Annotated in this window: 52 protein-coding genes and 1 tRNA gene (2 of these 53 cut by a window edge); 15 read left to right on the forward strand and 38 right to left on the reverse strand. The window is 51.1% G+C overall.

The features are described 5' to 3' along the window. Positions 1–578, reverse strand: partial view of a 2-methylcitrate dehydratase gene (gene prpD / locus KO508_RS14730; RefSeq protein WP_216009063.1) — the 5' end (the start) only. The gene continues 907 nt to the left of window position 1, outside the view; 578 of the gene's 1,485 nt are visible here — the first part of the coding sequence; it begins with the start codon at positions 576–578; the stop codon falls past the left edge of the window. A 284-nt stretch (positions 579–862) separates the two neighbouring features. Between prpD and KO508_RS14735 the strand changes: the two genes are divergently transcribed. Continuing rightward, the gene (locus KO508_RS14735) at positions 863–1,630 is read left to right on the forward strand and encodes a PEP-CTERM sorting domain-containing protein (RefSeq protein WP_216009064.1); all 768 of its coding nucleotides are present in this window, start codon (positions 863–865) and stop codon (positions 1,628–1,630) included. A 72-nt stretch (positions 1,631–1,702) separates the two neighbouring features. On the opposite strand, the gene prpF is transcribed toward KO508_RS14735, so the two are convergent. The 10 genes from prpF to KO508_RS14785 form a co-directional block, all read right to left on the reverse strand. Continuing rightward, positions 1,703–2,881, reverse strand: coding sequence for a 2-methylaconitate cis-trans isomerase PrpF (gene prpF, locus KO508_RS14740; protein WP_216009065.1), 1,179 nt, complete (start codon positions 2,879–2,881; stop codon positions 1,703–1,705). Positions 2,882–2,953: 72 nt separating this feature from the next. Beyond that, on the reverse strand, positions 2,954–5,566 hold the full coding sequence (gene acnD, locus KO508_RS14745; RefSeq protein ID WP_216009066.1) for a Fe/S-dependent 2-methylisocitrate dehydratase AcnD: 2,613 nt from the start codon (positions 5,564–5,566) through the stop codon (positions 2,954–2,956). Positions 5,567–5,590: 24 nt separating this feature from the next. Next, complete coding sequence (prpC, locus tag KO508_RS14750) at positions 5,591–6,721, reverse strand: bifunctional 2-methylcitrate synthase/citrate synthase (protein ID WP_216009067.1); 1,131 nt, start codon at positions 6,719–6,721, stop codon at positions 5,591–5,593. Positions 6,722–6,746: 25 nt separating this feature from the next. Next, on the reverse strand, positions 6,747–7,634 hold the full coding sequence (gene prpB / locus KO508_RS14755) for a methylisocitrate lyase (RefSeq protein ID WP_216009068.1): 888 nt from the start codon (positions 7,632–7,634) through the stop codon (positions 6,747–6,749). Positions 7,635–7,681: 47 nt separating this feature from the next. Continuing rightward, a complete protein-coding gene (locus KO508_RS14760; RefSeq protein WP_216009069.1) occupies positions 7,682–8,362 on the reverse strand; it encodes a GntR family transcriptional regulator in 681 nt (226 codons plus the stop codon). A gap of 119 nt (positions 8,363–8,481) precedes the next feature. Further along, complete coding sequence (locus KO508_RS14765; protein ID WP_216009070.1) at positions 8,482–10,056, reverse strand: glucan biosynthesis protein; 1,575 nt, start codon at positions 10,054–10,056, stop codon at positions 8,482–8,484. 70 nt (positions 10,057–10,126) lie between these two features. Beyond that, positions 10,127–12,232 (reverse strand): glucans biosynthesis glucosyltransferase MdoH, encoded by a 2,106-nt coding sequence (mdoH, locus tag KO508_RS14770; protein ID WP_354668042.1) that lies wholly within the window; start codon positions 12,230–12,232, stop codon positions 10,127–10,129. Beyond that, positions 12,225–12,539 (reverse strand): hypothetical protein, encoded by a 315-nt coding sequence (locus tag KO508_RS14775; protein ID WP_216009071.1) that lies wholly within the window; start codon positions 12,537–12,539, stop codon positions 12,225–12,227. The genes mdoH and KO508_RS14775 overlap by 8 nt, the downstream gene beginning before the upstream one ends. Positions 12,540–12,573: 34 nt before the next feature. Beyond that, a complete protein-coding gene (locus tag KO508_RS14780) occupies positions 12,574–14,127 on the reverse strand; it encodes a glucan biosynthesis protein G (RefSeq protein WP_216009072.1) in 1,554 nt (517 codons plus the stop codon). 116 nt (positions 14,128–14,243) lie between these two features. Beyond that, positions 14,244–15,332 carry a ShlB/FhaC/HecB family hemolysin secretion/activation protein gene (locus KO508_RS14785; protein ID WP_216009073.1) on the reverse strand — a complete coding sequence of 363 codons (1,089 nt, stop codon included), beginning with the start codon at positions 15,330–15,332 and terminating at the stop codon, positions 14,244–14,246. Positions 15,333–15,740: 408 nt separating this feature from the next. On the opposite strand from KO508_RS14785, the gene galU reads away from it, so the two are divergent. Further along, positions 15,741–16,580: a UTP--glucose-1-phosphate uridylyltransferase GalU gene (gene galU / locus KO508_RS14790; protein ID WP_216009074.1), complete on the forward strand. Its 840-nt coding sequence runs from the start codon at positions 15,741–15,743 to the stop codon at positions 16,578–16,580. 24 nt (positions 16,581–16,604) lie between these two features. On the opposite strand, the gene KO508_RS14795 is transcribed toward galU, so the two are convergent. Continuing rightward, positions 16,605–17,021 carry a helix-turn-helix domain-containing protein gene (locus tag KO508_RS14795; protein WP_216009075.1) on the reverse strand — a complete coding sequence of 139 codons (417 nt, stop codon included), beginning with the start codon at positions 17,019–17,021 and terminating at the stop codon, positions 16,605–16,607. 116 nt (positions 17,022–17,137) lie between these two features. Between KO508_RS14795 and KO508_RS14800 the strand changes: the two genes are divergently transcribed. Continuing rightward, a complete protein-coding gene (locus KO508_RS14800; protein WP_216009076.1) occupies positions 17,138–18,016 on the forward strand; it encodes a RibD family protein in 879 nt (292 codons plus the stop codon). Here KO508_RS14800 and KO508_RS14805 read toward each other — a convergent pair. The 4 genes from KO508_RS14805 to KO508_RS14820 are packed head-to-tail and all read right to left on the reverse strand — an operon-like array spanning position 17,991 to position 22,341. Continuing rightward, a complete protein-coding gene (locus tag KO508_RS14805) occupies positions 17,991–18,944 on the reverse strand; it encodes a lysylphosphatidylglycerol synthase transmembrane domain-containing protein (RefSeq protein WP_216009077.1) in 954 nt (317 codons plus the stop codon). The two genes, KO508_RS14800 and KO508_RS14805, sit on opposite strands and share 26 nt — an antisense overlap. After that, positions 18,941–20,938 (reverse strand): glycosyltransferase, encoded by a 1,998-nt coding sequence (locus KO508_RS14810; protein WP_216009078.1) that lies wholly within the window; start codon positions 20,936–20,938, stop codon positions 18,941–18,943. Before KO508_RS14810 ends, KO508_RS14805 begins: the two co-directional genes overlap by 4 nt. Continuing rightward, the gene (locus tag KO508_RS14815) at positions 20,925–21,323 is read right to left on the reverse strand and encodes a 6-pyruvoyl trahydropterin synthase family protein (RefSeq protein ID WP_216009079.1); all 399 of its coding nucleotides are present in this window, start codon (positions 21,321–21,323) and stop codon (positions 20,925–20,927) included. Before KO508_RS14815 ends, KO508_RS14810 begins: the two co-directional genes overlap by 14 nt. 10 nt (positions 21,324–21,333) lie before the next feature. Continuing rightward, positions 21,334–22,341 carry a zinc-dependent alcohol dehydrogenase gene (locus KO508_RS14820; protein ID WP_216009080.1) on the reverse strand — a complete coding sequence of 336 codons (1,008 nt, stop codon included), beginning with the start codon at positions 22,339–22,341 and terminating at the stop codon, positions 21,334–21,336. Between the two features lie 116 nt (positions 22,342–22,457). Here KO508_RS14820 and KO508_RS14825 point away from each other — a divergent pair, with 116 nt between their 5' ends. The 4 genes from KO508_RS14825 to KO508_RS14840 all read left to right on the forward strand — a co-directional run bounded on the left by KO508_RS14825 (position 22,458) and on the right by KO508_RS14840 (position 25,024). Further along, positions 22,458–23,201, forward strand: coding sequence for a CDP-alcohol phosphatidyltransferase family protein (locus KO508_RS14825; protein WP_216009081.1), 744 nt, complete (start codon positions 22,458–22,460; stop codon positions 23,199–23,201). Further along, positions 23,170–23,793, forward strand: coding sequence for a YceI family protein (locus tag KO508_RS14830; protein ID WP_216009082.1), 624 nt, complete (start codon positions 23,170–23,172; stop codon positions 23,791–23,793). Before KO508_RS14825 ends, KO508_RS14830 begins: the two co-directional genes overlap by 32 nt. Before the next feature lie 149 nt (positions 23,794–23,942). Next, positions 23,943–24,893 (forward strand): DMT family transporter, encoded by a 951-nt coding sequence (locus KO508_RS14835; protein WP_216009083.1) that lies wholly within the window; start codon positions 23,943–23,945, stop codon positions 24,891–24,893. Positions 24,894–24,947: 54 nt separating this feature from the next. Beyond that, positions 24,948–25,024, forward strand: a tRNA-Val gene (locus tag KO508_RS14840). 1,129 nt (positions 25,025–26,153) lie between these two features. Here KO508_RS14840 and KO508_RS14845 read toward each other — a convergent pair. After that, a complete protein-coding gene (locus KO508_RS14845) occupies positions 26,154–26,513 on the reverse strand; it encodes a hypothetical protein (RefSeq protein ID WP_216009084.1) in 360 nt (119 codons plus the stop codon). 94 nt (positions 26,514–26,607) lie between these two features. Continuing rightward, positions 26,608–29,511, reverse strand: a complete 2,904-nt coding sequence (locus KO508_RS14850; RefSeq protein ID WP_216009085.1) for a trypsin-like serine peptidase — start codon at positions 29,509–29,511, stop codon at positions 26,608–26,610. A gap of 1,103 nt (positions 29,512–30,614) precedes the next feature. Between KO508_RS14850 and KO508_RS19090 the strand changes: the two genes are divergently transcribed. Then, complete coding sequence (locus KO508_RS19090; protein WP_216009086.1) at positions 30,615–31,736, forward strand: helix-turn-helix transcriptional regulator; 1,122 nt, start codon at positions 30,615–30,617, stop codon at positions 31,734–31,736. 321 nt (positions 31,737–32,057) lie between these two features. After that, positions 32,058–33,142, forward strand: a protein-coding gene (locus tag KO508_RS14860) for an IS3 family transposase (protein WP_216009087.1) whose coding sequence is annotated in 2 segments (ribosomal slippage) — positions 32,058–32,319 and positions 32,319–33,142 — 1,086 coding nt in all. Because the reading frame shifts where the segments join, the coding sequence is not laid out codon by codon here. A 215-nt stretch (positions 33,143–33,357) separates the two neighbouring features. On the opposite strand, the gene eutC is transcribed toward KO508_RS14860, so the two are convergent. The 8 genes from eutC to KO508_RS14900 form a co-directional block, all read right to left on the reverse strand. Continuing rightward, on the reverse strand, positions 33,358–34,215 hold the full coding sequence (eutC, locus tag KO508_RS14865; RefSeq protein WP_216009088.1) for an ethanolamine ammonia-lyase subunit EutC: 858 nt from the start codon (positions 34,213–34,215) through the stop codon (positions 33,358–33,360). Then, positions 34,212–35,621 (reverse strand): ethanolamine ammonia-lyase subunit EutB, encoded by a 1,410-nt coding sequence (locus KO508_RS14870; protein WP_216009089.1) that lies wholly within the window; start codon positions 35,619–35,621, stop codon positions 34,212–34,214. Before KO508_RS14870 ends, eutC begins: the two co-directional genes overlap by 4 nt. A 28-nt stretch (positions 35,622–35,649) precedes the next feature. Then, positions 35,650–36,423, reverse strand: coding sequence for a 3-oxoacyl-ACP reductase FabG (gene fabG, locus KO508_RS14875; protein ID WP_216009090.1), 774 nt, complete (start codon positions 36,421–36,423; stop codon positions 35,650–35,652). 62 nt (positions 36,424–36,485) lie between these two features. After that, positions 36,486–37,526: a phosphotransferase enzyme family protein gene (locus KO508_RS14880; RefSeq protein WP_216009091.1), complete on the reverse strand. Its 1,041-nt coding sequence runs from the start codon at positions 37,524–37,526 to the stop codon at positions 36,486–36,488. Between the two features lie 31 nt (positions 37,527–37,557). Next, positions 37,558–38,364: an ABC transporter permease gene (locus tag KO508_RS14885; RefSeq protein ID WP_216009092.1), complete on the reverse strand. Its 807-nt coding sequence runs from the start codon at positions 38,362–38,364 to the stop codon at positions 37,558–37,560. A 10-nt stretch (positions 38,365–38,374) separates the two neighbouring features. Further along, a complete protein-coding gene (locus KO508_RS14890) occupies positions 38,375–39,319 on the reverse strand; it encodes an ABC transporter permease (RefSeq protein WP_216009093.1) in 945 nt (314 codons plus the stop codon). A 13-nt stretch (positions 39,320–39,332) separates the two neighbouring features. Further along, complete coding sequence (locus KO508_RS14895; protein WP_216009094.1) at positions 39,333–40,385, reverse strand: ABC transporter ATP-binding protein; 1,053 nt, start codon at positions 40,383–40,385, stop codon at positions 39,333–39,335. Positions 40,386–40,449: 64 nt separating this feature from the next. Beyond that, a complete protein-coding gene (locus KO508_RS14900; protein ID WP_216009095.1) occupies positions 40,450–41,613 on the reverse strand; it encodes an ABC transporter substrate-binding protein in 1,164 nt (387 codons plus the stop codon). Between the two features lie 261 nt (positions 41,614–41,874). Between KO508_RS14900 and KO508_RS14905 the strand changes: the two genes are divergently transcribed. Continuing rightward, positions 41,875–42,648 (forward strand): DeoR/GlpR family DNA-binding transcription regulator, encoded by a 774-nt coding sequence (locus KO508_RS14905; RefSeq protein WP_216009096.1) that lies wholly within the window; start codon positions 41,875–41,877, stop codon positions 42,646–42,648. Positions 42,649–42,687: 39 nt separating this feature from the next. Next, positions 42,688–44,022 (forward strand): aspartate aminotransferase family protein, encoded by a 1,335-nt coding sequence (locus KO508_RS14910; protein ID WP_216009097.1) that lies wholly within the window; start codon positions 42,688–42,690, stop codon positions 44,020–44,022. 117 nt (positions 44,023–44,139) lie between these two features. On the opposite strand, the gene KO508_RS18900 is transcribed toward KO508_RS14910, so the two are convergent. Beyond that, positions 44,140–44,868, reverse strand: a complete 729-nt coding sequence (locus KO508_RS18900) for a PEP-CTERM sorting domain-containing protein (RefSeq protein WP_252738152.1) — start codon at positions 44,866–44,868, stop codon at positions 44,140–44,142. A 328-nt stretch (positions 44,869–45,196) separates the two neighbouring features. Here KO508_RS18900 and KO508_RS14920 point away from each other — a divergent pair, with 328 nt between their 5' ends. Beyond that, the gene (locus KO508_RS14920) at positions 45,197–45,664 is read left to right on the forward strand and encodes a c-type cytochrome (RefSeq protein WP_247114474.1); all 468 of its coding nucleotides are present in this window, start codon (positions 45,197–45,199) and stop codon (positions 45,662–45,664) included. Positions 45,665–45,698: 34 nt separating this feature from the next. On the opposite strand, the gene KO508_RS14925 is transcribed toward KO508_RS14920, so the two are convergent. After that, positions 45,699–46,382, reverse strand: a complete 684-nt coding sequence (locus KO508_RS14925) for a cytochrome b/b6 domain-containing protein (RefSeq protein WP_216009098.1) — start codon at positions 46,380–46,382, stop codon at positions 45,699–45,701. A gap of 122 nt (positions 46,383–46,504) precedes the next feature. Here KO508_RS14925 and KO508_RS14930 point away from each other — a divergent pair, with 122 nt between their 5' ends. Continuing rightward, positions 46,505–46,900, forward strand: a complete 396-nt coding sequence (locus tag KO508_RS14930) for a glutaredoxin family protein (RefSeq protein WP_216009099.1) — start codon at positions 46,505–46,507, stop codon at positions 46,898–46,900. On the opposite strand, the gene KO508_RS14935 is transcribed toward KO508_RS14930, so the two are convergent. Genes KO508_RS14935 through KO508_RS18910 form a run of 4 tightly spaced genes read right to left on the reverse strand, consistent with a single transcriptional unit; the run spans position 46,860 to position 49,510 of the window. Continuing rightward, a complete protein-coding gene (locus KO508_RS14935; protein WP_216009100.1) occupies positions 46,860–47,486 on the reverse strand; it encodes a flavodoxin domain-containing protein in 627 nt (208 codons plus the stop codon). The two genes, KO508_RS14930 and KO508_RS14935, sit on opposite strands and share 41 nt — an antisense overlap. Beyond that, entirely contained in the window at positions 47,483–48,292 is an 810-nt protein-coding gene (locus KO508_RS14940) for a DUF4198 domain-containing protein (RefSeq protein ID WP_216009101.1), read from the reverse strand. The genes KO508_RS14935 and KO508_RS14940 overlap by 4 nt, the downstream gene beginning before the upstream one ends. A gap of 18 nt (positions 48,293–48,310) precedes the next feature. Further along, positions 48,311–48,829 carry a DUF2271 domain-containing protein gene (locus tag KO508_RS18905; protein WP_252738153.1) on the reverse strand — a complete coding sequence of 173 codons (519 nt, stop codon included), beginning with the start codon at positions 48,827–48,829 and terminating at the stop codon, positions 48,311–48,313. Between the two features lie 9 nt (positions 48,830–48,838). Then, positions 48,839–49,510, reverse strand: coding sequence for a PepSY-associated TM helix domain-containing protein (locus KO508_RS18910; protein ID WP_252738154.1), 672 nt, complete (start codon positions 49,508–49,510; stop codon positions 48,839–48,841). Positions 49,511–49,720: 210 nt separating this feature from the next. Between KO508_RS18910 and KO508_RS14950 the strand changes: the two genes are divergently transcribed. Beyond that, entirely contained in the window at positions 49,721–51,997 is a 2,277-nt protein-coding gene (locus KO508_RS14950) for a TonB-dependent receptor domain-containing protein (protein WP_216009102.1), read from the forward strand. Positions 51,998–52,075: 78 nt separating this feature from the next. Here KO508_RS14950 and KO508_RS14955 read toward each other — a convergent pair whose 3' ends face one another. Genes KO508_RS14955 through dapA form a run of 5 tightly spaced genes read right to left on the reverse strand, consistent with a single transcriptional unit; the run spans position 52,076 to position 56,700 of the window. Further along, positions 52,076–53,083: an NAD-dependent epimerase gene (locus KO508_RS14955; RefSeq protein ID WP_216009103.1), complete on the reverse strand. Its 1,008-nt coding sequence runs from the start codon at positions 53,081–53,083 to the stop codon at positions 52,076–52,078. Between the two features lie 35 nt (positions 53,084–53,118). Then, a complete protein-coding gene (locus KO508_RS14960) occupies positions 53,119–53,841 on the reverse strand; it encodes a TIGR04219 family outer membrane beta-barrel protein (protein WP_216009104.1) in 723 nt (240 codons plus the stop codon). Positions 53,842–53,886: 45 nt separating this feature from the next. Next, a complete protein-coding gene (gene purC, locus KO508_RS14965; protein WP_216009105.1) occupies positions 53,887–54,600 on the reverse strand; it encodes a phosphoribosylaminoimidazolesuccinocarboxamide synthase in 714 nt (237 codons plus the stop codon). A 46-nt stretch (positions 54,601–54,646) separates the two neighbouring features. Then, positions 54,647–55,774: an outer membrane protein assembly factor BamC gene (bamC, locus tag KO508_RS14970; RefSeq protein ID WP_216009106.1), complete on the reverse strand. Its 1,128-nt coding sequence runs from the start codon at positions 55,772–55,774 to the stop codon at positions 54,647–54,649. A 47-nt stretch (positions 55,775–55,821) separates the two neighbouring features. After that, complete coding sequence (gene dapA / locus KO508_RS14975; RefSeq protein ID WP_216009107.1) at positions 55,822–56,700, reverse strand: 4-hydroxy-tetrahydrodipicolinate synthase; 879 nt, start codon at positions 56,698–56,700, stop codon at positions 55,822–55,824. A 74-nt stretch (positions 56,701–56,774) separates the two neighbouring features. Between dapA and KO508_RS14980 the strand changes: the two genes are divergently transcribed. Beyond that, positions 56,775–57,242, forward strand: a complete 468-nt coding sequence (locus tag KO508_RS14980; RefSeq protein WP_216009108.1) for a peroxiredoxin — start codon at positions 56,775–56,777, stop codon at positions 57,240–57,242. A 46-nt stretch (positions 57,243–57,288) separates the two neighbouring features. Here the strand turns inward: KO508_RS14980 and KO508_RS14985 are convergent, their stop codons facing one another. Continuing rightward, positions 57,289–57,671, reverse strand: partial view of an AI-2E family transporter gene (locus KO508_RS14985; protein WP_216009109.1) — the final stretch only. It continues 697 nt past the right edge of the window; only the last 383 of its 1,080 coding nucleotides appear in the window; its start codon lies beyond the right edge, outside the window — the gene reads right to left on this strand; the stop codon is at positions 57,289–57,291.

Raw genomic sequence — 57,671 nt, forward strand, 5'->3', positions numbered from 1 at the left:
TCGCGATTAGCACCCATAAGTTTGGCGGTAACCGCTGTTGAAGCCACCTTGACCAAAATCACGTGGTCCAGCCCTACCCGGTTGAACGAGTTTTCCAGTGCCAAGATTCCCTGAATTTCGTGGGCCATAATCATGGCTTCCAGAACGTCACGCATGGTGACCGGTGCCTTTCCCTTTGCTACACGCTTTTGGGACAGGTGATCAGCTACGGCCAGAATGCCGCCCAAGCTATCCGAAGGGTGGCCCCATTCGGCTGCCAGCCAAGTATCGTTGTAATCCAGCCAACGCACAATACAACCAATATCCCAGGCAGCCTTTACTGGATCTAGCCGAAATGACGTACCCGGGACTCGTGCGCCATGGGGAACAACTGTGCCTTCCACTATAGGGCCCAAGTGTTTCGTGCACTCGGGAAAGCGTAAAGCCAGCAGCCCGCATCCTAGCGTGTCCATTAAACAAAGGCGGGCCGTGTTCCAGGCTTCTTTGCTTTTTACTTTGTAGGTGAGAACGTAATCGGAGATTTTCTGAAGGACTTCGTCGTAATCAGGGCGTTCGTTAAGATCGAATGTGGCTGACATAACGCCATTCTCCTTTTTGAATTCCTTGTACGGCTTAGTTTACCTGCAGTCGGCTGAGAATTCATTTTGCACTATGCGGCTTGGCCGATCTTATGGACATCCAAAATGTCGGAAAAATTTACATTTATCCACGCGATTCCGACAAAGAAAATATCAACCCACTAATATTGCGGGCTTTTTTTATATTGGCCTCATCATTGCTTGATGAAACACAGGCTTGAGGCCTATATAAAGCCCACCTAAAAAAACCGGGCAAAAATATAACGCTAGGAAGGACGAGACAAATGAACAGGAAATCTAGATTCGGTGGACGCATAGCAGGCGCTTCAATGGCGCTTGTTCTGATGGGTGGTGCTGCCAATGTTATGGCCGTGCCAGTAACTTTCTTTGGGGAAGATCCCACAACAGCTGGCAATGCGCTGGGCGCAAATTCTTCACAAGCACGGAGCGATTTTCTTTCGAACCTTTCCGGTGTGGGAAATGAAGATTTCGAGTCTTTCACATCCGGCGATATTTCCCCACTAAGCCTGAGCTTTCCCGGCACCGGAGGAACTCTAGGCGCCACTCTTACGGGCACTGGCCAGGTTGATTCCGGAACCTCTAGCAACCCAGGGCGTTTCGCTACCTCGGGGGTCAACTTTTGGGAAGTCGAAACAGGCTCCTTCACTATCAACTTTGCGGACCCCATCAGCGCTTTCGGATTCAACGGCATTGATATCGGCGACTTCGTAACCGATCAGATGGTACTGAGCCTGACCAATTTCGCTGGAGAGACGTCACAACTGACCGTTCCTCACTCCCTGAACATTGGGAATAGTGATAATGCAACTCTGTTCTTCGGTTTTTACGACCTTGAGAACACCTATACCAGTATTGCGTTTAACAACGCAGGCGGAGGCGACCTATTTGCATTCGACGACATGGTCATCGGTGACGCTGGGCAGATCACCCCAGACCCAACACCGGTTCCAGAGCCCTCAACCCTAGCGTTGTTAGCGATGGGACTGCTCGGCTTCGGAGCAAAGCGTCGATTCTCTTCAAAGCGCGCATAAAAGCCGCGATGTAAGGCATTAGCGCCCTGAAAAATAAAAGCCACTTGGTCGAAAGACCAAGTGGCTTTTTTGTTAGAAGCTATCTTCGGGAACCCTTACCCAGCCTTCCATCAGTATTCGGGCGCTTCGGCTCATAATAGCCTTGGTTGCCGTCCACTGACCGTTCACTTCCTTAGCTTCTGCGCCTACCTGCAGGGTGCCTGAAGGATGACCAAACGTGACTGAAGTACGATCACCACCGCCTGCAGCCAGGTTCACCAGCGTGCCCGGAATGGCCGCTGCGGTTGCTATAGCTACAGCTGCTGTACCCATCATGGCGTGGTGCAGCTTGCCCATGGACAGCGCACGTACCAGCACATCAATATCACCGGCGGCGATATTCTTGCCACTGGATGAAGTGTAATCCTTCGGTGGAGCCACGAAAGCCACTTTTGGCGTGTGCTGGCGGGAGGCAGCTTCTTCAATGTTCTGAATCAGCCCCATTTTCAGGGCGCCATGGGCACGGATGGTTTCAAACATCGCCAGGGCTTTGGGGTCGCTGTTGATGTCATCCTGCAGCTCCCTGCCCTTATAACCAACTTCATCCGCATTGATAAACACTGTCGGAATGCCGGCATTGATCATAGTGGCTTTCAGAGCGCCAACACCTGGCACTTCCAGTTCATCAACCAGATTGCCAGTCGGGAACATGGAGCCCTCGCCGTCGGCGGGGTCCATAAACTCTACCTGAACCTCGGCGGCGGGAAAGGTGACGCCATCCAGTTCAAAATCGCCGGTTTCCTGAACCTCACCATTGGTGATCGGCACATTGGCAATGATCGTTTTACGGATATTGGCCTGCCATATGCGCACAATCGCTGTACCGTTTTCCGGGATGCGATCTTTGGCCACGAAACCGCTGTTGATGGCAAAGGCCCCGACGGCCGCGGTCAGGTTGCCGCAATTGCCGCTCCAGTCCACAAAAGGCTTATCGATGCTCACCTGACCAAACAGGTAATCCACATCGTGATCCGGCTGGGTACTTTTGCACAGAATGACAGTTTTGCTGGTGCTGGATGTAGCGCCGCCCATACCGTCGGTCTGCTTCTGGTAGGGATCCGGGCTGCCGATAACCCGCAGCAACATGTTGTCCCGAGCGGGACCCGGGGTGCGGGCCCTTTCAGGAAGATCTTCAAGGCGGAAAAATACGCCTTTGCTGGTGCCGCCACGCATGTAGGTGGCGGGGATTCTGATTTGTGGAGCGTGAGTCATTTCGTTGCTCTCATTATGATATTGAAGCCGGCGCCCTGGCTTTGCGTTTCCAGCAAGCCAGAGCGCCGTTTATTACGCTGCGCCTTCCGATTCCAGAAAGTCCTGGGCGAAACGCTGCAACACACCGCCAGCTGAGTAGATGGACAACTCTTCTGCGGTATCCAGTCGGCAGGTTACAGGCACCCGTTCGGTGCTGTCGTTCTTGCGATGGATAACCAGCGTCAGCTTGGCGCCGGGCGCCGGCGTGCCTTCCACATCAAAGGTTTCCGTACCTTCAATATCGAGGGTTTTGCGCGTAGTGCCTTCTTCGAACTGCAGGGGCATCACGCCCATACCCACAAGGTTAGTACGGTGAATGCGCTCGAACCCTTCTGCCACAATCGCTTCAACACCCGCCAGAGCGACGCCTTTGGCCGCCCAGTCACGAGAAGAGCCCTGGCCATAGTCAGCACCGGCAATAATGATCAGCGGTTGCTTGCGATCCATGTAGGTTTCAATGGCTTCCCACATGCGGGTGACCTTCCCCTCCGGCTCGATACGCGCGTAAGAGCCCTGCTTCACATTACCGTTTTCGTCCAGAACCATTTCGTTGAACAGTTTGGGATTGGCAAAGGTTGCGCGCTGCGCGGTCAGGTGGTCGCCACGGTGAGTTGCGTAGGAGTTGAAATCAACTTCTGGTACGCCCATCTTGTGCAAATATTCACCGGCAGCACTGTCCATCATGATGGCATTGGACGGCGACAGGTGATCCGTGGTGATGTTGTCTGGCAACACCGCCAGCGGGCGCATACCCTTGAGTGTCTTCTCGCCAACCATGCCACCTTCCCAGTATGGCGGGCGGCGGATGTAGGTACTCATCTTGCGCCAGTCGTAAAGCGGGTTGGAGTTGGCTTGAGCATCGCGGGTAATGTCGAACATCGGAATGTAGGTGCTGCGGAACTGTTCCGGCTTCACCGACTTTTTCACGATGGCGTCGATTTCCGCGTCATCCGGCCAGATGTCTTTCAGAGTGACCGGGTTTCCGTCTTTATCGTAACCTAGCGCATCTTTTTCGATATCGAAGCGGATGGTGCCCGCAATGGCATAAGCCACAACCAAGGGTGGAGATGCGAGGAACGCTTGTTTGGCAAATGGGTGAATCCGACCGTCGAAGTTACGGTTACCGGAAAGCACTGCCGTTGCATACAAGTCGCGGTCTACAACTTCCTTCTGAATCACCGGATCCAGCGCACCACTCATGCCGTTACAGGTGGTGCAGGCGAAGGCCACCACACCAAAGCCGAGATTTTCCAGCTCGGGCAGCAGTTCGGCGTCTTCCAGATACATTTTGACGGTCTTGGAACCCGGTGCCAGGGAAGACTTAACCCAGGGCTTGCGGGTCAGGCCCAACCTGTTGGCGTTACGGGCGATCAGGCCTGCAGCCACCATGTTGCGCGGGTTGCTGGTATTCGTACAACTGGTGATGGCTGCGATAATAACGGCCCCATCCGGCATTTTGCCTTCTTCCAGTTCCCACTCGCCTGCAATGCCACGCTCTGCTAGCTCGGAGGTCGGCAGGTGGGCGTGAGGGTTGGATGGGCCGGCCAGTGTGCGGCTGACCGAAGACAAATCAAATTTCAGAACTCGCTCGTACTCGGCGGTCTTAAGGGCGTCGGCCCAGAGACCGGTTTCTTTCGCGTATTGCTCTACCAGAGCCACTTGCTCATCTTCACGGCCCGTAAGCTTCAGGTAGTCAATAGTCTGGCCATCGATGTAAAACATGGCTGCTGTGGCGCCGTATTCCGGCGTCATGTTGGAGATGGTGGCGCGGTCACCCACGGTCAGGCTGTCTGCGCCTTCACCGTAGAACTCCAGATAGGCACCAACAACACGTTCCTTACGCAGGAACTCAGTCAGAGCAAGCACCATATCGGTACTGGTGATGCCTGGCTGCAATTTACCAGAGAGCTCGACACCCACAATATTCGGCAAGCGCATCATGGAAGCACGGCCAAGCATCACGCTCTCGGCTTCCAGGCCACCAACGCCCACGGAGATAACACCCAGGGCGTCTACCATTGGCGTGTGGCTGTCGGTACCTACACAGGTATCCGGGAAAGCGACCTTTTTGCCTTCCCCATCGGCGCGGGCCTGCACTACCGGAGACATCTTCTCCAGGTTAATCTGGTGCATGATGCCGTTACCCGGCGGGATCACGTCCACGTTCTTGAACGCAGTTTTGGTCCAGTTGATGAAGTGGAAGCGGTCGTCGTTTCGACGGTCTTCGATTTCACGGTTCTTTTCGAACGCGTCTTTCTCGAAGCCAGCGTGCTCAACCGCCAGCGAGTGATCCACAATCAATTGCGTGGGAACTACCGGGTTCACCTTGGCAGGATCACCGCCCTTCTCGGCAATGGCATCACGCAGTCCAGCCAGATCCACCAGAGCCGTCTGGCCAAGGATATCGTGGCAAACTACACGGGCCGGATACCAGGGAAAATCGAGATCGCGCTTGCGTTCGATGAGCTGTTTCAGGGAATCCGTCAACGCATCCGGATCGCAGCGGCGAACAAGCTGTTCAGCCAGAATCCTGGAGGTGTACGGAAGCTTGTCATAAGCGCCGGTCTGGATATCTTCAACAGCCTGACGGGTGTCGAAATAATCCAAATCCGTGCCCGGAAGTGGTTTGCGATAATTTGTATTCATCAGAAGACTCGTATCCCTTATTGTTTAAGCGCGCTTGTCGATCGGCAGCCATTCGGCGTGATCCGGACCTGTGTAATCGGCGCTTGGACGGATAATACGGTTGTTGGCACGCTGCTCTTTCACGTGGGCAGTCCAGCCGGATACGCGGGACATAACGAAAATTGGCGTAAACAGCTCCGTCGGGATGCCCATGAAGTGGTAAGTCGACGCATGGAAAAAGTCGGCATTACAGAACAGTTTCTTCTCACGCCACATAACTTCTTCGCAGCGCACGGACACCGGGTACAGAACTGTGTCGCCCACTTCGTTAGCCAACTTTTCAGACCACTTTTTGATGATCACATTGCGCGGATCGGATTCGCTGTAGATCGCGTGACCAAAGCCCATGATCTTTTCTTTGCGCGCCAGCATACCCATCAAGCCTTCTTCCGCTTCTTCAGCGCTCTGGAACTTCTGGATCAGCTCCATGGCTGCTTCGTTGGCGCCGCCATGCAATGGGCCGCGAAGCGTGCCGATCGCGCCGGTTACGCAGCTGTGAATATCAGACAAGGTTGATGCGCAAACGCGTGCGGTGAAAGTAGAGGCATTGAACTCGTGCTCGGCGTACAGAATCAGGGATACGTTCATCACCCGTTCATGCAGCTCGCTTGGCTTTTTGCCGTGCAACAACTCAAGGAAGTGACCACCGATAGAGTCGCAGGAACCTTCGGTATCAATGCGCACGCCGTCGTGCACAAAGCGGTACCAGTAGGTAATGATACCCGGGAAGGCGGCTAGCAGCCGGTCGATCTTGTCATCCTGTTCGCTGAAATCCAGTTCGGTTTCTAGGTTGCCCAACATGGAACAGCCGGTACGCATCACATCCATGGGGTGAGCGTCTTTGGGAATCTGCTCAAGAACGGTCTTCAAGGCATCGGGCAGCCCGCGCAATCCCTGGAGTTTTGCCTTGTAGGCATCCAGTTCCTGTTGGTTTGGAAGCTTGCCGCGCAACAGCAGGTAAGCCACTTCTTCAAACTGGGCGTTGTCCGCCAGATCGCTCACATCGTAACCGCGATAGGTCAGACCTGTGCCAGTTTTACCAACGGTGCACAATGCCGTTTCACCTGCGACCTGTCCGCGCAGGCCAGCGCCACCAAGTTTCTTTGCTTCTGCCATGGGTCACTCTCCTATAATTATTTAATTATTTGGACTGCTGGAACAATTGATCCAGCTTTTGCTCGAAGTCGTGATAGTTCAGGAAATCGTAAAGTTCCATACGGGTCTGCATAAGATCAACTACATCTTTCTGGTCGCCCTTCTCGAGAATATTCTCGTACACGGTGACCGCAGCTTTGTTCATGGCACGGAAGGCACTCAACGGGTACAGCACCATGCTGGCACCAGATTCGCCCAGTTCCTTACGGTTATAAAGCGGTGTTGCACCAAACTCGGTAATGTTGGCAAGCAGTGGAACGTCACCCAGAGCTTCAGAGAAGGCTTTGTAGTGCTCAAGCTCAGTAACGGCTTCCGCAAAAATACCATCAGCACCGGCTTCAATGCAGGCTTTGGCGCGATCAATGGCCGCTTCCAGACCTTCTTTCTGGAAGGCGTCTGTGCGGGCCATGATGAAAAAGTCTTTGTCTTCGCGAGCGTCTGCGGCCGCTTTGATACGATCAACCATTTCTTCTTTGGAAACAATTTCCTTGTTCGGACGGTGTCCACAACGCTTCTGTGCCACCTGATCTTCTATGTGAACCGCAGCAGCGCCCGCGCGCTCCATTTCTTTAATGGTGCGGGAAATGTTGAATGCCCCACCCCAGCCGGTATCAATGTCCACGAGCAGCGGCAGGTTGGTGGCAGCGGTAATGCGGCGCACATCTTCCACTACATCGTTCATGCTGGTCATGCCCAGATCTGGCAGGCCGTAGGAGGCATTCGCCACACCACCGCCTGAAAGATAGATGGCCTGGTGGCCGACTTTCTCCGCCATCATGGCGGCGTAGGCATTGATGGTTCCTACAATTTGCAGGGGCTTGTTGTCGTTCAGGGCCTTACGAAAACGTGCGCCTGGGGAGAGCTTGCTGGACATATTATTTCCCTCTCTTTAGATATATTTCGTTTGATTAGCTAATTAATTCAAATAGTTAAAAGACCTTCTTCAATCTTCTTTTCAATATTTTTGCGCGCTGCGTTGATGTGTCTTTTCATAAGAAATTCTGCGAGCTCCCCATCACGTTGGGCAATGGCTTCAACAATACGCCTGTGCTCCCCGAGAGCAAGGTGGGGGCGACCGGCGGAGGTACTTAGCCGGTAGCGGTACATGCGCACCATGTAATAGAGGTCGCCAAGAAGCATCTGGGCCAGTTTTGTGTTCCGGCTACCAGTAGCAATGCGATGGTGGAAATCGTAATCACCCTCAGCCTGATAATAGGCCTGACCGCGGGCTTCGTCGATCATGGCTTCGTGGGTATTCAGAGTGGCTTGAAGGTCGGCAATTTCCTGATCGGTCATGCGTTCGGCAGCCTGACGAGCCGCCAGACCTTCCATGACTTCCCTTATACGATAAAGCTCAACGAGCTCTGAAGCGCTGACGGAAACAACCTTTACACCGGCATGGGGGCGGCGGACTAGCAGCCCGCGGGATTCGAGGCGGCCAAGGGCCTCTCGAAGTGGGCCACGCGTTAACTCGAAGCGGGAACACAGGTCCAGCTCACCGATTTTGTCACCCGGAGCAAGGTCCCCTTTGACGATTGCTGTTTGCAGACAATCGAAGGCCTCATCGGCGCGGGTATAGGTTTGTGAAGCGAGTTCCGACATGTTTTGTCAACAATATTAGCTGAGGTGGTCGAAATCTACGCTGAACAACGTATATTGTCAACAATACCTGAGTCGCATTGTTAACAATCCCGGATCATTCGTCACTGATCAATGATTTATCAGTAGAGCTTGCGCTCAGAGGCTGGTGGCGGTGTGTACTGGTATACCCAGGTTTCAGTAAGAGGTTCCTCGCCCAGACGCAGATACATACGAACGTTGATAGGCTCCTCAGAATCGTCAGGGACCAGATCAAACATCGCCCTATAGCCGTTGATTGCAGACAATGGCCGCGCCGAGGTTATTTCTACCTCCCCGCGGCTGACCGTTATAACCGGTTCCACCTCGGTGTCATTACCAAGCATCGTTAGCATCCCCCCAGCAAAATCTACGGCGAAACGCCAGGAGAAGTACTCTCGTTTCTGACCAATCACCCCGCCCAACCCTGTGCGGGTTGCCTCTACCGTAGCTAGTTCTCGTGGTAGCACCGGCGCACGCTCACCCCAATGTAATCGGTAGGCGAACAGATATTCCTGATTTGGTTTTAGGGGCTCATCCGGATGCCAAAACGCCACAATGTTGTCGAAGGTTTCATCAACCGTAGGGATTTCCACCAAATCGATACTACCCTTACCCCACTGGCCTTTTGGCTGCACCCAAACACTGGGACGACGTTCGTAGAATACGCCATCGTCTTGATAGTGATCGAAGTTGCGGTCGCGCTGTAGCAGGCCAAACCCCTGAGGGTTGTTATCACTAAAGCTGTTAAAACGCAGATGGGCCGGGTTCTCAAGGGGTCGCCACAACCACTCACCACTTCCTGAAAGTATTGCCAATCCGTCAGAATCGTGAATTTCCGGGCGCCAGTCGTAACCCATGCGCCGGTTGTTTTCACCAACCTGATACATGCTGGTCAAAGGAGCTATGCCTGCTCTTTTCATTTCGGAACGCGGGTAAAGAGCAACATCGACATCCATTACCATGTTTTTTCCGGGGTCAAGAACAAACGCATAAGCCCCCGTTGTGCTGGGCGAATCGAGCAGGCCCCACACTCGCATTACATGGCTACCGGGTTGTGGCTTTTCCAGCCAATAAGCGCTGAACCGGGGAAACTCCTCCCCGCCATTAATGGCCGTATCAATGGCGAGCCCACGGGCAGACATGCCGTATTGCATTTCGGCTCCCACTGCACGGAAGTAACTGGCGCCGAGAAAGGCCGCAAGATCACGTGAGAAATCGGTTTTATAGTGCAAGCGAAACCCTGCGTAACCGAGATTACCCGGTAGGTCGCCTAGTGGCTGCTCGCCTTCGTAATCAAAATACTCGGGGTTGTACCGCAGCGTAGTGGCTTTTCCATCCACGACTTCGTGAAGGGTGACCGGGGATTGAAAGTACAGACCTAGATGAAATAATTGCGCTTGAAAAGCAGAATCACTATCGGCCCAAAGCGCATGGTCTTTGCGAAACCGGATGGCCTGATAATCGTCCCAGGACAGCTCTTTAAGGCTTTGAGGCAATTCACCTTCATGATTGATGTATGGGCGCTTGGCAAGTTCGCGAGCATGGCCTTTTAACCAGGCATAACTAAAGTGCTTGTCATTGCTGCTCGACTGCTCCGCCCACACCAAGGGTGCCAGCGGCAGTGCACTGGCACCAAGCCCGGCGATTAAGGTTTTCATTAGCGTTCTGCGATCCATCTCTTCCCTCCCCCTTCTAAAGCGCTCCGTCAGCTCCCATAAAGGAAGCAGGCAGTTTTAGGCTATAAAGCTAAGTTTCTTTCGTTTGCGCGCTAAGCCGAGCTATGGAGCGCCCCCAAAAGCTATCAGGCGAGGCCCGCCAAGCACCTTCATGTAGCGTTTGCAAAGATTCCCGGTCTCTGGCGACTTGGCTCATTTCGGAGCGTGAAAGCGCCTCCGGCCCGTGTTCTAGACAACGTGCCACGCAGGAGTCCAGCTCAGCCTTACGGGAACCTCTGCGATGGTTCCACGCCAACGCCTGATGCAGGCGATTGTAGTCAAGCTTCAGCACCGCTTGCTCAAGAGGTGTAAGGGTTGAGTGTGAAAACTCTCTGGAGCGGTACCGGACTGCGTCTTCAAGCAACGCCATGGGCGCGTTTTCCTCCGGTATAAGAAGCATGCGGCGTTTTCTCAGAGCCTGACCGAGCGAGTTTCGGCTTAGGTACACGGCGGTAGGTGCGGCCAGAATCAAGGGTAAGGCAACGGGCAAGGACCAGAGGAAAAACATGGTATCCAAGCTCCAAGCAAAGGCGGACCAACCGGCACCCAGAACCATGCCCGGCATCTGGGTGATCAAAGCTTCTTTCCAACTTGTTTCCTCTGTGCGGTTCTGTCCCGCCCACTGTAGAGATACATTTAATAATGCTGACACCACGTAACGGCTATGGGCCCACATGCGCACTGGCGCTAAGAGCACGGAGATGACAATCTCCAGCATAACGCTGCAAAACAACCGAAACAGACCACCAAAGTCTTTAGTGAACCGATGAATGACAGCGTCGATAATGGCCAGGAATTTGGGAAAGAACAGCAGCGCCAAGGTACTGAGGGCTAGCCCAAGCGCCCACTCTGGCCGCCACTCTGGCCACAGAGGAAACAGCCCTTGATGGCCATCGGGAAAGTACTCGATGGGCGATAAGGTCATGTTGGCGGCAGCAATGGTGGTAAGTATCAAAAAGCCGAGCCACAAAGGTGATGCTACATAAGCCATGATGCCATTGAGAAAGGCCATTCGGTGGGCAAAGCGCAAGCCCGGCTCCCGCAGCATGACCCACAAATGCTGTAGATTGCCCTTGGCCCAACGGCTATCACGAGCGAGTTCATCTGCCAGAGTAGGCGGCGATTCTTCGTAGCTGCCACCCAAACCGGGCTCCAGCCAAACTTCATAGCCCGCACGCCCCATGTAGGCAGCTTCAACAAAATCATGGCTCATGATGGGCCCACCGAAAATCCCAAACCCTGGCAGTTTGCGCAGCCCACAGTGCTTCATAAAGGGTTCGATACGAAGAATAGCGTTATGACCCCAGAATGCGGCGTCGCCCATTTGAATCGCTGCGAGCCCAGTGGCAAATAGAGTTGAGTAAAAGCGATTAGCGAACTGCTGAATCCGAGCAAACAGAGACTGACCGTTGATGATGTTGGGGTTGGTTTGCAGAATACCGACACCGGGCTCTCTCTGCATTAACCGCACCATACGAACGATGGTGCTTCCCGTCATCAGGCTGTCTGCGTCTAGCACCACCATGTACGTGCAACGCTTACCCCAGCGACGAAGAAAGTCGGCAACATTGCCGCTTTTGTAGTTGAGATTCACTGGCCGTCGACGATAGAAAATCCGGCCCTCACCTCCCAGCTCTTTCGCCAGATTGCTCCATGCCACCTGCTCTTCAAGCCACACGTCAGGGTCACGGCTATCTGAAAGTATGTAGAACTCAAAGTGTTCGATCTGGCCGGTGCGCTCAATATCTCGGTATACAGCCTTCAGCCCACTAAGCGTCCAGTGCACCGGCTCGTGATAAATGGGCAGCAGAACAGCAGTTTTCGCCAGCGGCGTGTGCTGCAAATCCGTTTCTGAGTGCCGTTTTAGTATGGAGTGTCGATCGCCCCCCATAAGCCGAACCACAAACCCGAACACGGCTGTCCAAAACCCCACTGCAATCCACGCATAGAGAATAGCGAACAACACCAGCATCCCTATTTCCAATGCCGTACCGCCGTGATAAGGCAGCACCCAAAGCAGGTAATAACTGGCAATGCCGGTTTGGCCGAACACAAACAGCATCAAAACAGCCCGCCGAAGATTCGCGACCACACGCCACCGACGCTTCACAGAAATTTGCGGTTCGGTTTTATCCACGGCGATGGTATCCGATGCTACCTCTACACAGAGAAGGCGCAGGCGTGGGGATGTTTGCTTTAGGTAGAGTGAAGTACTCCGGAAGCCTGTTCATAGCGTTATCTAACAGGTGGTGGCCAGCCACGCTGCGGGAATCCGGGAGCTTGCCGTTAGTCGAATTTTGATCAGGGCTTGCGCCTACCTCGGCGACTGCATCGTCAATCAATTGAAGCAACTGCCTGCAGCGTTCACTGGTCATTTCAACTCCAGCCTCGCAAAGGTAGCTATACACTCGGCTAAATACATGCTGGAAGGAAATATCTTGCACATTACTCTCCCTGCTCGTTCCGGTTACTGACTACCTACCGAGAATTTCCCCGGAGATCGGTTTTCGGCCCCAACACGTATGTCCAGGTTTCGGTCATCGACTTGCCATCCATAGTCAGGATGCCTCTCAATGTAAGCAGTTTCTCTGCGGGCGGCTTTGCGAGTATCGACAAGCGCCACACGTCGCTGGCTTCAATGTACTCAACAAAGTGCTCAATTACCTCGACACCCTCACCGCCGCTAACCTGACTGACAACAGCCGCATCCGGGCGAAGCCCAGAAAGGTCACCACCTTTGAAATCAACAATCAGCCGCATGACGTCACCAGAGTCATCTTTTTCTGTTTCTGAGCCAACAAAAGTGCCCACGGCGCGGGCGTTTGGCTGCGCCGTGATGTCTGGCCCGCCAAACGCTACCGAGTATTGCAGGCGACGACTTTCGCCGGTTTTCGATCTTTCCGCTGGCTTGAAAAAAGCAACAATATTGTCGTTCGACTCTGCACCCGAAGGAATCTCAACAAGCACGACCTCACCTTTCCCCCAGCCTTCACGGCTTTTGCCAGCAGGCTTTACCCACATGCTTGGGCGACGATCGTAACGGGCTTCGTTATCTTGGAAATCACTAAACTGACGGTCACGCTGCATCAGACCAAAGCCCTCAAGATCTTCTACATGGTGATAACTCAATTGCAGGTCAGCTGGGTTAATCAAAGGACGCCAGAGCCATTCGCCAGTTTTGCCGTCATTTATCAGCAAGCCGTTGGAGTCATGAACCTGTGGCCGCCACTCCCCTCGTGGGCGTAACGTATTGTCTCCATAGAAAAACATCGAAGTCAGTGGCGCCTGCCCCAGTTGCTCAATATCATCCCGGAAGAACAGTTTTGCGGTAACGTCCATTTCCGTGCTTTTACCCGGCTGGATTTCGAAGCGATATGCGCCAGTAAGACTAGGTCCATCAAGCAGGCCGTAAACCACCATCACATCGCTATTTGCCTTGGGACGTTCCATCCAAAACTCTGTGAACGCAGGAAATTCCTCTCCCGAGGGAAGCCCGGTATCAACAGCCACACCTCGCCCAGACAGCCCAAAATTCTGACCTGCTCCCACGCCACGAAAATAACTGGCACCACCAAACACCAAAAACTGGTTTTGTTCGCCCTTATCAGACAAAGGGTAGGTCAACTTGAACCCGGCATAGCCGAGATCGGCCGGAATACGCTTTGCCAATTCCGGGTTGGGGTAGTCGAACTGGGCTTTGTCGAAGCTAATAGCGTGCACACCTTCGCTATCAATCGCATTCAGCTTGATGGCATGGGAGTAGAAGCTGCCTTGCGGGATCATCATTACCTGAAAGCGTGATTTGCCAGAGCGCCAGAGGCTGTGCTCTGGTTTAAACCGAATAGATTGGTAGTCTGAGTAACCGAGATTTACAAGAAAATCGGGCGCCGTGATTGGGGGTTCGTAAGCTTCCTCGGCCAATGCTTTGGCTTTTTCCACAACATCTTTGAATTCAAAGGCCTGAGCTGGGCCAGACAGTGCCACCAATATTGCGCAGGACGATAAAAACACTATCAGCCGTGATCCAGTCATAGGAGAGTTCCTTGAAAGCCAGTTTCTAAATGTAACATCTGCTACATGACCGGCCTCAAGTGACATCTTGGTAAGGGGCGCAGTAAAAACCCTCTAAACGAGAGGTGAACGGGCGATTAAATGCCGACTGAAATGGAAAAAGAGAGGTCAGGACTGGTGGGCATTAGCAGAGCTACGTTGGAGGCGTTAAGCATTTGCCCAACGCTTAAATCCGCGCGAAAGTCTCTGGAATACAGCTGAAACGAGATTTCACCCGTGCTAGTGCTTCCGAAACGGTCAGACTGTTCCGCAGAATAAGGCGCCCAACCTTGTAACAGAGAAAGCGTTATAGACGAGTTAAGCTCAGAAGCAAACGGCCAATGAAAACCCGGGCTACGTGCATTCATTTGCAGTAAGCCACCTTCAATAACTCGCACAGACTGGCCATTGAACCCGCGCATCAAACTGGGGCCTGCTACAACTAGATACTCGGAAGAAGGCAAATCTTCCGGAGCAAACTGATAGCGCCCGCTAAGCCCCAAATTCCAACTCAAGACTTCACGGCTTAAGGACGCGGCCACAGCAAGTTTATGGAAGCCATCCGCATCACTACTGTAACCAGCGGCTCCGACCGTCTCTTCTGAATCCAACCCACCAATAGCCGTCAATGATGTGGTGGCATAAACGCCACCGATCAGCTCGCGTGAAGCGCTGCCTTGAAACCCGAAGCTAGAAAGCGTGTGAGACGAATCCTCAACCCATGCAGCGTCTTCAAAGGCGCTACGCTTGCCACTGGCATGAGAAAATATACTGCCCAACTCAATCCCTTGCCATGACCAGACCGAACGCTTGCCTGTCAGTTTAAGGTTACGTCGCTCCCCACGCGCGTCGTAACGCTGCCCTGAACCATTGACGGCGCCGGAATAGTCCCGATTTTCAAGATCAACACGGAATTCGCCACCCGCCAGTGGAAAGGAGTAACGCAGCGCCAGTGTTGTAGATTCGGCACTGCCCTCACGTGCGACTGAATCGCTAAAATCAAGGCCTAGGACATGCTGAGACCAGATCAGATTGTTGCTAGTTACATTAAGCCGACCATATGCCCTGTCACTGGTTTGGCTAGAGTTGCCGGAAAATTCAAGATGGGAAGCAACATACTGGGTGACGGATTGAAGAAGGTCGGACGGGTATAAATCCCACAAAGGAGACTCAGTCCGAGACTCCATGCTGTTCGCTGAAGCCGACCCGGCAACAAAACCCAAAATTATAGCCGTTAACAGGGTCAGTCTCACGAAAGCCTCTCTGTAGTAAAAATCAGAATGACGATTCCTTTAGGAATCGCCTCGCTACCTTAAAAAAAGAACGCTGAATACACCATAGAAAACTTCCAAAAGTTACAATTTTAATGTTCTTGAAAACAGTAGGTTATAACGACATTTAGAGAAACTGCATTAGTTAATAAATACATCTCAACAGAAAAAACCAGTTTAAAGAGTAGATTACAAAACCTAGTGAATGTCGGTTGTCCTCTCCACTGATGCGAAGAACTTGATAAACTCGGCATATTCCATGGAATCCGCTGGACTACAGAACGGTCTGGCCGGCTTAGAATCCAGACTTAAAGGACGAATGTAATGATCAAAAAATGCCTATTCCCCGTCGCAGGCTACGGCACTCGCTTTCTGCCAGCGACCAAAGCGATGCCTAAGGAAATTCTGCCGATTGTAAATAAGCCGCTGGTTCAATACGGCGTTGAAGAGGCAGCCGAAGCAGGCATTCATGAGTTCGGGTTTGTTACGGGTCGGGGTAAGCGGGCTATCGAAGATCATTTCGATATGAGCTACGAATTGGAACATCAAATTGCGGGTTCTGGCAAAGAGGGTTTACTGACCTCTATCCGTGAACTGATTGATCACAACACCTTCGCATTTACCCGTCAGGTTGAAATGAAAGGCCTTGGGCACGCCATTCTAAGCGGCCGCAACCTGATTGGTGACAACCCTTTTGCGGTGGTTCTGGCAGATGACTTTTGCATTGGGCCCGCTGAAGGCGAAGACGGGGTTCTGGCACAAATGGTGAAGCTGTATAACCAGTTCCGGTGCTCCATTGTTGCCATCGAGGAAGTGCCTGAAGACGAAACTCACAAATACGGTGTGATTGCCGGTGAGTCGATGAAGGACGGCTTATATCGCATTACGGATATGATTGAAAAGCCAGCACCGGAAGATGCTCCGAGCAATCTGGCGATCATTGGCCGCTATATTCTCACCCCGGATATTTTCGATATTCTGGAACGTACGCCAGCGGGCAAAAACGGCGAAATTCAAATTACCGATGCACTTCTGGAACAGGCTAAAAACGGCTGCGTGCTGGCTTACCAGTTCAAAGGCCAACGCTTTGACTGTGGCAGCATTGACGGTTTTGTAGAAGCCACCAACTACGTGTACGAGAACATCTACAAAAAACAAAAGTAAGTTGCACACCGGGCGGCTTAATACTCAACCGCCGAGAATTTGCAGTATCAAGCGCCGGTTCTCTGCCGTTGTTTTGCGGAACCGGCGTAATAGCTTTGCCTCTTCATCGGATAGCTGAACACGGCTTATCTCCTGATCCAACTCGTCCAATGCTGAAGAAAGATCGTCGCTGTTGCTGAAGGCCAAGCCCGGCAATTCGAATTGACCAAACGTTCCCGGCTCAGCCAAATCCAACAATTCTTCCAGTGGCGTTTCCGTTTTTATACAGAAATCCAGCAGTGCTGATATATCCGGATAGGTACGCTGCCTCCCATCCGAAGCTTCCCAGCTTATAACCTGCGCCTCTTCCACACCGCAGATTTCGGCCACGTCCTGGCAGGATAAGCGCCCCGCCTCGCGCATCTGCCGCAACCGGCGGTTGAAAGTCTGCAGGTAACGCATGATATTCGCCTCTGCAAGATTGCCAGAAAAAGTGAGTTAATCTGGAAATGTAGCGTACATATAGCTTTATGCACAATCTGCCTATACTGGCTTGAACACAATCAAGCAGGGACCCTATGATATCTCAAGCTCTGGATGCCGAAGCTGCTTGGAATCTGATTTTGCGCGCAGAGAACCAAACGGGCGTGACACTTGCACACCCCGGTTCCGAAGAGCCAGCACTTACGCTAGCGAGTAACGGCGAGTGGCAGCTACTGCGTCCTGCTACAGAACAGGCCTGTGCATTATTGAGTGTATTTTTACCTTTGTGCCAGCCGCTTTCTTCCTCCGCGCCCCGGCATGTTATTGGCCAGCTCGGCCAAAGTCTCGACGGTCGTATTGCAACAGTTACCGGGCGCTCCCGTTTTATCAACGGTGATGATGGAATAGTTCATTTGCACCGCATCAGAGCTCTGTCAGATGCGGTTGTTGTTGGCGCTGGAACCGCAACGGCAGATAACCCCAAGCTAACGGTACGCTGCACCAGTGGCACCAATCCGGTGAGGGTTGTGATAGACCGTAATCGCAGAGTGCCCGATACCCATCACCTGTTTACCGATGGAGCGGCCCCGACTCTGCGATTGGTTGCCGGCGATTACACGCCCGGGATCATTGACGGGTTTAGCCAGCAGTCTGTTATAGAGGTCCCCTGTTTGGGCAGCGGAACAGAGCCCACAGACCCCAAGCTCATTCTTGATGTGCTTACCGACCTCGGTTTGAGAAAGATATTTATAGAAGGTGGAGGCATGACAGTTTCATCTTTTCTGCAGGCGGGCTTGCTCGACCGCCTTCATGTCATGGTTGCCCCGATGATTATCGGCAGTGGCAGGCCGGCATTCTCCCTGCCCGAAATTGATTTTCTGGACGATGCCTTAAGGCCTGCATCCCGATTTGTGAATCTGGGCACTGATATGCTGTTTGATCTGGATTTTAGCGCTGCCTTACCGGCGAACTGAATAGGAACAGAAGGCCCGGTAAGCTAGAAAAAAATATGAGAGCACCGTAGCCAACACTCAACGCTACACCTTGTTCCGCAGGCAAGCCTGCCAATGGCCAAAGAATAGCAGCCGCACCTTCTCGGACGCCCCAACCCGACACAGTAATCGGCACCACCATGCTGAGCAGAAGAAGGCTGCACAAAGCTGCGACAGCCGCTACTGAGGGCAAATCGACGAGATAGCCCATGCCTGCCGCCAACACTAGGAACACTGCCAAGTAACTCGCTACCACTAGCAACGAGGTTAATATCTGTATAGGGAAAGCGGGGCAAGAGAAAAAAGCCTGAGCGAGATCTCCACGCAAAGCACCGAAGTACCCGCGTACTCGAACCCGCTTGCGCGCCAAGACCCACAACAACCCACCGGAAACACCGATACTCGCAAGAAGCCAGTATAAATGCTCCAAAGACCCAAATTCGACCGAGTTTGAACCCCGTATTCTGCCCGCAAATAATAGCGACGCAAGGCCGATTGCAACCACAAACGCAAGAACAACTTGTCCGGACAACCGCTCGATAGCAACGCCATGGGCCGCTGCCAGCCGATTATTGGAATCAGCACCATGGCGAAGCGCCCGATTCACATCACCTAGAACCCCACCCGGTAACACTTGATTGGTAAAGGTTGCCAGATAGTATTCTCTAACGGCCCGAGTGTAGGACATTGGAAGCCCTAGAAGATTGACCGTATACCGCCAGCGCCAGGCCGACAAAAACACCTGAATTACGCCCAAAGCAAGCCCGGCTGCCAATGCCAATGGCGGAATGCGGATGATTTCGACAAGCAGTTTTTCGATATCCACAACGAATAAAACCGCCGCGATGACCAGGGCGGTGAACACCCACTTCAAGGCGACTCGAAACCCTGTGCTGCGAAGTAGATTCATGGGGTTTGGTTGGGTGCTGTATCTGGGCACTGGCTTGATGGTAAGCCCAGAACATCCTGATGGAGCACAGTGATTTTCAGTTCACCTGCAAGCAACTGCTGCTTTCTGGTGGCAAGCCAGTCTTCCAATTGTTCGCTAGCCCCAGAGCTTTGCTGTTTGGCTGCTGTTATCCAACCTGTCATTAGCATCTCAGCCAGTTTTGCGTCCTTGTCTGTGAGCTGCCAAGGCGAGTCAGCCATATGCACTTCATAGCCTTTGGCCTTTAGTTTGTGCGCGAACATAGCAGCAGCATCAGGCCCAAGAGCAGCGCCAGTGCCTTTGTCGCCATGCTGATGTTGATTGACTAACGCTTGCAATCGGGAGTCGTATTCATGGGTCGGCGACAGTACAAAATTACCGGTATAGCTGAGAACTATCAGAATGGCCACCTGCTTTGATGTCACTTCCTCAACAAGCGCAGCGAGCCAGAGTTCAGACACCAGATCAATGAGCGCCGAGGCCGTCACAGCGACTGTATTTGAAGGAATAAGCCCCCGAAAATCCTCTGGTAGTATGCGACGCTGCTGGGTTTTGCAGGCTAGCTTCAGCTGATGCGCCCTAAAGGATGCTTCCCGCAGCAAGCCTTCATCTTGGTCAACCAACAACCATTCCTGCGGCATGGGTAGCGCAGGGGCAAGATAGACAACATTGGAGCCACGACCCGTGCCGATATCAAGGATTCTAACCGGGCACTCGCGGTCGCTATGCCCGCTTTTTTTCTCACTGATCCATCGCTTTAGCCGCTGTGTTAGCGCGACCGAGCGCGCGCCATGATCTGCGGCTTCGCGGGCCAGCAACCATTCGTCGGCGAAGTAGGTATCGCGGTGGCGCTGCTCAAAATAACTCAAGCCTTCCAGAAATAGACTCGCTGTATCTGCCCAACGTCTTACATTGCTAGACTCGTTTTCAGCAAGTGCACGGGCTTTCGCTAACGCCACCGGGTCGCCAAGCCATGCTTTGAGATTGGTTTGTAACGCGCTCGTATCCCCTGCCCTGTATAACCTAACTCCGGGCCTAGCACTGGTGTACTTCAGGGCACCGCCATCCGATGAAATGACCGGCAAGCCTGCGGCTATCGCTTCATCAATCACCATGCCGTAACCTTCATACAACGATGGCATAGCAAACATATCAGCTGATTGATACAAGCTGGCCAGTCGCTGAGCGCCAACCTCACCCACAAGGTCAATTCGAGCATTGAGGCCAAGCTCGTCGATCTGCTGACGAATAATATTGGCGTAAGTTGAATCCCGCTCACAGGAGCCAGCCAGAGTACAACGCCAGGGCAAATCACCTAACTCGGCAAGCGCCTGCACTAAATGATGCTGAGCTTTGCGCGGAGACAAGTGAGCAACACAAAGAATGTGCGGTACTCGGGCTTGCTGCGTATCTTCCAAATCTTCGGAGATAATTGGCAACACATAGCCTCTGGGGGGTTCTACACCAGGCTCGGCCGTTCGGACACGCTCTGGCCTAACCCCATAGTCTGCGAGCCGATGCGCCGTAAATGCGCTGGTTGTAAAAACATCTCCCACTGTTGCCAACGCCAGTTTCTCGCGTTCGAAAAACCAATTTTGTTCACTATGATTCAATCCGGTTTCATCTGCCAAAGGGTGGTGAATGAGGGCCATGAGCCGCAATCGATGCGTGTGTTTGGCAAGTACATCCGGCATTGCGCTCATAGCAAGCCCATCGAGGATAACCCGGGAACCCGCTTCCAGTTTTGCAAGTAGGCTATCCATCGCCTGTACTGCGACATCATCGGGCTTAGGAAATGCCCCCGGCAGCCCCGTGACTTCAGCTTTTGCGCCAGCCTCATTTAAGGCTTCAGCCAGTTTCCGCATATACCGATAGCCTCCGGTGTTCTGATTCGGGTCGCCCGGCACGATGAAGTACAGGGGTGAATCAAGATACAGAGTTGAATCCAAGTGAAGCGTTGAATCAGATTTCGGCATGATAACTGGCCCACGCGATGTGGGACTCAGCCAAAGTTACCTTCAATGCACATATGGCTTTTGCCGTCTCGCCCAGCTTGCCTGCATGAATGACTGCCGACATGCGGTCGAATACTTTCTTTGCCATAAACTCAGTGGTGGTGTTGTGGCCCCTGAAGTCCTCAATATCGTCAAGATTCTTCATGTTGAATTCGCTAAGTACTTGCTTAAGCACGTCCGATGCGAGGCCGATATCGATAATCAAATCGTCTTTATCAAGCTCTTTGCGTTCGAAAGTCACGTCAACTACATAGGTTGCGCCGTGGGTTTTTTGCGCTGGTCCGAAGACCTCACTGTTAAAGCTGTGTGCGATCATCATGTGGTCTCGAACTGTAAGGCTGAACATAACAGGTTCCTCAGTATTTTATGCGATGGCAAAGCGTATCACCGCCACCTGCCAGAATCCGGCTCATGACTTCAGGCATCTGTTCAAAAATTGTTTCACCGCTAATCAGGTGATCTAAAGCACTGTGTTGTAACAGCTCAAGGGCCAACTGAAGGCGTTTACGATGGGTCCATCGCGGTACGCGGGCTGGCGGAACCTGCCCGACCTGGCTCGATATAAGCCGGAGCCTGCGGGAGTGGAAACCAGCTCCGAGTGGAATGGAAACAGACTTGTCGCCATACCAGCTCATCTCAAGCAGGGTCGCATCCTGACCTGCCAACCCAAGCGCAGTAGAGAGGCCAGATTCGTTACCACTTGCGTGGACAACCAAATCATGGGTATCCACTGATGATTCAGTTTTGAAACTTAACCCAAGGGCCTCGGCAATTTTTGCTCGCGCCGGATTGCTATCAATCGCCGTAACCTGTGTGCCCGGAATGCGGCTTGCAAGCCAACTCACAAGAAGACCCACAACACCCAAACCAATCACTGCTATACGATCCCCAATGGCCGGCATGGCATCCCAGAGACCATTAATGGCCGTTTCCATATTAGCTGCAAGAATTGCTCGCTCTGGCGGAACACCATCGGGAATGGGCGTTACTGCACTGGCTGGCACTGAGTAGTGCGTCTGATGGGGATATAGACAAAACACCGTGCGGCCAACGAGTTCATCCGGGCCTTCAAGCACACGCCCAACATTCGCATAACCGTATTTTACCGGCCAAGGGAATGCACCCTCCTGAAACGGCGCTCGCATGCGATCAAACTCACTTGGCGGAACGCGACCATTGAAAACCAGTGACTCTGTACCTCTGCTCACGCCAGACCACAGCGTTTGCACAACCACCCACGGCTCGGAGCTATCCAATGGGTTGTGCTGTACAGATGTGTCTCTAATGCAGGCTTCGCCGGGCCCAGTCACCCAGAAAGCTCGGGCCGTGGATCGCTCTGATCGATGATTTGAATCGGAATTCATCCCGCACTCCTCTAAAACAGCTTTACCGACGTATGCAATAACAGGGTGTGGAAACTATAGTGACTGTTACTTCAAACAATCGCGAGGCACTAAAACCTATACGCCGGAGCTATGTTATGGATTTGGAGAGGCAATCAAAACCCTTCACGATATCGCCTTGGGTTGATCTGCTCTGGGGCGCTGCGTTCACTATATTGTGGGTTTTCGTCGCTGCACGATTGTACTCATCTCTGTTGCCAATATTGGTTCTCGCGACCCTGCTATACAGCGGTATTTGTTTTGCTGTGGTGGCACACTGGCCGAAGACCAAAGATTTTGGTTGGGCAAATCGAACCACTCTGCTTCGGGCCAGCTTGATCATTGTCTTGGTTGCCGCAGCTCCGTTTATTCCTGCGTTCCCATCAACCGACCACGCTCTCTGGGTTTATGCCGTGGGCGCTCTAATCGCCCTGATTCTCGACGGAGTAGACGGCAAGCTTGCGCGAATAACTCACTCATCCAGCAGGTTCGGCGCCCGATTTGATATGGAAATGGACGCTTTGTTAATTCTGGGGCTATGTATTGCGGTAGTTATGAGTGGAAAAGCTGGGTTTTGGGTGCTTGCACTCGGGCTAATGCGCTACCTGTTTGTTGCGGCAGCTTCTGCATTGGATTGGTTGAACCGCCCACTACCCGAGAGTTTTCGGCGCAAAACCATTTGTGTTTGGCAGATAGTGACCCTGATGGTTGCCGTCCTGCCACCGACTCCACCCATGGTCGCCAGCCTAGCGCTGGCAACAGCCCTGTTGTTACTCGCCTGGTCGTTTATGACAGACGTGTATTGGCTTTATGAAAGGAGGTTTCATCATCAAACGGTTTAGTATTTTCACTTGTTTGTTGCTGACATTGTTCGCAAGCAGTGCGCGCGTTGCGACCGCAAAGCCGGCCACTTTTGAAGTGGACGATGAGCATTTCTCAATGGTTTTCGAAGTTATGCACATTGGATATGCCCCGGTTATGGGAATGTTTCGGAAGGTCGAGGGCGAGTTCGTTTACGATGAAGAAAGCCGCCAGCTCATATCAGGCACCCTTAAATTTCAAAGTAAAAGCGTATTCACCAACCACGAAAAACGTGACAACCACCTTACCGGCAAAGACTTCCTCAACAGCAGTAAATACCCCGACATTACCTTTACGGTAACTCAGTACAAGGCGACCGGGAAATCAACAGGGGTGGTTACCGGAGATTTGAGCATGCTGGGAAAAACAAAGCCTGTGGAATTGCATGTAACTCTGAACAAGGCAGCCGAATACCCAATTGGCCATGAAGATTACACCTTAGGCATTAGCACCAAAACCTCTTTAATGCGCAGCGACTGGGGGATGACATATGGTCTTGACCCAGCGTTAGTGGGAGATGAGGTTAAACTTCGATTCGGTTTTGAAGCTGTAAAGGATTCTGGGTGGTTTTGATCTACCCGTAGACACTGCTCATAGGGTTTTCTCATACCAATTTGGCGCAATTACGAGCTCACGGACGAGCCAGCCTTCCTTTTTTAGTTCGCTAACTATACATTGTGCAGTTCCCATGTTTTTTTCACTTCAGCTGAAGCTCCTTGCCAATGTTTGATGCTCATAAATCCGACTTTCTTTTAGTCGCTGTAACCCTGCTTGCTGCGATAAGCTGGATATTCTCTAAAGAAGCTATTTTATTGATGCCGCCCCTGCTTTTTATGGCGTTGCGGTTTCTAATCGCCGGTGGATTTCTCGCTGTAATCGCTTGGCGACCGCTATCACGCCTGAGCGCAGATCAACTCAAGCGCGGTATCGGCGTTGGGTTGGTATTCGGTATCGCCATGAGCTTCTGGGTAATGGGGCTCTTTCATAGTGCCAGCATGGGCGAAGGGGCTTTTTTAACAAGCCTTGGAGTAGTAATCGTGCCCATTGTTGCGCGCCTGATTTTTAAAGAGGCGCAACCCGCGAGCACTTGGCTGGCTATTCCTGTTGCCATAGCTGGGCTGGCCCTGCTATCCCTTCAAAACGGCTTTAAGCCAGAGCCCGGCCAACTATTTTTTGTAGTTGCAGCAACTATTTTTGCTCTGTATTTCACCCTTAACACACGTGCGGCGAATCAGCGTACGGTTACCAACCGCAAAGGCGAAACCCTTGAAAAGCATCGCATCCCCGCCCTGCCCCTAACAGCCATCGCCCTGCTAACCGTTGGGCTAGTCACTATGGCTGAATCACTGGTTATGGAGCCTTGGCAGCCAACCTTTAGCAATCCGCCGCCACTTCTGATCTGGTGGATTCTCGCCAGTGCAATCGTGGGCACAGCCGGGCGTTTTCTCGTACAAACTTATGCCCAAAGCCTATCTACCCACAGCCATGGCGCGGTGATATTGGTACTCGAACCCGTTTGGGTCTCGTTGTTTGCAGCGGGATGGTTCGGAGAAACCATGGCGCCTATGCAGATGGCTGGGTGCGGGTTAATCTTCACAGCCCTCATCGTTAATCGATGGAGTGCTCTTAGCAAAGCTCTAAGAGCATGGCTGAGAAAAAGGCAAACTGGATAAAGAGGTTGACCAAAAACGCGGGAATCAGTATATTTCGTCCCCGTTGCAGATCGCAGGACCATAGCTCAGTTGGTTAGAGCGCTACCTTGACATGGTAGAGGTCCCCAGTTCGAATCTGGGTGGTCCTACCAATTCTGCAAGTAAAAGAGTCACTTAGAGCGAAGGCCAAGTGGCTTTTTTTATGCCCGCAACAAAGATCTCAAATTTACAGCCCATTATCAGCAGCAAAAGCGGTCAAGTTTACCGCGGCGTTCTCGCGCGGTCACACGGTCAGTCGCGGCACAGTAGGTAAGGTCCGCTATGGTCGCAAAGCGAACATAAGCGCAGTCAGGCAGGATAGTTGCGCCGAGAGATGATTCGTTCCGGAACCTAACTGACTCCGGGGTCGGTGAATTCGGATCGAACCCTACGGCCAAGGCCGTTCGGTTGATGTCGTCCAACAAGTTGAAGGTCCAAAACGGGCACCACGGGCTCAACCCCTGTAACCCGATAACCCATTTTGATTTATCCGCCGTGGGAGAAGCCCACAGAAACTACGGATTTATTCCACCTTCTAGCGTGATCTATCTTTTCAACTCTCCGTCGCTCAATTTCCCCTAGAGCGCCCTGCATAGAGTCTTCGGTATTCCATTCGCAGGATGAATGGTAGCTGGCAACGTCGTATCTACTCTGCATGAATCGATCATACTCGCTTGCTACAGCAGCTGACGAGCGATACACACTGCCAACGTTAACGGACCACACTCCTGTTATATAAAGAGTATTGTCTCTTGGTTCGCTAAAACAGAAGAAATACCCCGTCTCAGCGTGTGCATTTGGACTAAAGAAAAAGGCTGTAAACGGAAGGAATAGCAGTACTAAGCTTTTTTTTACCGTCATTGGAGCGACTCCCGTAGCTAGGGGGTGGATGACTGTTTAAGTGGCGATCATTTATATATCAGCAATCATAAAGAACGTTTCGTGACCTCGCTCTAGATTGGCATTGGTCGATTAACGCAACAAGAGAACTAGGCTACTAGCAATCAATACCTTATCGTCAAACGGGAATTTCTCTGTAAAATTATTTGACAGGCAAGCTTCGGGTATCCGGATGACTTCGCTGCACCCGATAAAGCAATAAGAAGTATCGCCATAAACGCTCTATTTTTATTTACAGTAACCTCCTTAAGTGTTTTCGGTAAGAAAATAATTATTTAAAAACTTAGCCCATTCAAAAGTTATTGGAGACATATAAATTAAGAAGGATATCTATCACACAACTTAAGGCTTCCAATTAGTTGCCTTCACTTGGTGACCACTAGATTCTGCGCTATTTCCTCTCGCGACTCTCTCATCATTAGCAGAATAATAGTCTGGAAATGCAGCGCACCATGGAACTCCAATTGAGTCCATACCATCCGCTGACATTCGGCTCATCACATAGCTTACGAATTCATTATCATTGCATGAGTATCTGTCATCCTCTTTCCATATTCCACTGAAATAATAATACTGTTTGCTCATGTCGAATGACCAAGCATCAATTCCGCAAGCGCAATGCACCTCCTCAGCGTATGCAAGATTAGTAGATAAAATTACAAGCAAACAAAATTCAAACTTCTCTCCCAGTGCCTTCTTCATGTCGTTTCCTTTTATAATTTAAATACAACTGGTCGTAACACCATAAAGCAGCTCAGCTTGTTACCATAAATTGGCCGAATTTTTGCGAGGTTTTTCACTCGATTATTCCTGTAATTAACCGGCCGGCATTGATTGCATTTTGAATGTGAGCAACTGAAACTGAGCCGCCGATATCCGATGGGTTTCTGTTTGCTCTATCCTCATCACTCGAATACCCGAAACTTGTTACAGAAACAACTTGGCCTTTATTGGGACCTTCCGTTGCCATTACTGGAGCGCCTGAGTCACCATTAAATCCAAGGCAGCGATCCACAATAATCTTGTCCGAGCTACTTGAGATGGAACATCCCCAGTCCATCGTAAGATAGATCCCAAAGTTCAAATGTCCTGCGTATCCAGCAATAGCTATCTTCCGACGTTGATCGACATATCGACGTAGTTGTGCCGGCTCCATCATTGTCAGATAGGACCCCTTCAGAAAATTGGGGATACTGGGGTCGGATTTATTGACTGGCTCCAGAATGGCCCAATCGTTTTGCCAATGCTTTGGTCCTTCGTTAGACCCAACGGCATAACGCTCCGGGGCAGTCGTATATTTCCATGGCCCCTCGTAACTGTGTCGTGTGTAGATCAGGTGGCCGTCCGCGACGCTGAAAAAATCGTTGGTGGCAACAAGGCTTGGCCTGATCTGAAGATCGTTATCGACGATGCAGTGCTGGGCTGTCAAAAGCCGCTGTCCAGACAAGACACCGGCCGTGCAGCCGCCCAATCTAACGACCGCATGTGTATGATCATAACTCGCGTCGACATTTAGGCTGCCGTAGGGGGAGTTGGCACCGTATCGGGGGACAAGCAAACGGACCCCGTCTTTGTCCAGATTGGTGGTCCTGAGATCTTCGATTCTGGGAATCTCGATTTCCGTTGCTTGGATGGCCTTTATCGCCGCAACAAACTGACGGTCAATTTGCTGCGTTTGCGCTTTTCTCCACTCCATAGTCGTATTGACGCCCATCTCGACAACTTCGGACGCATCCAAATCGTTGTAGAGCATCACGCCACCGATGAGGGCAGTAACCCCAAGACCCTTCCATGTGGCGCTCTCTACTTCATCATGGCCTTCTTCCCGGCGTCGGAGTGCCTCTTGTTGCGCTTGATCAAGTTTCTCCTTTTGAAGTGCTGCATATTCGTTGGCTTCACGTTCGAAGCGAACCACATTAGCCCGGATGCTGTCGTAACCCGCATAAATGATGTCACGGGCACGAACTGGATCCTGGTCCTCGTTATCTCGTGGGGCGATTAGCGACAACGCATGAAGCGTTCTCGCTTTTGCGTGGGCATAGATGTCCTCCGAGACTTCTGGAGGTTCATCGTCCGAATTTCTGAATAGGCTGATAGCTCTTATCTCACCAGCTCGATTTTCAAGGCAGTCCCTGTACGCAGCTAAAACCATGTTTCTGCCGTCGTTATTTTGCGCCGAATTTGACAGAGGCGTGACGTAAGAAGTGAAGAAAGATTGATTGATCAGCCCAACGTATTCTTTGTCCTCGATCGAGTGGCAACGCCCGGCCAGTTCTGCGTACACCCGGTGTTTGGTTGGCAGACCACGCAACTCAAGCTCTACAAGTAGATCAGGCTGATCCATTACGCCACGAAGGTCTCTGGGCTCCAGGCTCGCCAATAGGTTTCCGGACCGATCAGCCACAGCCTTGATCAACTCGGGCTTGCCGGTATCTAATGCCGCCTTGAGCACTCCCGCTTTGGTCACTTGCCTTCGGTAAACGGCGGGATCAAGGTTATAGACGAACTCGAAATTATCCGGTACTGCCGAGGCGGCCATGATTGGAAGCTGACCATTTTTGCAGCGGCGAGCCAGAACTACACTCTCTTCAACCATCTCGCGTTCGCCTGAGTCAAGGGACCTAGGGACTGCCAGTAACCGACAGGTGAATTCATGCTTCGCGCCGTCGTCAAGACTGGTGTAGAGAACCTTTTTACCTTCTGAGCTATCCAGGATTGTCTTTTGTACAGACGGATTCAGGCTCGATAGCCCGAAGTGTTTGGCAATGATGGCCATGGCCGGCACGTTTTTCTTAAACTCAGCCTTCTCGATCATGTTTTCCAGTTCGTTCGACTCGTAAAGTCCGGCGGTCAGCGTCGCATCGAAGAATGCCATTCGATCATCCCAAAGTGCCGTGTGCCAGTATGTGCCGCACGGACCACTACGTTGGGCGTGCGCCTTCAGTTGTTCGATCAGAACGTCCTGTTCGTGGCTGCCAATTTCTAGGGATTCGCATAAAATCTCGCTCCACTGTTCGGTTCCAATAAGATCCGGGTCAGCCCCATATTCAATAATTCGTTCGATCGCGGCACGATGACCTCCGATCTGGGCGGCAACCAGCGCATCCTGATTTGAGAAGCCCAACTCTTCGGGTGACTGCTCCGCCAACAGTGATAGCGCAGAAGTTGGGTCAGCTTTCAGGGCGAACAGCAACTTCTGTTGATAACCATCTCCCAGCGACCACGTAAGGGTCTCCTCAGACAGGCTTGCTGCATTGCGTCTGACCAGCGAGGCGAATGTCGTACCCTGTTTCGGGCAAGCTTCGGCGGGCCTCGCCATCTCTCGAAGTAGTGGTCGTAAGGTCGGACTAGCGTCCAGTCGGGCGAAATACTCACAGGCGGCTTCATGCTTCTCCACCCAGCTCGAACCAAGAAATACGTACTTTGGACCAGAGTGGCGAACCATAGCCTCAAGTATGCGGGGGTCATCGTGTACAAGTGCTAACTGCGGAGCGGTAGGTTTCCAGCCGCGATAATGAACGTCAGGAATGGAACCATTCTCGATTATGCGGAGGGCCGTATTGATGTCGTCATTTAAAATCGCAACTTGAAGTTCACTTTGGCCTCGAGCGTTAAGCGTAACACTCGGGGAACTTGCACAGCCGACGAGAATCGCGACCAGCCAGAACACAACGAAGCTATGTAGTGAAGTTCGTTCCATGATATTTTCCTTGCCTGCTCTGGAAAACTATTTCTCTATTTGTTCATACAAGTGAGATCAGATCCGCTTTTTATCATCCAACTGGACCAAAACCCTGATTTTCCATCCCCACACATAGTTGACATGTAAGAAGTTGATTTGCCACACGAGGGCACGAAAGCTTTACCCTCTCTTCCATTGGAACATTGGATCGTTACTGTAGCGCTCCCACCACAACTGTTTTTCCATGTAATCTTTCTGCCACTCATCGGTAATTCATCGACATTGAAGGAGACACAGTTAGGCGTTGCACTTGAGGTCACTGGAAATGACGAGATGATTGTTAGGAAAAATAGCCAGAAAGCCAGATTTCTTCCAAGGTTCATACCTTCCTCCACTGCGCCCAACTTTTACATGGCTCCTATTAGGCAAAAGCCTGTCTGACTTGAAATTGTTTTATGACGATGAGTACTTTTCAATTTTCTCTGAACTCTAACGGTCGCTTTGATGATCCCTCAAAAAGATTCAGCTCAGAATCACCCAATTGGGTGAATTTTTGTGCAAGCTCCAGCTCGATCAAAGAATCCCCACAAGTTTTCGAGTTGTTTTTCAGTTATCGCCACCCGGTTCGCATAGCCAGAGTCGGGAAGTCAACGCCAGGACTGCTAGTCCAAATGTGCGTCTTGCGGAAATTCTCCAGTGTGCAAAAATTAAGGAAGACCAAATCGCGTTGAGTAGGGATGCGATATCAGACAAGTTCTCAATATGAGTGGCTAAAATGCCAAACTACGCTGATTCAATTCTTTCTTTATCCGACTATCAAGAACTTATCGAACTAATATACGATTCGGTGGCCCATCCCAGTGGCTTCTTCCCCTTTATTCGTAGATTCATAGAAGTTTTTGATGGCCGAAGCTCTTGTGACGCTATCCAGGCTCACTGTTCAACGGACGTGCTTACAACAACACCCGCAAGCATAGATAATCGTAAACTCCTGACAATTCGAAAATCAGTAGCCTTAAGGCAGTATTCGCGGGTAAAAATATTTGCAGTGACGCTTTCTGGAACTGTATGTTTGTTATACAGGTGCTCGTTGAAGAAACTTAAGGATTAGAGCTATGGGAGTGAGTGAGAAGGAATTCAGGCTCTACGATGACACATTGAGCTGTCTTTACGAAGCAAGCACGAGCGCTGACTCTTTATTATGGAGGAAGTTCGCTCAATCGGTGCAGCGCTGGTTGAGCGTGGAACAAAGCTCTCTGGTCATGCTGGCCCCATCGGAGCCTTGTTATAGGGTCACCGAAGGGACGGCAATGTCACCCCAAGATTTTGATCATTACTTTGAAACCATACACGACGCCAATGTGTGGGTATCTGGCATCGAAGCACTACCAGCGGGGAGACCATATCGCAGTTGCGATCTTTTCCCAAATAAAGACCTTCCAAATACTCGATTCTATGAGGAGTATTTGAAAGACAAACAGTACTATTATGCTGCCGGTGGCTACTTTCATGAAGAAGGCGACAGCAAAGGACTGATAACAATCTACCAGACATTGGACCAGGGATCGATTTCTCCGGATAAAAACAGAAAACTCCATTGGCTTTTCCCTCACCTAAAAAGAGCTTTTGAAATCAATTGCGCCTTTTCTAGGGCATCCCAATTCAACAGATCTTTATCTTCGGGCCTTTCGCATCTCGGAAATGGATTTATATTCCTTGATGAAAACGGTTGTGTCTTAGAAATGAATGATGTTGCCCTCGATTTGATGGCTCGAAACAGTTTTTCAATTATCCACAACAAGGTGATTTTGCCTGATTCACTTGCTCAGCAGAAGCTTGAGATTTCTATTAAAAGTATTTTGAGCAATGGCAATAAGCTTCCCATATCAATTTCGTGGTTGAGTAAAAAGGAAGGCTTTCCTTTCAAGTTGACCTTGTTAAAACCTAACGGGGAGCATGCTTCTATTTTTGATGCTTTAAAATGCCCGAATGCTCTGATTCTACTGAATAACCCTTGGCGCAACAGTAGTCTATCGCCTGAAATGCTGCAAGCAGTTTGGAATCTCACTTATTCAGAGTCCAGGATCGCGTTGTGCCTTGCTTCAGGCTGCTCGCTGAGAGAATGCGCTGATAAGTTTTTTATTACTTATGAAACCGCCCGAAGCCATCTTAAGAATATATTTATGAAAACGGAGGCGCATAGCCAAAATGAACTTATATCGGCAGTCAATGATCTATTATAGGATTAAAAAATTATTTCAGTGCTAAATTAAAGGTAGGCCCCGATACATGCATTTATTTACCGGGGAGACTTTACACTGCTGCATTCTCTCGCCCACTTTATCGCCAAAGTCAGTTATCACCTTCACCCTTAAGTAGCGTAACCTTGCCGTCTGGTACTCGGGCGAGGGTGGCTTGTCGATTGACCTACTCCCCTCAGCCTTAACCGCTACCTGCTTAGGTAGGGTCATGATGAATTTTTACCCGTTCAGGTTGTAATCCTCCCAGAAAGTAATCGAGGTTTTGAGTAGAGACTTTTACAATGATCGCAAAAGGAGCGACAGATGAAGAAGTCTCGATTCACCGACAGCCAGATCATGGCAATCTTGAAGCAACACGAAGCCGGAGTTTCGGTTGCTGAGCTGGCCCGGGAACACAATGTCAGTTCGGCGCTGATTTATCAGTGGCGCTCGAAGTTCGGCGGCATGGACGCATCGATGATGAAGCGTCTTAAAGAGTTGGAAGCTGAGAATGCCCGCCTGAAGAAAATGTATGCCGAAGAGCGGCTTAAAGCCGAGCTGCGTCAGGAAGCTCTGGAGGGAAAGTTGTAAGGCCATCTCAGCGCCGGGAGATGGCCAGAAAGGGCGTGGTCAAGCATGGAATTAGTATTCGGTTGGCCTGCGTGGTGTACGGCATCAGCGAGACCTGCTATCGCTACCAAGCAAAGCTTTGTGGCGAGAATGCTCAGGTGGCGGATTGGCTGTTACGGCTCACACAAACGCACAAGCGCTGGGGCTTTGGCCTGTGTTTCCTGTATCTGCGCAACGTGAAGGGCTACCCCTGGAACCATAAACGCGTGTATCGCATTTACCGGGAGCTGGAGCTGAACCTTCGCATCAAGCCCCGGCGAAGGATCCAGCGAGATTATCCGGGCGAGCTGGGTGTTCCGACTATGCCAAATTTGGTCTGGTCGATGGACTTCATGAGTGATCAGCTGGCCAGTGGCAAGACGTTCCGGACGTTCAATGTGATCGATGATTACAATCGCGAGGGTCTGGGCATCGAGGTAGATCTGTCATTACCTGCTCAACGAGTAATCCGTGCTTTAGACCAGATCATTGAATGGCGCGGCAAACCAGCGGCTATTCGTTGTGACAACGGACCGGAATACATCTCACAGTCACTGGTTGACTGGGCCAACAGGAACCGAATTACACTAATCTACATCCAGCCCGGCAAGCCCACTCAGAACGCCTATATCGAACGCTTCAACCGGACGGCACGGCATGAATGGCTGGATCTGCACCAGTTCGAAAGCGTTCCCCATGCCCAGCTATTAGCTACGCAATGGCTGTGGCAATACAATAACGAACGACCCAATACGGCAATCGGAGGCATACCTCCAACCAAGCTGCGGCAAGCAGCTTAACCCTCTACTCAACAGGGCGGTTAAAAATGGGGGGATTACAAGGTAGCAGAAAAGCTATCGTTTTGGGGTCGGCGAATGTTCGCTTTTGTTTAGGAGTTCGAGGAGCCCGGTCTGGCCGCATAGCGGACATTCAGGCGGATAGGCCACACTTTCCGATGGGAAGATCCAGCCTCTTTTAAGGAATGTCCGCAGTAACGGGGCACCCCCTTGGAAGTTTAGGATTCCGAAGCGTAATGTTCGCGGATATCGGCAAGAGCGAGGAAATTGCCAATGTCCGCGATGTCTGAATCTACAGTTACAAGCTCGGAATCGTCTTTGAGTTGCACCCCGGATAGCCTCCGCTCGTTCGCACCACGAAGTAGACCTGCCAACTTATGGCTGGCTAAAGCATGACTAAGGCCTTCTGGACGAATATTTGAAATGCAGTTTCGAGAGTCATCTCTCAACCCAGACTTAGGTTCGAAGGTAAAGTAGACGCCAAGGCTATCGGGAGAACTCAACCCCGGCCTTTCTCCAATCATTAAGACAACCATACGAGCGGCTAACTGGCTTCCTATCTCGTCTCCAATTGCGACCCTCCCTTGGCGGATGATGACAACCGGCGATAGGCTCCAGCTCTCCTTTTCAGCCAACGTTATTAAGTTAGCAAGCATCGGTAGGCTGTGGTCACGCACGGCTCTAGCAGATAGTCCATCAGCTATCACAATTGAAAGATCGAACTTAGGAGCACCCTCTTCCTGATGCCAATCGCTTAAAGACTTTATAGTTGCCTCATCCAGCGTCCTCCCGAGATCAGGGCGTTGAAGGTATTCCGCACGACCAGCAGCGGCACTGTTGCCGACAAAGCAGCTCAGGCCCTTGGCACGTATCTGATCGGCCAAGCGATCAGCGTCCAGGGTAGAATGCACGGCATCCCGGGCTCCGGCATGGGCCAACTGAAATTCCAGATGAGCGGATGTTGGCAGACTTGTTCCCGCCCGGCCTAACGCCACACGCGCTGCCGTCAACCGTTTCAAATTATCCCACGGATCAGAGGTTACACCTCCAGATAGAAAACGATGATCTCTGTTCATTGACCCGCCTCCGCTGTCGCGGCCAAAACTGCTCTTGAAAAGGGAGCCGGGAGACTCTGACTAACAGTCAAAGCTCCTCTTTTTATTTGCATAATGCCCATGTCATTCAGCCAGCGCTCAAACTCAGGCGCCGGACGCAATCCAAGTACTTTCCTGGCGTAGAGTGCATCGTGAAAGGAGGTACTTTGGTAATTCAACATGATATCGTCCGCGCCGGGGATACCCATTATAAAATTAACCCCAGAGGCCCCAAGGAGCGTTAACAGGGTGTCCATATCGTCCTGGTCCGCTTCGGCATGGTTGGTGTAGCAAATATCGCAACCCATTGGCACTCCTAAGAGTTTCCCGCAGAAATGATCTTCTAGGCCGGCCCGAATAATTTGTTTACCGTTATAGAGATACTCAGGCCCTATAAATCCAACAACGGTATTAACCAAGAATGGATCATAGTGCCTGGCTACCGCGTATGCTCTCGCTTCACAGGTTTGCTGATCTAAACCATGGTGAGCTCCAGCCGAAAGAGCACTTCCCTGCCCGGTCTCGAAGTACATAACATTGTTGCCGACCGTTCCGCGCTTAAGGCCCATCGCCGCCTCACGCCCTTCCTCCAACAATGACAGCGAAACACCGAAACTACTATTGGCCGCTTCGGTCCCGGCGATAGACTGGAAGACGAGGTCTACCGGTTTGCCCCGGTTAATCAACTCAATAGTGGAAGTGATATGTGTCAGGACACACGTCTGAGTAGGAATACTGTAACTACCAACCACTGAATCCAGCATTTCCAACAGTTGGCCGATGGCCGATAGGCTATCCGTCGCCGGATTAATACCTATCATTGCATCCCCGTTACCGTACATCAGTCCATCAAGCACGCTTGCGGCGATGGCTGACACGCTGTCCGTCGGACTATTTGGTTGCAGCCTTGTCGACATCCTGCCCTTGAGTCCCATGGTATTGCGGAACGCCGTCTTGACTCGGATCTTCTGCGACACGAGGACCAAATCCTGAAGACGCATAATTTTCGACACTGCCGCAGCCATTTCGGGCATGAGTCCCGTCGATATCGTCTTTAGGTTTTCCTCAGTGCACTCGTCACTCAACAGCCAATTTCTGAAGTCACCCACTGTCATATGGCTGACCAAGGCGAAGGCCGAGGCATCGTGGTTGTCGAGAATTAACCTTGAGACCTCATCGGACTCGTAGGGTATTACAGCTTCATTCAGGAACGCCTTTAAGGGCAGATCGGCAAGCGCCATCTGCGCCGCAACCCGCTCTGTATCAGAGCATGCAGCAACACCCGCCAGTACATCTCCAGATCGGAGCGGAGTTGCCGCTGCAAGAAGGCATTTCAGGTCTCTAAAATGCCAACGCTCACCGCCAGCCAACTGTACATACCCACTCATTCTTCCTCCGAGGGATTGGCTCCCTGCTCTATTCCATGGCCTCCAGGGATTCAGGCAGAACCTGACCACCGTCAACAACAATTGTCTGCCCGGTTACATAGCCCGCTTCGCGTGAAGCGAGAAACATAGCGGCATTGGCAATATCCTCGGTACTACCCAGCTTTTTGAGTGGGATTGAAGCTGCAGTCTGTTCCAGATATTCCTGTCCCATATTTTCGAGGCCTTCAGTAATGATGTTTCCCGGCATTACTGCATTTATGGTGATCTGATATTTACCCAGTTCGATGGCCGCTGTGCGAATGAATCCTAGTTGGGCGGACTTGCTGGCGCCGTAATGCGACCAACCGGGAAATCCTGTGATAGGCCCAGTGATAGAGGATGTAACCACAACCCGCCCTGCCTGACTCTTCTTTAATTCAGGTAAACACGTCTGCACGCTGACGAATGTGCCTTTCAGATTGGTGTTCATGACCTCGTCCCACTGGTCGTCCGTCATGGACTCAAGGTCAGCAGACGGGAAAATGCCCGCGTTCGCACACAACACATCTAGTCCGCCGTACAGCTCAACACAACGGGCAACTGCGGCCTTCATGTCTGTACGATTGCTAACATCCGCACAATAATGGTTCGCTATCCCCCCGGCGGACACGATCTCTTCAACCGCGGCTGCAGCTGACGCCTCACTTCTCGCAACCACGAGAACCTTTGCACCTGCTGATGCGAAGCCCGAGGCTATACCTTTTCCAATACCTTTACTTGCGCCGGTCACCATGACCGAGAGCCCTTCAAGCGATGCAATCATATTTCTTTCCTCTTATTTAAATTGCCTGTTCATGAGAAGGCATACCGTATGTTTGTTTGTGCTCAAGTCTTTCTTTTTATGAGCGATTGAGGATCAGAAAGGTAGGCTCGGGCGAGCTCTACTGTGCCATTCGCGAATTCCACGCCCTGTTCTACTGCCATGTCTGCCGTAGGATGTGACCCGATCCATGCCAGAAGCGTCATCCGTCGCAGCATGATAAATGTCGGTATTTCCGATCTCTCCGCCTGCGAGAGATCAGTGACCTCTGAGTACCCAGAGAGCCATGAAGCGACTAATTCGGGTACATCGGGCCGTGTCTCAATAAAGCTGATCGCTGACGCCAGATCGTACAAAAACCAACCTGATCCACAGTCATCGAAGTCAATCACCCGAATGTCCGTGCCCTTCTCCAGTAGATTCGCCAAACGCAGATCAGAATGAATCAAACCGTAGCGATCGGAGCCTTTTCCGAATGCCTCAAGCCTCGCCCTGATCGTTTCAGAGGCTTCCTCCAACAAATCAAGAGACCGCTCATCCAGCCCAGGCGCCTCACGCCAATCGCCCCAGTTAGGCCTATCGCCCAGACACCCATCGAAATCCCAGATCAGACGCTCAAAATAAACGGGTCGCTGCCAGGTTTTTGCGTGCTCATGAAGTCGTGCTGTCAATCGACCGAGGTCTTGAAATGAATCCTTTAGCCGAACTTTTTCTGGCTCTGCGCCCTCGATAAATCCGAACAAATCTACAAAACGATCTTCTATCAAATGACCATCGCCCTCGACCTCCACTACGTAATCGCCACTCAAGGTCGGTATTGCCTGAGGCGTCAGAATGTCAGCCTCCTCCTGAAGTGCAGCCATCCAAGCCAACTCTGTCCTGACCGCGTCCCGTGAATGATAGCCGGGGCGATGCACTCGCATGACAACAGCTCTATCCAGACGCCCAGTGTCCACTCGGAAGGTGGCGTTCTCTGAAAGACTCAGCAGCTTCAACTCCGAGTCCTCGGGCAACCCCCACTTTCCAAGCACTTTTCTGGCGACCTGCTCTACCAAATCCAGCTGACCCTCTCTGCTGAGCTGATCGAAATGTACTATCGAATTCATAAACTCACCTTATTTACATCAGCCATCCGGATTATTTCTTTGCTTTTCGGCGCCCTAACCAATAGCCACCGAAAAGAACCAAACCAGCCAACAACGTGGTCAGCGAGCCTAATGCGGGGACTTGCGGTGAATATCCAGCAACCATTTTTGCGTATAACCACACTGGCACCGTTTGCTCTGCACCCGTTGTGAAAGTCGACAGTGGAAAATTGCCCCACGAGAGAAGGAAGGCAAACAACGCGCCTGAAAAAATGCCTGGCCAAAGGATTGGCAATGTCACCTCCGTGAATACCTGCCAGCGGGACGCTCCCAGATCGTATGCAGCTTCTTCCACAGAGGGATCGAAACCGTATACCTGGATGCTAATGACCAAGGTGACAATCGGAATGATCCACACCAAATGAGCAAATACCGCCAACTGCCAACCCGGGCTGAGATCCAGTGCGGAAGACCACAACAGAATGGCCAAGCCGAGCACTGCCTGAGGGAAGAAGATCGGTAGCAAAATCAGTTTTTGATAAAGGCTGCGACCTTTCCATTCATATCGCGCGAATGCCAATGCCCCAGCTATTGCCAGAACAACAGAAACGACCGTGACGACGCCCGCAATCAAGAGTGAGGTCCCCAGGTAGTCTCGAATCTCGATCGAATTGAACACCGACGCGTACCAGTCAAGGGACCACGCCTTTACGGGGAACATGAAAAAGCGCAATTTGGAAAACGATGCGATAAAAACTGCAACCATCGGAAGGTAGATGAATAGCAGAATGACAACCGTCCAGACCCGAATCGCCTTTTCGCTTTTACGATTTCTGTATGCAGTCTCAGTAGCTGACATGACTTAGCTCCTATTTTCGCGACAACAGGTTGTCCAGATTCAGCCGGGACAAAAGGCCAATCACGAGGACTGCAGTGAGTAGGATCAATAGCGTTGAGAGAGCCGAACCCAGCGGCCAGTTTTGTGCGTAGGTAAATGCAGTCTCGATATCGTGAGAGATCATGATGATAGATTGGCCTCCGAGTATCTTCGCTTCCGATATGGAGCCAAGCACAAGGACAAACGACAACAAACATCCAATCATGATGCCTGGCATTGCCAGTGGCAGTTCTACCTCTTTAAAAACCTGCCAACGCGTCGCTCCCATATCGAAAGCCGCTTCGCGGCAGGCATCGGGCACCATTGATATGCCTAGTGACATTGGGAATAACATGAAGGGCAAATAAACATACACCATCCCTAGTACCGTCACGGGCGCGTTGTAGAGCATGTCAGGAAGCTCCCACCCAAAGAGCGTTCTGGTTGTGCCGTCCAGAATGCCATGGTTCAGAAGTGTTAATACCCAGCCAAAAAGACGAACGTTTTCTGAGACAAATAGGGGCAGAACCAGCAATAGCGTGAGGATCATCGAACGCCTGAAGATTCGCGATAGGCCGTAGGCGACAGGCCAACAGATCACGATCAATATAAGTGTCGATACCAGAGCGAGCCAAACAGACCAGGCGTATGAAATGTAATAACCTTCCTGGAAAATAGTGACAAAGTTCTCCAAGGTCGGTAACTGATTAAAGGCAAAGGAACGCTCAGGCATAAGGCTGTAAATGACCACCAGCCCCAATGGACCTATAAACCCCGCTACAAAAATCAATAACGCTGGAAGGCTTAGAAGTGCTCCGGGCTGTCTAAACCAAAGTAGTGTGTTTCGAACCCTGATGTTCAAAGCGGAACCCCTGTTTTCCGGTAAACGCTCTGGAGAAGAGTCGGTTACAGAGTATGATTTAGATGGCATGTTCATGTTCAGGATCCTCCTATCTAGCAAGCAGAAAAGCCTGATCGGAATTCCACCCTAAGCGGACGCTTTCTCCAACATTCCATGCATCGCCAATCATCGTCTCGACTAGCAGGGAGCGTTTCGTCACTTTCACTTCGTATTGAACTCTCGAACCCAGCACGTACTGATTCTGCACCGTGCCAGCTATCTCTGTATCAGCCGCTTCCCCCTCTGCTAAAATTTGAATGCGCTCAGGTCGCACAATGAGAACGCCAGATTGAAGATCAGCGTCTGGAGGCCCGACGTAAGTGTCTTGAGTATCTGTATCCAGAAAGCGAGCGTCATCCTGGCGGGTAACATTGAACTGATTTACTTCACCCATAAACTGAGCGACAAAGCTATTCGCGGGCTTATTGTAGATTTCATCGGGAGTTCCAATCTGCACGATGCGTCCATCACGCATTATTGAAATGCGATCACTCATGACCATTGCTTCTTCAAGTGAATGGGTGATGTACACAAAAGTCTTTCCGGTTTGCCGCTGAATATCTTTGAGTTCTTTTTCCAGCGTTTTCCGCAATCGATAGTCCAGGGCCGAAAGCGGCTCGTCGAAGAAGAGGATCTCAGGGTCAAAAGCTAGTGCTCTTGCCAGCGCAACCCTCTGCTTCTCACCGCCAGAACACTCACTTACCTTTTTTGCGTAATAGGCTTCCGTGAGGTGGAGCTGTTCAAGCAATTGGATTGCTCGCGTTTTCCGGTTGTTCTTCGTTTCTCCGCGGAGCTTCAGGGGAAACTCTATGTTTTCTCCAACAGTTTTATGGGGAAACAACGCCAAAGATTGAAAAACCATGCAGGTTGGACGGCGATTGGCAGGCACATCATTGACGCGCTCTCCCGACATCAAAATATCGCCGCGAGACGGCTTATCCATACCAACCAACATCCGGATCATGGTCGTCTTACCGCTGCCGGATGGGCCTACGATCGTGAAAAACTCACCTTTTTTTACTTCGAGGTTAATGCGCTCGACCGCTACAAAATCGCCGAAGTATTTCTCTACGTTCTGCAATTCAAGAATACTTTCAGTCATACCTGCCTCCAGTGGATAACGACATGCTCGGTCCGGCAGTGCGCCGAACCGGAGCGTATCGGGATTACGCCTCGCGACGGGCACGCGTATAGATTTCGAGCATTCGGTCGTAGTCAGGATTCACGTCGTAATCCGCACAATGCTCTAACTCCCACTCAAGGCTGTCATACTGAATGGCATCCAGCTCCTGCTTCGTGAACGCATCACGTACTTCTTTCATTCCCAGCTGAGTTACGGGGTTGTGCGAACCCTCGGCGAATGCCACTTGTCTTGAAACATCAGGGCGTTGCACATACTCAAGAAAATCTTCGGCCCTCGGCGAGAGCTCGGGGTTATTAACAATGGAGGTCACTTCAACCCATACAATGCCTCCCTTCCCGTCGATCGGTCCGGATTTTGGAGTAATACCTCTGACGTTTGAGAAGCCATCCATTCGTGCGATTGAGCAAGAGTAAGTGCCGCCCGTGAAGTAGGCATCAATACCACCCGTAATCAGCGCCTGGTTCATCATCAGATGGTCGTCCGAGAGAACCTTCGCGTTTTTGAACAGGTACCTTGCGACTCGCTCGAACTCTGTAAATTCAGCTTCCGTGTGCTCTTTGAATGGCGTGAAGCCGGCCGTTATACACATGTGATAAATATTCCAGTTCGCCCAGGTGAGCATTCCGTAACGGCCCTTCATGGAAGGATCCATGAAGAGGTTGAAGCCTTGATCTTCAGCCATTGAACGTGAAATTTTATCGGTGTTTACTACGAACGACAGTGGTCCAAATCGCTGAGTCATGCCCAACAGTTCTTTCTGATCCAGACTCATCGCCCACTTATAAGGCCATTGAAATTCCTCAAGCATCTGGTCGAAGTAAGGCCGAAAACGCTCTTGATCCAACGGTTTGATCAAACCTTCTGGGTAGAGGATTTCTCTTGCCCAAGGGTTGTTGAGATTTACAAGGTCCCATACTTTATTTTCCCCGGCTCGGAGCTTATTCACTGCATCCGGATCGGAGAGAACATTCTGGGCAGAGACCCGTGCATCAAAAGATCGGCGGAAAGGGTCCAGGACGTTCGGCGAGTTATAACCCTCCCAAACCAGGATATTGAGCTCACGGGCTCTATCGTTTGACGCAGCCCAACCCATATTTGGCCAGAGCGCCCCTGGCGCTGCGGCCGCGCCCGCCGCTATCCCCATTCCCTTTAAAAAATTACGACGATTGGTCTTTAACTTCGACATGTGCGATCTCCCAACATTTTTACTTGGTATTTACCACATTTTGAACCATTAGAGCTCAAGCATATTTCAGGCCACCACTTAAATAAATTAGAATTAAATTAGCTATTAGGTTGTTTTCATTGATTTTTTTACTTCTACAGATACTAAAAAGAGTAAAAGTGAACTAGTTTTCCTCGCACCAAAACTTGGCATCTACCAACTTTTACCTCATACTGCGCACCACAAAGCATCAGACTTAACAAATCAGAGCGTTCGAATGCTGTGACGAATAGAAAGTGGACAAAAAAAGCGCGTTGGCGCGAGATTCGTGAGCAACTGGACCGGCAGCCCGTCGTCCAGATTTCAGAGATGGCTGACTATTTCGATGTTTCGGTTGAAACAGTTCGGCGAGATATTGATTCGATGGCAACAGAAGGGTTGGTTATTCGCACATATGGCGGAGCAGCCAATTTCAGAATCGCGTCCGAACCAACCCTCGAAGAGCGCACTGAGGTCCTTATTGATGAACGCAAGAAGATCAGCCTCGCAGCCCTGCCTCGCGTCAATAATGGCGATGTTTTAATGATGGATGCCAGTGCTACGTGCGTACATTTTGGAGAGCTGTTAGCAAGAGAGCGCACTGATCTGACTGTCATTACAAACAGCTTCTCTGTGGCCCAAGCACTCGCATCTAATTGCACTGTTACAGTACTGATGCTACCTGGCGTTTTTAATGCCCACGAGAATGCCAATTATGGAGGTTTAACCGTTGAATATTTGCAGCGGTATCAAGCAGACCATTGCTTTTCTAGTTGTGGAGCTCTAACACCCCGCGGACCTACCGAAGTCAACGCGGAAGTGTCCTGCCTAAAACGCGCGATGATTCAGTTGTCGAAACAAACAACTCTACTAATTGATCACTCCAAACTTGGCTCTGGGAAGCTAGAAACCGTATGCCCCCTGAGCCAGATAAGTGAAATTGTATGCGATGCCAATCCAACTGAGGAAGTTCAGTTAGCGTTGCAACGCGCTTCTGTATCGCTCTGTTTGATTTAGCAAATCGACTTTTTGTTACCTGCATTTAGGAGACTGAACGTGAAAGGTGTCCGCTCTATTCTTGACCAAAATGCTTTCCGCTTCGATACACAAAAAAGCACGCCAACTAACTTGAGCCGCATGCTTGAGAAGAGGCTGAAAACCGTGGGCCCCACATCGGTGCTCTTTTACCAAGAACCTCTGCACATTGTTAGGGGTGAAGGCGTCTGGCTCTACGACGATTCTGGGAACCGGTATCTAGACGTCTACAATAATGTGCCCTCCGTTGGGCATTGCCATCCGAAAATTGTTGAGGCCGTATGCCGGCAAATGGCGGAACTGAATATTCATACCCGATACCTTCATGGGGCCATCCATGAATACATCGAACGACTACTTGATACAATGCCGTCTAAGCTTAACCGCATGGTAATGACGTGCACTGGCAGCGAAAGCAATGATATGGCGCTTCGTCTGGCCAGACACTGGACCAAGAACCATGGAGTGATCGTTACTGAAGCCGCTTACCACGGCAACACCTCTGCTGTAACTGAGATTTCTCCCTCTTCACTCAAAACCAGCGAACCCGCCGATCACGTTTTCGTTATCCCCGTATCAGAAATGCCACAGGCTCCGGACGAAGCAAAGACGTGGTTTCTCGATAAAGTGAGAGAAGGTATTCAAACCCTGAATGATCGCCGCTATGGCTGCGCAGCCCTCATCGTCGATACCATTTTTTCAAGCGACGGAGTAATCGCAGATCCCGCTGGATTCCTCAAACCCTCTGTTGATTTTTTACAAAGCAAAGGGAGCTTGTTCATTGCAGACGAAGTTCAACCCGGCTTCGGCAGGACTGGCGATCACATGTGGGGCTTCGCAAGACATGATATTGCACCCGATATCGTCACCATGGGCAAACCGATGGGCAACGGTTTTCCAGCGGCGGGCATTGTTGCTAACGACCGTCTATTCGCCTCTTTTAATGACGAGGTGGGCTATTTCAATACATTTGGAGGCTCAACAGCCGCCGTAGCGGCGGGCTCAGCTGTCTTGGACGTCATTGAAGAGGAAAACCTGATAGCCAACTCGAAAGAAGTCGGCCTCTATCTCAAAAACCGTTTAACAGATCTGGCCCATAAATATGAAGAAGTCGGAGCGGTCCGAGGAGCCGGCCTGTTCGTGGGGCTAGACTTTATCGACCCGAGCTCATCGGGAACACCCGACCCAGCAAAAACCTCGAAAGTTATAAATGCACTTCGTCAGAATGGCGTGCTCATTGGTGCTGCAGGAAAATACGGGAACACTCTCAAAATCCGACCTCCATTATGCTTTGACAACAGCCACGCTGACTTCTTTCTGAATCAAATGGAGCGCGCAATAACGGAAACCAGGTGAACTAGCACGCCAAAACAGGAATCAAGCCTATCCGCAAGTTCTCAACATACAGGACCTAAGCTAATGATTTCGCGAAGTTATGCAGAGTTCGTCAAATACTAATTTGGCTAGGAAGGCCTACTTCTGTTTTTTACTGTAGCGGCGTGAGAAACTCAACCCAACAAGCCCCAAGCCCAACAATGCAATGCTTGCAGGCTCTGGTACGTTCACCGAATCCAGACCCACAGTGGCATACTTGATTGTACCGCCAGCGGTTAGGAACTCCCCGAGGCCGTCTCCGTAAAAGGTAACGCTTGAGAACGTATCCGTGTCGTTAATCGCGCCAATGAAAAATGCATCATTATCACTGCCAAGTCCCGCTGCTATAGCAGGGTTGTCGCTATAACTGTTGGCTGTGCCGACTTTTTGAGCACTGTCTCCGCCGAAAGCAAGAAACAAGCTTGAACCATAGCAACAGGTACCCCAGTCACCAACCTCAAAACCTAATGCGTTAATAGCGCTGTTAAAGGTGAACGTAATGCCAGAGTCTACGACAGGGTTTTTCGGGCTTATGCCGATCATCTGTCCAGTCGAGCCATCAGTTTCTGGCGAGAAAATCCCGGAGTTGGACCCATCAGTTTTGCTGATAGTGAAATCCGCGAAACTCCATGAGTTACGAGCAACATAGTCGATGCCGGATAGTGTAAAGCTGTTTACTGAAGCCCCTGCGCCGGTGACCGCGCTGTCAAACTGAGCTTGCCCAGCCGTAATCGTATCAAAAAAAGTAACGGGAACAGCTGCTACCGGGGCTGCAATGCTAAGTGAAAACGCACCGGCCAAAACTGACTTGATCAAACTATTCTTCATGGTGGGACTCATTTGAAACCTACTCTGTGTAGCCCATTTGAAACGGGCTCAACCTCTGGCATTCAGGCTAAGAATCTGAGTTTTAGAAGCAAAAATCCGAGTCGTTAGCCTGAGCATTTATTAACTATCGTCAACTTTACACAACGTTACAGACAAATTCAGTCCACGCGCACTTATATTGCAATGTTTCACATTCCTGCCCTTTCTCACCTCGCTGGATTTACTCGATATTTACAGGTTTTCGATGTAAACCCACGGCTATTTGTGAAATCATCAGCTTAGCTGTATAGCTATGGTTATTTTAATAGACGAGAGAGGAATAAGAAGCATGCGTAAATCTGGATTTTTTATGGCTTTGGCACTGAGCGCTGCCGTCGCAGCTCCCGCTATGGCACAACTGGATGTGGAAGATCAAATTGAAACCCGCCAGAGCGCATTCACGTTTGCCGCTTGGAACATGGGCAAGATCAAGGCTCAGGCAATTGATGGCAGTGTTGCTTACAACGAGCAGCAAATGCTTGCCGCCGCAAACGCCATTGCCTCAGTAGCAAACTCTGGTTTAGGCAGTCTGTTTGGCCCCGGTACTGCCAACGACAAAAATGACAACACAAAGCTATTACCCGTGTTTTTTGATAAGCCTGAAAAAGCCCGTGAAGTTGCCATCGGCTTCGCCCAAGCGGCAACCAAGCTTCAGGAAGTTGCCGCGAATGGCGGCGGCAAGAGCGCCCTCGCCGCACAATTCAGTGAAGTAGGAAAGTCTTGCAAGGCTTGCCACGATGAGTTCCGTGCCGAGTAAACCTTAGCTCCCGAAGGCTCCCGATCGCCGCCGCTTACCAACCCAAATCAGGGGGCGGTGGCGGAGGGGGCGACAGTACGCCTCCACTCGCTACCCATACCGCAAACGCGGCGACTGCCAAAGCAACAATAAAAGCTACGAGGCCACCACCGGCTCGCTCCTTATTCTCTGCTCCGCTCACCCTTTTACGCCCGCTAATCATAGGAGCAATCAGGTTGTCTTTCTTAACCAACGTGTAAAAAAGCACACTTGCGACATGTAAGGCAATCAAGCCATAGATAAACCATTCGGTTAATTTATGCCAAGAGGTAATCGTCTCATTCCAGCCAGAAGACACGGCCCGGTAGAGAGGACCATTAAATGCGATGGCGTCTGTAGCAAACAGTCCCGTGACCGCTTGAAAGCCCAGCAATCCCAGCATAGCCAGCACTGACAGCGCGCCTAAGGGATTGTGGCCTAAGCCTTTCCACTCACCTTTCAAATACGCTGAGATGGCAGAGGGGCCGGGAATAAACTGCAAAAAACGAGCGTAGGTAGAGCCAACGATCCCCCAAACCAAGCGAAAACTAATCAAACCAACAATAGTAAGACCAAAGCGTTCATGCCACTGCATCCATGTTCCACCGAGACTAACTGTTACCAAAGAACCAGTAACCGCCAGCACCAGAAGCCAATGAAAGAGTCGCGTGGGCAGGTCCCATAGGGAAATTGACTTCATTTTTACCCCTTATAAAAACTGACGTATCCAGACCGATTACCCGAACCATACCGGTTTTGCTTTATACTGCCCACCGAAGTTCGCATAGCAAATAGTCATGTACCAAATTAAAGGTTTATTCAATGCGTGTGGTAATCCGTTATTTTTTCCGGACGTTACGTCTCATTTTGACGCCCTTTGTACTCTTAAGCGAAAAGCTTGGGGGAGGAAAGCCGCTACAACGCAGCGCGGAAGAGCAAAAGCAAGTCGATGCCGCCTGCGAGCACTTAGCTCTATACCAATTCAAAACCTGCCCGTTCTGCGTCAAAGTACGGAAGCAAATTGCGCGACTTAACCTGAATATCGAGAAGCGCGATGCTCAGCATAACCCGACCCACCGAGCCGAATTAGAACAAGGTGGTGGTAATGTAAAGGTGCCTTGCTTGCGAATCATGAACGATGATGGCAGCGAACAATGGATGTACGAATCCGGTGATATCAATGCTTGGTTGGAACAACGCTTTGGGCAAGCTGGCTGAACCAGTATTTCACAGAAGCGGGGTCGCCCTGATGCACCAGCACTGGCTCGAAAAGCGGGATGGCCCCAATCTGTCTTAGGTCTGAAGCAACCTCAATACCGAAACAGCAAAAGCGTGGGTAGCTACGGTCGCCTAATGCAAGCACTGCATACGAGCAGGAGGCAAAGCCTTGCAGAGCCCGGCTAACCTCCTGCCAAGCGCCCGCTGTTCTCGGCGCATCGCCATTTCCCGTGGTGCTGGCAACAACCAGCAAAGCGCGAGCAGGCACCTGAGCTGACGCCAGCTCATTGAGCTCAATCAACGATGCGCGCATTCCTTCTTTCTGAATCAACTTGCATGTCTGCTTAGCAAACTGACGAGCAGTGCCTGTCTCGGTCGCATAAGCCACGAGGTAGTCTGACTCTCTCGCAGTATCGCGACACTGTTTTAAAGCGGTTTTTTTATGGAACCGCAGCAAAACAAGGGCATAACCAACCATCATAGCAGCGGCGACAAATTTTCGATCAGCCGCCACTCCATCGCTAAACACGACGCAAACCACACCGCCACACAGCACTGCGACAACCGGTTTTACCCATGATTTCACAATGGCAACACCTCAAGCGTTGCATTGTAGCTCATGCGTCTTTTTGCATTATCAAGCAGCTTGCCTGACTGCTCCAATTCAGCTTCGAGCCAGTACATGCCCGGCTCTTCCCATTCAACAAAGATGCGGCCCTGCGCATCAGTTTGGAGTTGTATTTCATCAACTTGATCACGGTAACGAATGCCACCGCGAATAACGACTACATTGAGATTTGCCGCAGGGTCACCGTCTACCAGAAACCGAAATTCTGATACTTCGCCAACAAACAAGTCGTTGGGGTGGGTAACGGGAACCATTTCTAAGCCAACGCCCTCTGCTTCGAAGGTGCGGGTTGTTGGAGCCCCTTTGGTTACGAAAACCTGCATGAGCCTATCGATCTCAAACAAACGCAAGTCCTCAGCTTCAGCTGGGATCTCGCCCATTTCATCGACACCGCCCCGCCACCGAACGTTTTTACCCTTATGTTTGTATGCACCAAAAAGGCCGTTGGTGCGAATTTCGAATGTATAGGTACCATCTCTGGTGAGTTGCGCATCAAATACCGAACGGTACTTTCCAGATGCCTTGTTCTGTGCCTCCAATGGCTCCCCTTGGGGATCTAGAATCTCTAAGTGTTCAAGGCCCAAGGGGTGATGTTCGAAGTAGAAAAGACTGTTTGAAATTGCGCCATCCATGGTTACCCAGGCTGTATCACCCGATAGCACCGTGGCTGAAGGTAACATCCAGGCCCGATGTGCAGAAGCCTCAGAAGCCACCCCCATACTTGCCGCTATCAATGCCAGTGTCGTTAACTTTTTAATGTTCACTAAATGTCTCCAAAATGCTCAGGGTTGGACTGTCAGTTTTACGCGGCCAAGCTCATTGCTGCCCTGCTGCGAGGTTTCAATGCTTGATTCAGCGGGCCACTGAAATGGCAGTTTAAGAAGCTCCCGCCCGCCAACTTCTCGCGCCGCTTCCACAACTAGTTGGTATTCGCCTGCAGGCAAGCCATGGATAGCTTGAGATTTGTTACTAAAGGTCAGTTCGTAGGTGCCTGCGGGCCTTGTGGCCCCGCTAAGCCCATCTACCGGCATGCTCAGCTGTCGCCCACTCCTCCGCCACCATAGCCGCAGATCTTTGAGCCACTTGCTCCCCTCGTCATCGCGCATGTCGTGGTCGTACCAAAGCGCGAGATTTCGCTGATGCTGCCCTTTGCTGTTCTCAATCCATATCGCAACGTAGGGCCTATGGTATTCAGCTACATTGAGCGCCGGAATTTCGACGTCTAGCACCAAGTCTTCCGCCCCAACGCAAGCGGAACCAAGCACTAACACTAGCGATGGAAAGCTCCTTGATAACTTCATAATTGTTCCTTAGTGCACAAACAAAACGGCCAGTAATACCGGCACAAGTACGCCCGCCCCTACAACCGGCCAAATTTCCGCCCGTTCTCGGGAATGTATCCACAAAACACAAAACCCGGTCACGCAGAAAACTATACAAATGACCGCAAATAGATCGATAAACCACACCCATGCAGCCCCTGTATTACGCCCTTTATGCAGGTCATTCATCCAGGCAATCCAGCCTCGGTCGGTTGCCTCGTATATTAGGTTGCCGGTTTCAAAATCCACGCTCAGCCAAGCATCGCCGCCTGGCCTGGGGCTGGATACATAAAGTTCGTATTCTGACCACTCCAGCGCACCTCTAGTGATTGCGATTCCGTGCTTCTCCTTGAGCCACGCGCTTAAAACCTTTGGCGTTTGTCCGCTCTCTTTACTTTCCCAACTGATGAGCTGCTGTACCAATTGCTCAGGAACACGATCTTCAATCAGGGTCACCTCCGGAATCGAGGCAATCTGGCCTGCGTGATTGAGAGTTATGCCCGTAACCGAAAACAACATCATGCCGAACACTGCCAGCGCTGAACTGATCCAGTGCCACTGTAAGCAGAGCTTCAAATAACGGCCTCTTTTCGGAGCCCGAAGGCCATTTTCATCGTTGTTAGGGGTGCTTTTGGGTAAGGCACTAGCAATCTTGCTCATGTTAAAAACGAGGCTCTCAGGCGGCACTTCATGAATATTTCAGGCGGAGATTATGTCAGTTCTCATTAGCTTTCAATTACCATTTACGTTTAATTTACATATCCATTTGAGAATAATTGCTATTGCGTTTATCGTGGATTTTACATATATTGCGCTCCCACCTAACTAGAAACTCCATAAGATCAATACTTTGCAAAGGGCTCTACTCTCGTGAAAAATTTCTCCCCAACGTCGCTGGCAATAGCAGTATCAGTACTTTCAAGTCAGGCCGCTGCTCAAAGCCCCACCGAATTGGCGCCCATAGTGGTTAGCGCCTCAGGTATCGAGCAAAAAGTAACCGATGCGCCAGCTTCAATTACTGTTATCACGAAGGGGGAGCTCGACAAAAAACCCTACGTAACTCTGCTTGATGCGGTACGAGGAGTTGAGGGCGTCGATATTGGAGAAACAACGGACAAAACCGGACAAGGCGGTATTAGTATTCGAGGTATGGGTGCGGACTACACCCTGATTCTTATCGACGGCAAACGCCAGAACAACGTGGGAGACATCTACCCAAACAACTTTGGTGGCAACCAGTTCAACCACATACCTCCCAAAGAAATGATCGAACGGATTGAAATTATTCGGGGGCCAGCATCCACTCTGTACGGAGCAGACGCGCTCGGTGGTGTTATCAACATTATCACCAAGAAAATCGGCGACAAATGGACGGGCTCTCTTTCGCACAGCCAAACTCTCGAAAGCAACAGCGATTTTGGCAATGATGATACAACTGAGTTTGCGATAGCTGGACCACTGATTAAGGATCGTCTTGGCCTTAGATTACGAGGCAGCCTGTATAACCGTGATGCATCACATCCTCAGTATACTCCCGGGGTGGATCCAAACGGAAACGAGATACCACGGGAATTGGGCTATGGCAGCGGCGGCCGCACCGTAGATAATGAGAACACGAACTTGGGCGCGCGCGCAGACATTCGCATTGCAGATGGGCAAGACCTAATCCTAGACTTCGAGACGTCCAGCCAAACCTACGATAACAATCCTGAAGATGGCAATAACCCCCTTGGCACTACCGACAGCGTGAATCGCTTGCCCCGTGCCGGATATGCCCTAGACCAAGAATTTAATCGCGAACAAGCTTCTATTCGACATCAAGGTGCTTGGGGCGATACCAATAGTGATATATCACTGCACTACATTGAGACCACAAATGACGGGCGAACTTTACCACTCACCGCCCTAGAACGGTTGGAGTACGATCAACTCATAGAGAACGGTGCAACAGATCAGGAGATTTCAGATACATTCCTGCCGCGGCCCAAACGAGTTTTGGAAACCCGTCAAACTACGCTGGATTTAAAATTCGACTCTCTGATAGGAGATCACCTGCTTGTATACGGCGGCCAATACATTGATGCCGAGATGGAAGACGGCACGTTTGGAATGACCGGCAGCGGTTTTAGTGCAGGCAAGACTCAGCCCCACCGGCAATGGGCCGTTTTTGCCGAAGATAATTGGGAAATTACCCGCACCGTTTCATTGACTGGTGGCGTTCGCCATGACCACCATAATATTTTTGGCGGCAACACGAGCCCCCGTCTTTACGGGAATTGGGATATCACACCTGAATGGACGCTGAAAGGCGGGGTAAGCACTGGTTACAAAGCACCCAAAGCGAGCGACCTGTTTGAAGGTATCACCGGTTTTGGCGGGCAAGGCACTAGACCTTTTGTGGGCACACCAAGCCTCACGCCTGAAAAAAGCGTGAACTCCGAAATTGCCATTTACTACACCCATCCAGATGGCCACAACTTCAACGCCACCGTGTTCTCCAACCAATTCAAGGACAAGATAGAAAGTGGCGGGGCTATACTGCATTGCGATGATGCTGATGCCAGTTCCGGCAACTGTGTAAATCTAGCACCAGAATGGAACCAATTACTGGGCGATGGCTATGAATTTAGCCAAAAGGTGAATATTGATAAAGCTGAGATCAACGGGCTTGAACTGGCGGGCAGATACTGGATTATCAGCTCACTCTCTATTCGAGGCAACTACACCTATACCGACGCAGAAATTAAAAGCGGCGCTAACAAAGGCAATCCACTTAGCGGAACAGCCAAGCACATGGCTAACGCGACGCTCGATTGGCAGGTGACTCCAACTTTTAGCACGTACCTAACGGCAGAGCTCCGATCCAAGCGCCATACCAGTACACCAAGAGGTTGGGATAGCTCGATTGATTACCCGGAGTTCTACAAGGACTACACCGTCTTGCATCTTGGGGCGAGTTATCAGGTTAGTTCGTATTTGACCCTAAGTGGTCGTATAAACAACCTGTTGGACGAAGATTTCACCAGTTACGAAACCGTATACACCACGGATGATGGCGGAGCTACCTATATCGCAAACTATATTGATGATTACAACATGAAGGCAAAAGCTAGAAACTTCTGGCTATCTGCAACCCTAAGTTTTTAACACGATACATTCAGGCTTGCATAAGAAAACGCCCCTCCAAGGAGGGGCGTTTCCATTATGATGCAGGATTTTCTGAGATCAGACTTGGTAAAAATCACGATACCAGTCAACAAAGTTGGCTATCCCCTCTTCCACGCCGGTGGCTGGTTTATAGCCGACATCGCTGATCAAATCATCAACGTTTGCGTAGGTGGCTGGCACATCGCCCGGCTGCATAGGAAGCAGATTTTTTTGGGCCTTTTTCCCGACTCTTTGCTCAATAATTTCTATGAACCGAGAGAGCTCCACAGGGTTGTTGCTGCCAATGTTGTAAATGCGATACGGGGCCTTGCTGGTGCTTGGGTCAGGCGCTGCGCCACTCCAGTCGCCGTTAGGCTGAGCGACTTGATCGAGAGTACGGACAACACCTTCCACAATATCGTCGATATAAGTGAAGTCCCGTTTGTGGTTGCCATGATTGAACACATCAATTGGTTCACCAGCCAGAATCTTCTTGGTAAAGATAAACAAGGCCATATCTGGTCGGCCCCAAGGGCCGTAGACGGTAAAGAATCGTAAACCAGTAGTGGGTAAACCATAGAGGTGACTGTAGGTGTGAGCCATCAACTCATTGGCTTTTTTCGAGGCTGCATACAAACTTAGAGGGTGGTCCACATTATCATGGACTGAAAACGGCATGGCCTCGTTAGCGCCGTAAACCGAGCTGCTAGAAGCATATACCAGATGTTTCACATCGTTGTGGCGACACCCTTCTAGTATGTTCATGAAGCCAACGAGGTTGGCATCCACATACGCATTGGGGTTTTCCAGCGAGTAGCGCACACCAGCCTGAGCAGCTAGGTGCACGACTCGTTCGGGACGATGCTTTGCGAAGATATCGGTCATCACAGTTCGGTCTGCAACATCTTCACGTACTTCAGTGAATCCAGCGTGGCCAGTAAGGCGTGAGAGACGGGCTTCCTTGAGATTAACATCGTAATAGTCGTTAACATTATCAACGCCTATTACCTCATCTCCCCGCTCAAGTAACCGGTGCGCTAACTGCGAACCGATAAACCCTGCGGTGCCCGTTACCAGTATCTTCAAGTCTATTACTCCTTTTTAGACAGCCGTGACAACTTTTAGAAGACAAGACCCGCGCTGATGAATGGCCCATCGATTTCCACGTCAAATTGGTCACTGCCATCTTCATAATCAACTGCAATCTGACGATAGCCTGCACGCAGTTGCAGCAATGAAATGCTGTACTGCCCGTACACGTTGAAGTCGCGCATGGAATCGCCATCAAAGCTGATAAAGTTACCTTCTGCACCCACAGCCGCTCCGGTAAGAGGCAAGTCAACACGGGCAGCTATATAGCCCATGGGCAAAACAGCGTCGGCTTCTGTGCGGCTTGACTGAGATGCGTTTTGTACCAGCAGTTCGCCTGAGAAGTCCCTTATGGTTAACCCCAAATCAAGATTGACCACGTTATCCAAAATTTCGTAGTACAGAGTGAGATCAAGCTGTTCAAGATCCAAATCTGAACGCACAGGGCCTGAGCTTACCCCGTCATAGGGGCTGGTGAGTGTGCTGCGGCCACTTTGTTCTATCAGTGTGTAAGCCAAACGCACATTCGGCAGAACCGGCACCGGGTGTTCTACATAAATGCTGGCGTTCGCGTTGCCGTCGTCCTCCAAGCGCAACTCGTCATCCACATCAACCGAATTGCCGCCCGAGGCTGCGTTGCCGGACAAGTTGGAGTCCCAGTAACCTACGCTGGCACCAAGACCAACCACATCGGCCTGAGCAAAAGATGTGGCCAAAAGAAGAGAACTGCCTACCGCGAGAGTGAACTTATGCATGGTGCACCTGTGCCGTTATTGTCTGCTTGAATTAATGGCCAATAATCAGTCGAAGTTGATTCCAATGCGGCGACCCACTTCTTCATAGGTCTCGATAACATTGCCCAGACCTTGCCGGAAGCGGTCTTTGTCCATTTTCTTTCGGGTTTCTTTATCCCATATCCGGCAACCGTCGGGACTAAACTCGTCGCCTAGTACAATCTCATCGCCGCTGCGACCGAACTCCAGTTTGTAATCCACCAGTAACATTCCGGCTTCATCAAATAGGTTTTTCAGCACGCCGTTTACCTTGTAGGTCAACTCTTTCATCCGCGTCAGTTCGGCTTCAGTGGCCCAATTAAAACTAACGGCCAAGGATTCGTTCACCATTGGGTCGTGCAGCGCGTCGTTCTTGAGGAACAGCTCATAGGTCGGCGGGTTGAGTTCTAGCCCTTCTTCCACGCCCAGACGACGACACAGGCTGCCCGCAGATACATTACGCACAACACATTCCACTGGAATCATATCGAGCTTTTTAACCAGTGACTCGGTTGCAGACAGCAAGCCTTCGTGGTGTGTCGGCACACCGGCCGCTTCCAGTTTGTCCATGATGAACGCATTAAAACGGTTGTTCACCATACCTTTTCGGTTAAGTTGCTCTTTCTTTTCACCATCAAACGCCGAGGTATCGTCGCGGAAGACAAGAACAAATCGCTCCGGGTCGTCAGTGCGAAATACGGATTTGGCCTTGCCTGCGTAGAGTTCTTCGCGTTTTTCCATCAGTAAGTCTCCGAAACGGAGGCCTGCACGGCAGGCACCCCTTTAATCAGTATAGGTAATCAAACAGCTGTGTCAGTAAATCCTCAGCACGCTTCTCACCGCTGTAATCCTCAGCCGTTTCAGCCGTAACCTGAACCTGACCCTCTCCCCTCGTCAGACTAATCGTATGGGTATGGCGAGGCTCTTCTTTATTGCTAAACCAACTGAACCAGCCTGGGTCGCGCTCATCGGCGGTGCGGAAATCTACATAGAACCAGCCTTCGCTGCGATTCAAGTCCAGTACCCTAGTATCCGACTCGCTCAAGGCACGGTTTACCTCGGCCCAGGAACGACCATAATCAAGGTCCATGCGGATGGACTGCGCCTTATCATTTTCCGATACAAGCTTTACTAATGGCTTAGCCACCATCACCGAAGCGGCACGGGAAAAGGACTTGCTCTCTTCACGGGCTTTCATGAACTCACCTAAGTCAGCGAGTAGGCGCTTCTGTAGACTCAACTGATCTGCGGACGGATCAGAAATTCCGCGCCATGAAATTAGCTCTCCCGGCCACGCAGCGTTTTCCTCTGCACTTCCTTTCGAGGTAAGCTTACGCAGTTGAATTTCAGTGGTTTTACGACGAACGCCGGGCGCTATGCGAACCTGCAAAATCGCTTTCGGCTCAGCTGCAGTTGCGTCAATTGGTGTGCTAGAAAGCTCTAGAATTTCACGCGCACGCACGCTGAAATTAGCCAGATCACTTTGCAGCAGGCCCAACTGAGGGTTGTCATAGGCCACGCCCAAGCCTTGCTCGTTCATATAAGCCGTTACGACAGGCCATATCCGCCCCGGCACATCGTTTACCAACAACCATGCGCGTCCGTCCAATTCTTCAACCACATAATTCTCTTCGAGAATTTCCGATGTCATATCGGGAGGGCGAGGAAGATCAGACGGATACATTTTGCTGGAGTCCGCGGGCTTTACTTGCCGAATAGGCATTACCTGAGTAAAACGCGAAGTGTCGGCTGTTTCCGGAAGAACCAGCTGGTCACCTTCTTCTTCACTCAGGTATCGCTCAGAGCGATCCTCCATCAGGCTGCAGCCAGACGTTGCAACGGTCAGCAACAGCCCAGACGCTACCACTACATGTCGAAATGCAAAAACATTACGGGTTCCTGAAAGAACCGGCATCGGCCTACTCTCTGTTTGGGACTGTTTCACGGTTGGTATCAACAAACTCAGAGCACACCCGAGGCTTTCATCGCTTCTTCCAGCTCACCGTGGAATTTTTCACTGAACTGAGTCAATGGCAGGCGTATGCCCTCGCCGATCATGTCCATACGCTGAAGCGCCCACTTAACCGGTATTGGATTCGCCTCAAGGAATAATTTGCGATTCAACGGCATCAAAAGCTCGTTCAGGCGTTCCGTCTCTTCCCGGTTACCTGCAATGGCTGCTGCGCATAGGTCGGCCATACCTTTAGGTGCGACGTTTGCAGTAACGGACACATTACCCTTCGCGCCTGCAAGCATGAGCTCAGCCGCTGTGGCGTCATCCCCGGAGTAGACCGCAAGACGACCATCAAGAGCTTCTATAAGCTCCGCACCACGAGGGATGTTGCCCGTGGCATCTTTGATGGCAACAATGTTGGGAATATCAGCAAGACGCAGTACGGTTTCATTGAGCATATCGCAAGCGGTACGCCCCGGTACGTTATAGAGCATCTGGCTCATGCCCGGCACCGCCTCTGCGATTGCTTTGAAGTGCTGGTAAAGCCCTTCCTGAGTCGGCTTATTGTAGTAAGGCACTACCAACAGGCAGGCATCTGCACCTAGCTTATGCGCCTCGGTTGTCAGATAAATAGCTTCGCGCGTGCTGTTACCGCCGGTGCCAGCAATAACAGGGATCCGCCCGTTCACGCGTTTGATGATATAACCAATTACCCGGCAGTGCTCTTGCTGATCGAGCGTTGCGGATTCGCCGGTGGTTCCCACAGCAACGATACCGTTAGTACCGTTATCCAAATGAAAGTCCACCAGTTTGTCCAGATGCTCCCAGTGAATGTCACCGTTTGGATGCATGGGCGTGACCAGTGCGACAAGGCTACCCGTAATCATAAAAGCTCCGTCCGAATAAAACGGATATGGTAATGTTGGGCACGAACTGACACAAGGGAATTAAAGGAGATGTCATGTCATCTGTTGAAGTGAACAAGCAAGTACCGGACTTTGAAGCCGCCGCAACAGGCGACCAAACCGTCCGTCTGGCGGATTTACGCGGCAAAAATGTGGTTATTTATTTCTATCCGAAAGACAACACACCGGGCTGTACGACTGAAGGACAGGACTTTCGGGACAACATGAAAGCCTTTACCGAGTTGGATACAGAAATTTTCGGGGTGTCTCGAGACGGGCTCAAAGCACACGAGAACTTCCGCAAAAAATTCGATTTCCCATTTCACCTTATTTCCGACAAAGACGAAGCGCTCTGCGAGCTTTTCGGCGTTATCAAGCTCAAAAAGTTATACGGGAAAGAATATATGGGCATTGATCGCAGCACCTTCCTGATTGATCAGGAAGGCGTGTTGCGTAAAGAATGGCGCAGCGTAAAAGTACCCGAGCACGTTGAGGAAGTACTCGCTGCTGTAAAGGCGCTCTGAAGCAAAACGCTGTATTTGATACCAGATTGAGAGCAAAGTAGCGCAGTTACACTTGGTCTGGCGCGGTGGGGGAAGCAGTCGCCTTCACCGGCCAGGCAAAGAATACAGCCTTAAACATAGTGGCCAGCGGAATGGCAAAGAAAACACCCCACAGGCCCCAAATACCACCGAAGAACAACACCGAAATGATGATCACAACGGGGTGCAGGTTGTTCACCTCTGAGAACAGCACAGGAACGAGCACGTTGCCGTCCAGCGCCTGAATAACACCGTATATCACCATCACCCAGATAAAGTGACTACCCCACCCGAAGGCAAACAGCGCAATTACGGCGACCGGAATCGTCACCACAGCTGCACCAATGTACGGAATGACGACGCTGAGGCCTACGAGAAGAGACAGAAGCGCGGCATAGGGCACACCCAAAA

The organism is Marinobacter salexigens (assembly GCF_018860765.1).
GTDB lineage: Bacteria > Pseudomonadota > Gammaproteobacteria > Pseudomonadales > Oleiphilaceae > Marinobacter > Marinobacter salexigens_A.

Bases quoted from the DNA above. Each gene is read 5' to 3' on its own strand.
- KO508_RS14920 (WP_247114474.1), top strand. From the start codon at position 45,197: ATGCGTAAATCTGGATTTTTTATGGCTTTGGCACTGAGCGCTGCCGTC.
- KO508_RS14960 (WP_216009104.1), bottom strand. From the start codon at position 53,841: ATGCATAAGTTCACTCTCGCGGTAGGCAGTTCTCTTCTTTTGGCCACA.
- KO508_RS14880 (WP_216009091.1), bottom strand. From the start codon at position 37,526: ATGAATTCGATAGTACATTTCGATCAGCTCAGCAGAGAGGGTCAGCTG.
- KO508_RS14805 (WP_216009077.1), bottom strand. From the start codon at position 18,944: ATGAATCTACTTCGCAGCACAGGGTTTCGAGTCGCCTTGAAGTGGGTG.
- KO508_RS14845 (WP_216009084.1), bottom strand. From the start codon at position 26,513: ATGAAGAAGGCACTGGGAGAGAAGTTTGAATTTTGTTTGCTTGTAATT.
- KO508_RS18905 (WP_252738153.1), bottom strand. From the start codon at position 48,829: ATGAAGTTATCAAGGAGCTTTCCATCGCTAGTGTTAGTGCTTGGTTCC.
- KO508_RS14820 (WP_216009080.1), bottom strand. From the start codon at position 22,341: ATGAATTCCGATTCAAATCATCGATCAGAGCGATCCACGGCCCGAGCT.
- KO508_RS14980 (WP_216009108.1), top strand. From the start codon at position 56,775: ATGTCATCTGTTGAAGTGAACAAGCAAGTACCGGACTTTGAAGCCGCC.
- prpB (WP_216009068.1), bottom strand. From the start codon at position 7,634: ATGTCCAGCAAGCTCTCCCCAGGCGCACGTTTTCGTAAGGCCCTGAAC.
- bamC (WP_216009106.1), bottom strand. From the start codon at position 55,774: ATGCCGGTTCTTTCAGGAACCCGTAATGTTTTTGCATTTCGACATGTA.
- KO508_RS14885 (WP_216009092.1), bottom strand. From the start codon at position 38,364: ATGTCAGCTACTGAGACTGCATACAGAAATCGTAAAAGCGAAAAGGCG.
- KO508_RS14795 (WP_216009075.1), bottom strand. From the start codon at position 17,021: ATGCGTTACCTGCAGACTTTCAACCGCCGGTTGCGGCAGATGCGCGAG.
- KO508_RS14785 (WP_216009073.1), bottom strand. From the start codon at position 15,332: ATGGAGTCTCGGACTGAGTCTCCTTTGTGGGATTTATACCCGTCCGAC.
- purC (WP_216009105.1), bottom strand. From the start codon at position 54,600: ATGGAAAAACGCGAAGAACTCTACGCAGGCAAGGCCAAATCCGTATTT.
- KO508_RS14925 (WP_216009098.1), bottom strand. From the start codon at position 46,382: ATGAAGTCAATTTCCCTATGGGACCTGCCCACGCGACTCTTTCATTGG.
- prpF (WP_216009065.1), bottom strand. From the start codon at position 2,881: ATGACTCACGCTCCACAAATCAGAATCCCCGCCACCTACATGCGTGGC.
- dapA (WP_216009107.1), bottom strand. From the start codon at position 56,700: ATGATTACGGGTAGCCTTGTCGCACTGGTCACGCCCATGCATCCAAAC.
- KO508_RS14760 (WP_216009069.1), bottom strand. From the start codon at position 8,362: ATGTCGGAACTCGCTTCACAAACCTATACCCGCGCCGATGAGGCCTTC.
- KO508_RS14895 (WP_216009094.1), bottom strand. From the start codon at position 40,385: ATGACTGAAAGTATTCTTGAATTGCAGAACGTAGAGAAATACTTCGGC.
- KO508_RS14830 (WP_216009082.1), top strand. From the start codon at position 23,170: ATGAAAGGAGGTTTCATCATCAAACGGTTTAGTATTTTCACTTGTTTG.
- KO508_RS14870 (WP_216009089.1), bottom strand. From the start codon at position 35,621: ATGAGTGGGTATGTACAGTTGGCTGGCGGTGAGCGTTGGCATTTTAGA.
- KO508_RS14735 (WP_216009064.1), top strand. From the start codon at position 863: ATGAACAGGAAATCTAGATTCGGTGGACGCATAGCAGGCGCTTCAATG.
- KO508_RS14825 (WP_216009081.1), top strand. From the start codon at position 22,458: ATGGATTTGGAGAGGCAATCAAAACCCTTCACGATATCGCCTTGGGTT.
- eutC (WP_216009088.1), bottom strand. From the start codon at position 34,215: ATGAACAGAGATCATCGTTTTCTATCTGGAGGTGTAACCTCTGATCCG.
- prpC (WP_216009067.1), bottom strand. From the start codon at position 6,721: ATGGCAGAAGCAAAGAAACTTGGTGGCGCTGGCCTGCGCGGACAGGTC.
- KO508_RS14850 (WP_216009085.1), bottom strand. From the start codon at position 29,511: ATGGAACGAACTTCACTACATAGCTTCGTTGTGTTCTGGCTGGTCGCG.
- galU (WP_216009074.1), top strand. From the start codon at position 15,741: ATGATCAAAAAATGCCTATTCCCCGTCGCAGGCTACGGCACTCGCTTT.
- KO508_RS14765 (WP_216009070.1), bottom strand. From the start codon at position 10,056: ATGGATCGCAGAACGCTAATGAAAACCTTAATCGCCGGGCTTGGTGCC.
- KO508_RS14835 (WP_216009083.1), top strand. From the start codon at position 23,943: ATGTTTGATGCTCATAAATCCGACTTTCTTTTAGTCGCTGTAACCCTG.
- KO508_RS18910 (WP_252738154.1), bottom strand. From the start codon at position 49,510: ATGAGCAAGATTGCTAGTGCCTTACCCAAAAGCACCCCTAACAACGAT.
- KO508_RS14810 (WP_216009078.1), bottom strand. From the start codon at position 20,938: ATGCCGAAATCTGATTCAACGCTTCACTTGGATTCAACTCTGTATCTT.
- KO508_RS14815 (WP_216009079.1), bottom strand. From the start codon at position 21,323: ATGTTCAGCCTTACAGTTCGAGACCACATGATGATCGCACACAGCTTT.
- KO508_RS14890 (WP_216009093.1), bottom strand. From the start codon at position 39,319: ATGAACATGCCATCTAAATCATACTCTGTAACCGACTCTTCTCCAGAG.
- KO508_RS18900 (WP_252738152.1), bottom strand. From the start codon at position 44,868: ATGAAGAATAGTTTGATCAAGTCAGTTTTGGCCGGTGCGTTTTCACTT.
- KO508_RS14800 (WP_216009076.1), top strand. From the start codon at position 17,138: ATGATATCTCAAGCTCTGGATGCCGAAGCTGCTTGGAATCTGATTTTG.
- fabG (WP_216009090.1), bottom strand. From the start codon at position 36,423: ATGATTGCATCGCTTGAAGGGCTCTCGGTCATGGTGACCGGCGCAAGT.
- KO508_RS14930 (WP_216009099.1), top strand. From the start codon at position 46,505: ATGCGTGTGGTAATCCGTTATTTTTTCCGGACGTTACGTCTCATTTTG.
- KO508_RS14900 (WP_216009095.1), bottom strand. From the start codon at position 41,613: ATGTCGAAGTTAAAGACCAATCGTCGTAATTTTTTAAAGGGAATGGGG.
- acnD (WP_216009066.1), bottom strand. From the start codon at position 5,566: ATGAATACAAATTATCGCAAACCACTTCCGGGCACGGATTTGGATTAT.
- KO508_RS14780 (WP_216009072.1), bottom strand. From the start codon at position 14,127: ATGACTGGATCACGGCTGATAGTGTTTTTATCGTCCTGCGCAATATTG.